This is a genomic window from Pseudomonas sp. NPDC089428 (assembly GCF_044749325.1).
Taxonomy (GTDB): Bacteria; Pseudomonadota; Gammaproteobacteria; order Pseudomonadales; family Pseudomonadaceae; genus Aquipseudomonas.
The window spans coordinates 87,739-145,176 of record NZ_JBIVHT010000010.1 but is presented as its reverse complement, the minus strand read 5'-3'; the positions used below and the strand labels follow the sequence as shown (position 1 = coordinate 145,176).

General features: G+C 62.5%; 49 protein-coding genes and 1 other RNA gene (2 of these 50 cut by a window edge). 15 read left to right on the top strand and 35 right to left on the bottom strand.

Annotated elements, in window-relative coordinates; genetic code table 11:
- The 6 genes from ACIPZ5_RS19160 to gcl all read right to left on the bottom strand — a co-directional run.
- Positions 1-161, bottom strand: the 5' end (the start) of a protein-coding gene (locus ACIPZ5_RS19160) for an urea transporter (protein ID WP_313710692.1). The gene continues 712 nt to the left of window position 1, outside the view; only the first 161 of its 873 coding nucleotides appear in the window; the start codon lies at positions 159-161; its stop codon lies off the left edge, out of view.
- A gap of 186 nt (positions 162-347) precedes the next feature.
- Complete coding sequence (gene pyk, locus ACIPZ5_RS19155) at positions 348-1,763, bottom strand: pyruvate kinase (RefSeq protein WP_400810123.1); 1,416 nt, start codon at positions 1,761-1,763, stop codon at positions 348-350.
- Positions 1,760-3,034, bottom strand: a complete 1,275-nt coding sequence (locus ACIPZ5_RS19150; RefSeq protein WP_343595998.1) for a glycerate kinase — start codon at positions 3,032-3,034, stop codon at positions 1,760-1,762. The genes pyk and ACIPZ5_RS19150 overlap by 4 nt, the downstream gene beginning before the upstream one ends.
- 209 nt (positions 3,035-3,243) lie before the next feature.
- Entirely contained in the window at positions 3,244-4,137 is an 894-nt protein-coding gene (locus ACIPZ5_RS19145; RefSeq protein WP_313710689.1) for a 2-hydroxy-3-oxopropionate reductase, read from the bottom strand.
- A gap of 178 nt (positions 4,138-4,315) precedes the next feature.
- Positions 4,316-5,098 (bottom strand): hydroxypyruvate isomerase, encoded by a 783-nt coding sequence (gene hyi / locus ACIPZ5_RS19140; RefSeq protein ID WP_343595994.1) that lies wholly within the window; start codon positions 5,096-5,098, stop codon positions 4,316-4,318.
- 66 nt (positions 5,099-5,164) lie between these two features.
- On the bottom strand, positions 5,165-6,940 hold the full coding sequence (gene gcl / locus ACIPZ5_RS19135; protein ID WP_085601235.1) for a glyoxylate carboligase: 1,776 nt from the start codon (positions 6,938-6,940) through the stop codon (positions 5,165-5,167).
- A 257-nt stretch (positions 6,941-7,197) separates the two neighbouring features.
- Between gcl and ACIPZ5_RS19130 the strand changes: the two genes are divergently transcribed.
- Positions 7,198-7,638 carry a heme-binding protein gene (locus ACIPZ5_RS19130; RefSeq protein ID WP_261943262.1) on the top strand — a complete coding sequence of 147 codons (441 nt, stop codon included), beginning with the start codon at positions 7,198-7,200 and terminating at the stop codon, positions 7,636-7,638.
- Between the two features lie 111 nt (positions 7,639-7,749).
- Here the strand turns inward: ACIPZ5_RS19130 and ACIPZ5_RS19125 are convergent, their stop codons facing one another.
- Positions 7,750-8,361 carry a TetR/AcrR family transcriptional regulator gene (locus tag ACIPZ5_RS19125; RefSeq protein WP_400810120.1) on the bottom strand — a complete coding sequence of 204 codons (612 nt, stop codon included), beginning with the start codon at positions 8,359-8,361 and terminating at the stop codon, positions 7,750-7,752.
- A 132-nt stretch (positions 8,362-8,493) separates the two neighbouring features.
- Between ACIPZ5_RS19125 and ACIPZ5_RS19120 the strand changes: the two genes are divergently transcribed.
- Complete coding sequence (locus ACIPZ5_RS19120; RefSeq protein WP_343595990.1) at positions 8,494-9,408, top strand: DUF808 domain-containing protein; 915 nt, start codon at positions 8,494-8,496, stop codon at positions 9,406-9,408.
- A 267-nt stretch (positions 9,409-9,675) separates the two neighbouring features.
- Here ACIPZ5_RS19120 and ACIPZ5_RS19115 read toward each other — a convergent pair whose 3' ends face one another.
- Complete coding sequence (locus ACIPZ5_RS19115; RefSeq protein ID WP_400810118.1) at positions 9,676-11,619, bottom strand: LTA synthase family protein; 1,944 nt, start codon at positions 11,617-11,619, stop codon at positions 9,676-9,678.
- Between the two features lie 153 nt (positions 11,620-11,772).
- On the opposite strand from ACIPZ5_RS19115, the gene ACIPZ5_RS19110 reads away from it, so the two are divergent.
- Positions 11,773-12,084, top strand: a complete 312-nt coding sequence (locus tag ACIPZ5_RS19110; protein ID WP_400810116.1) for a hypothetical protein — start codon at positions 11,773-11,775, stop codon at positions 12,082-12,084.
- A 66-nt stretch (positions 12,085-12,150) separates the two neighbouring features.
- Here ACIPZ5_RS19110 and ACIPZ5_RS19105 read toward each other — a convergent pair whose 3' ends face one another.
- From ACIPZ5_RS19105 to puuE, 7 genes are all read right to left on the bottom strand, one after another.
- On the bottom strand, positions 12,151-12,933 hold the full coding sequence (locus ACIPZ5_RS19105) for an outer membrane protein OmpK (RefSeq protein WP_261943267.1): 783 nt from the start codon (positions 12,931-12,933) through the stop codon (positions 12,151-12,153).
- 353 nt (positions 12,934-13,286) lie between these two features.
- A complete protein-coding gene (locus ACIPZ5_RS19100; protein ID WP_261943268.1) occupies positions 13,287-14,072 on the bottom strand; it encodes an outer membrane protein OmpK in 786 nt (261 codons plus the stop codon).
- Between the two features lie 144 nt (positions 14,073-14,216).
- Positions 14,217-15,572, bottom strand: coding sequence for a nucleobase:cation symporter-2 family protein (locus ACIPZ5_RS19095; RefSeq protein ID WP_261943269.1), 1,356 nt, complete (start codon positions 15,570-15,572; stop codon positions 14,217-14,219).
- Between the two features lie 215 nt (positions 15,573-15,787).
- A complete protein-coding gene (locus tag ACIPZ5_RS19090; RefSeq protein ID WP_343595979.1) occupies positions 15,788-17,116 on the bottom strand; it encodes a urate hydroxylase PuuD in 1,329 nt (442 codons plus the stop codon).
- 45 nt (positions 17,117-17,161) lie between these two features.
- Positions 17,162-17,665, bottom strand: a complete 504-nt coding sequence (locus ACIPZ5_RS19085) for an ureidoglycolate lyase (RefSeq protein ID WP_054884133.1) — start codon at positions 17,663-17,665, stop codon at positions 17,162-17,164.
- 49 nt (positions 17,666-17,714) lie between these two features.
- Positions 17,715-18,230 (bottom strand): 2-oxo-4-hydroxy-4-carboxy-5-ureidoimidazoline decarboxylase, encoded by a 516-nt coding sequence (gene uraD, locus ACIPZ5_RS19080; protein ID WP_343595976.1) that lies wholly within the window; start codon positions 18,228-18,230, stop codon positions 17,715-17,717.
- Positions 18,230-19,156, bottom strand: a complete 927-nt coding sequence (gene puuE, locus ACIPZ5_RS19075; protein WP_085677852.1) for an allantoinase PuuE — start codon at positions 19,154-19,156, stop codon at positions 18,230-18,232. The genes uraD and puuE overlap by 1 nt, the downstream gene beginning before the upstream one ends.
- A gap of 376 nt (positions 19,157-19,532) precedes the next feature.
- Here puuE and uraH point away from each other — a divergent pair, with 376 nt between their 5' ends.
- The gene (gene uraH / locus ACIPZ5_RS19070; protein WP_023381446.1) at positions 19,533-19,886 is read left to right on the top strand and encodes a hydroxyisourate hydrolase; all 354 of its coding nucleotides are present in this window, start codon (positions 19,533-19,535) and stop codon (positions 19,884-19,886) included.
- 244 nt (positions 19,887-20,130) lie between these two features.
- Here uraH and ACIPZ5_RS19065 read toward each other — a convergent pair whose 3' ends face one another.
- Entirely contained in the window at positions 20,131-21,480 is a 1,350-nt protein-coding gene (locus tag ACIPZ5_RS19065; RefSeq protein WP_400810113.1) for an NCS2 family permease, read from the bottom strand.
- Between the two features lie 285 nt (positions 21,481-21,765).
- Here ACIPZ5_RS19065 and ACIPZ5_RS19060 point away from each other — a divergent pair, with 285 nt between their 5' ends.
- Together ACIPZ5_RS19060 and aqpZ are read left to right on the top strand one after the other, a co-directional pair.
- On the top strand, positions 21,766-22,521 hold the full coding sequence (locus tag ACIPZ5_RS19060) for a GntR family transcriptional regulator (protein WP_085677854.1): 756 nt from the start codon (positions 21,766-21,768) through the stop codon (positions 22,519-22,521).
- A 231-nt stretch (positions 22,522-22,752) separates the two neighbouring features.
- On the top strand, positions 22,753-23,451 hold the full coding sequence (gene aqpZ / locus ACIPZ5_RS19055; RefSeq protein ID WP_343595970.1) for an aquaporin Z: 699 nt from the start codon (positions 22,753-22,755) through the stop codon (positions 23,449-23,451).
- On the opposite strand, the gene guaD is transcribed toward aqpZ, so the two are convergent.
- From guaD to xdhA, 4 genes are all read right to left on the bottom strand, one after another.
- The gene (guaD, locus tag ACIPZ5_RS19050) at positions 23,448-24,752 is read right to left on the bottom strand and encodes a guanine deaminase (RefSeq protein WP_343595968.1); all 1,305 of its coding nucleotides are present in this window, start codon (positions 24,750-24,752) and stop codon (positions 23,448-23,450) included. The genes aqpZ and guaD overlap by 4 nt on opposite strands.
- Positions 24,753-24,762: 10 nt before the next feature.
- Entirely contained in the window at positions 24,763-25,608 is an 846-nt protein-coding gene (xdhC, locus tag ACIPZ5_RS19045) for a xanthine dehydrogenase accessory protein XdhC (protein WP_400810112.1), read from the bottom strand.
- A 76-nt stretch (positions 25,609-25,684) separates the two neighbouring features.
- On the bottom strand, positions 25,685-28,084 hold the full coding sequence (xdhB, locus tag ACIPZ5_RS19040; RefSeq protein ID WP_343595964.1) for a xanthine dehydrogenase molybdopterin binding subunit: 2,400 nt from the start codon (positions 28,082-28,084) through the stop codon (positions 25,685-25,687).
- Positions 28,077-29,531: a xanthine dehydrogenase small subunit gene (gene xdhA, locus ACIPZ5_RS19035; protein WP_261943277.1), complete on the bottom strand. Its 1,455-nt coding sequence runs from the start codon at positions 29,529-29,531 to the stop codon at positions 28,077-28,079. The genes xdhB and xdhA overlap by 8 nt, the downstream gene beginning before the upstream one ends.
- 267 nt (positions 29,532-29,798) lie before the next feature.
- On the opposite strand from xdhA, the gene ACIPZ5_RS19030 reads away from it, so the two are divergent.
- From ACIPZ5_RS19030 to ACIPZ5_RS19005, 6 genes are all read left to right on the top strand, one after another.
- Positions 29,799-30,458 (top strand): GntR family transcriptional regulator, encoded by a 660-nt coding sequence (locus tag ACIPZ5_RS19030; protein ID WP_343595961.1) that lies wholly within the window; start codon positions 29,799-29,801, stop codon positions 30,456-30,458.
- A gap of 3 nt (positions 30,459-30,461) precedes the next feature.
- Positions 30,462-33,950 (top strand): chromosome segregation protein SMC, encoded by a 3,489-nt coding sequence (gene smc / locus ACIPZ5_RS19025; protein ID WP_400810109.1) that lies wholly within the window; start codon positions 30,462-30,464, stop codon positions 33,948-33,950.
- Between the two features lie 204 nt (positions 33,951-34,154).
- Positions 34,155-35,039 (top strand): cell division protein ZipA, encoded by an 885-nt coding sequence (gene zipA / locus ACIPZ5_RS19020; RefSeq protein WP_343595957.1) that lies wholly within the window; start codon positions 34,155-34,157, stop codon positions 35,037-35,039.
- 237 nt (positions 35,040-35,276) lie between these two features.
- A complete protein-coding gene (ligA, locus tag ACIPZ5_RS19015; protein WP_343595955.1) occupies positions 35,277-37,607 on the top strand; it encodes an NAD-dependent DNA ligase LigA in 2,331 nt (776 codons plus the stop codon).
- A 212-nt stretch (positions 37,608-37,819) separates the two neighbouring features.
- An RNA gene (ffs, locus tag ACIPZ5_RS19010) (signal recognition particle sRNA small type) lies at positions 37,820-37,916 on the top strand.
- Positions 37,917-38,124: 208 nt separating this feature from the next.
- A complete protein-coding gene (locus ACIPZ5_RS19005; protein WP_400810107.1) occupies positions 38,125-39,078 on the top strand; it encodes an EamA family transporter in 954 nt (317 codons plus the stop codon).
- Between the two features lie 235 nt (positions 39,079-39,313).
- Here the strand turns inward: ACIPZ5_RS19005 and ACIPZ5_RS19000 are convergent, their stop codons facing one another.
- On the bottom strand, positions 39,314-40,081 hold the full coding sequence (locus tag ACIPZ5_RS19000) for a transporter substrate-binding domain-containing protein (RefSeq protein ID WP_343595951.1): 768 nt from the start codon (positions 40,079-40,081) through the stop codon (positions 39,314-39,316).
- 123 nt (positions 40,082-40,204) lie between these two features.
- Here ACIPZ5_RS19000 and dnaX point away from each other — a divergent pair, with 123 nt between their 5' ends.
- The 3 genes from dnaX (at position 40,205) to recR (ending at position 43,347) form a co-directional block, all read left to right on the top strand.
- Complete coding sequence (gene dnaX, locus ACIPZ5_RS18995) at positions 40,205-42,256, top strand: DNA polymerase III subunit gamma/tau (protein WP_400810106.1); 2,052 nt, start codon at positions 40,205-40,207, stop codon at positions 42,254-42,256.
- Positions 42,257-42,320: 64 nt separating this feature from the next.
- Complete coding sequence (locus ACIPZ5_RS18990; protein WP_056801432.1) at positions 42,321-42,656, top strand: YbaB/EbfC family nucleoid-associated protein; 336 nt, start codon at positions 42,321-42,323, stop codon at positions 42,654-42,656.
- An 88-nt stretch (positions 42,657-42,744) separates the two neighbouring features.
- The gene (gene recR, locus ACIPZ5_RS18985; protein ID WP_261943285.1) at positions 42,745-43,347 is read left to right on the top strand and encodes a recombination mediator RecR; all 603 of its coding nucleotides are present in this window, start codon (positions 42,745-42,747) and stop codon (positions 43,345-43,347) included.
- Positions 43,348-43,448: 101 nt separating this feature from the next.
- On the opposite strand, the gene ACIPZ5_RS18980 is transcribed toward recR, so the two are convergent.
- From ACIPZ5_RS18980 to ccoO, 14 genes are all read right to left on the bottom strand, one after another.
- Positions 43,449-44,666 carry an MFS transporter gene (locus ACIPZ5_RS18980; protein ID WP_400810104.1) on the bottom strand — a complete coding sequence of 406 codons (1,218 nt, stop codon included), beginning with the start codon at positions 44,664-44,666 and terminating at the stop codon, positions 43,449-43,451.
- A gap of 100 nt (positions 44,667-44,766) precedes the next feature.
- Positions 44,767-45,651 (bottom strand): glutamate racemase, encoded by an 885-nt coding sequence (gene murI / locus ACIPZ5_RS18975; protein WP_400810102.1) that lies wholly within the window; start codon positions 45,649-45,651, stop codon positions 44,767-44,769.
- An 11-nt stretch (positions 45,652-45,662) separates the two neighbouring features.
- Positions 45,663-46,637 (bottom strand): TauD/TfdA family dioxygenase, encoded by a 975-nt coding sequence (locus ACIPZ5_RS18970; RefSeq protein WP_400810100.1) that lies wholly within the window; start codon positions 46,635-46,637, stop codon positions 45,663-45,665.
- A gap of 381 nt (positions 46,638-47,018) precedes the next feature.
- The gene (locus ACIPZ5_RS18965) at positions 47,019-47,567 is read right to left on the bottom strand and encodes an adenine phosphoribosyltransferase (protein WP_009683910.1); all 549 of its coding nucleotides are present in this window, start codon (positions 47,565-47,567) and stop codon (positions 47,019-47,021) included.
- A 55-nt stretch (positions 47,568-47,622) separates the two neighbouring features.
- Positions 47,623-48,357, bottom strand: coding sequence for a Crp/Fnr family transcriptional regulator FnrA (gene fnrA, locus ACIPZ5_RS18960; protein WP_400810098.1), 735 nt, complete (start codon positions 48,355-48,357; stop codon positions 47,623-47,625).
- Positions 48,358-48,543: 186 nt separating this feature from the next.
- Complete coding sequence (gene hemN, locus ACIPZ5_RS18955) at positions 48,544-49,926, bottom strand: oxygen-independent coproporphyrinogen III oxidase (RefSeq protein ID WP_343595940.1); 1,383 nt, start codon at positions 49,924-49,926, stop codon at positions 48,544-48,546.
- Positions 49,927-50,120: 194 nt separating this feature from the next.
- The gene (locus ACIPZ5_RS18950; RefSeq protein ID WP_261943290.1) at positions 50,121-50,804 is read right to left on the bottom strand and encodes a sulfite exporter TauE/SafE family protein; all 684 of its coding nucleotides are present in this window, start codon (positions 50,802-50,804) and stop codon (positions 50,121-50,123) included.
- On the bottom strand, positions 50,797-51,012 hold the full coding sequence (ccoS, locus tag ACIPZ5_RS18945; protein ID WP_400810096.1) for a cbb3-type cytochrome oxidase assembly protein CcoS: 216 nt from the start codon (positions 51,010-51,012) through the stop codon (positions 50,797-50,799). The genes ACIPZ5_RS18950 and ccoS overlap by 8 nt, the downstream gene beginning before the upstream one ends.
- On the bottom strand, positions 50,994-53,474 hold the full coding sequence (locus tag ACIPZ5_RS18940; RefSeq protein WP_400810094.1) for a heavy metal translocating P-type ATPase: 2,481 nt from the start codon (positions 53,472-53,474) through the stop codon (positions 50,994-50,996). Before ACIPZ5_RS18940 ends, ccoS begins: the two co-directional genes overlap by 19 nt.
- 139 nt (positions 53,475-53,613) lie before the next feature.
- A complete protein-coding gene (locus tag ACIPZ5_RS18935) occupies positions 53,614-54,144 on the bottom strand; it encodes a FixH family protein (RefSeq protein WP_343595934.1) in 531 nt (176 codons plus the stop codon).
- 17 nt (positions 54,145-54,161) lie between these two features.
- On the bottom strand, positions 54,162-55,577 hold the full coding sequence (ccoG, locus tag ACIPZ5_RS18930) for a cytochrome c oxidase accessory protein CcoG (RefSeq protein ID WP_110636747.1): 1,416 nt from the start codon (positions 55,575-55,577) through the stop codon (positions 54,162-54,164).
- A gap of 290 nt (positions 55,578-55,867) precedes the next feature.
- On the bottom strand, positions 55,868-56,848 hold the full coding sequence (gene ccoP / locus ACIPZ5_RS18925) for a cytochrome-c oxidase, cbb3-type subunit III (protein WP_085677875.1): 981 nt from the start codon (positions 56,846-56,848) through the stop codon (positions 55,868-55,870).
- Positions 56,845-57,036: a cbb3-type cytochrome c oxidase subunit 3 gene (locus tag ACIPZ5_RS18920; protein ID WP_085677876.1), complete on the bottom strand. Its 192-nt coding sequence runs from the start codon at positions 57,034-57,036 to the stop codon at positions 56,845-56,847. The genes ccoP and ACIPZ5_RS18920 overlap by 4 nt, the downstream gene beginning before the upstream one ends.
- Before the next feature lie 5 nt (positions 57,037-57,041).
- Positions 57,042-57,438, bottom strand: the 3' portion of a protein-coding gene (gene ccoO / locus ACIPZ5_RS18915; protein ID WP_054884105.1) for a cytochrome-c oxidase, cbb3-type subunit II. Its footprint extends 212 nt past the window's final position; 397 of the gene's 609 nt are visible here — the last part of the coding sequence; its start codon lies off the right edge, out of view; its stop codon occupies positions 57,042-57,044.

The window sequence follows — 57,438 nt, the reverse complement described above, 5'->3', positions numbered from 1 at the left end:
CCGAGCAGGGCGCCGCCGACCAGGTTCGGGGCGGTCAGCAGGATGGCCAGCAGGCAGCACAGGCCGCACAGGGGGTTGCGCAGCAGCAGCACCTGGCTGAAGCCGTTGAGCAGCGCCGTGGCCCAGTCGGGGCACGGGTTGACGAAATTTTTGGTGTACATCGGGGCAGTCAGCAAGGTTGATGGAGGGCGGTGGGCCTCTTTGGGCCTCGGTTTTCCGCCGTTACAGGGCGCGGCATCATCCCTGTGGGATCGGGCTTGCCCGCGAAGAGGTCAGCAGGTGCAACGGCGTTGCCTGAGCTGACGCATTCGCGGGCAAGCCCGCTCCCACACGAGAGATGCAGATCCTTAGACCAGGGTCTCGATGCGCAAGCTATTAGTCGAGCCCGGCTTGCCGAACGGCACACCGGCAGTGATCAGCAGCGTGTCGCCACGGCTGGCCATACCTTGCGCCTGGGCGATCTCCAAGGCGGTGGAAACCACCTCGTCGACCTGGCGCAGGCGGTCATTGACCACCGAGTGCACACCCCAGGCCACGCTCAGGCGGCGGGCGGTGGCCAGGTTCGGCGTCAGGTTGAGGATCGGCGCCCGTGGCCGCTCGCGGGCGGCACGCAGGGTGGAGGCGCCCGACTCGCTGTAGTTGACCAGCACCGCCACCGGCAGGATGCCGCTGATACGGCGGATCGCGCAGCTGATGGCGTCCGATACGGTAGCTTCGGCTTTCGGCCGGCCGACGTCGAGCTGAGCCTGGTAGTCCGGGCCGTTCTCCACCTGGCGGATGATCTTGCTCATCATCTGCACCGCTTCCAGCGGGTAGTCACCGGATGCGGTTTCAGCCGACAACATCACCGCATCGGCGCCTTCGGCCACGGCGTTGGCCACGTCGGTGACTTCGGCGCGGGTCGGGGCCGGCGAGAAGCGCATCGATTCGAGCATCTGCGTGGCCACCACCACCGGTTTGCCCAGCTGGCGGCAGGTGCCGATGATGCGCTTCTGGATCTGCGGCACGCTTTCGGCCGGCACTTCCACGCCCAGGTCGCCACGGGCCACCATGATCGCATCCGCCAGTTCCGCGATGGCTTGCAGTTGTTCGACCGCCGAAGGTTTCTCGATCTTGGCCATCAGGTAGGCACGGTCACCGATCAGCTGGCGCGCCTCGACGATGTCTTCCGGGCGCTGCACGAACGACAGGGCCACCCAGTCCACGCCCAGTTCCAGGCCGAAGGCCAGGTCGCGGCGGTCTTTTTCGGTGAGCGGGGAGAGGTCGAGCACCGCTTGCGGCACGTTGACGCCCTTGCGGTCGGACAGCTCGCCACCGTTGAGCACTTCGGTGTCGATGGCGTTACTGTGCTTGGCGGTTACCCGCAGGCGCAGCTTGCCGTCGTCGAGCAGCAGGTCCATGCCGGGCTCCAGCGCGGCGATGATCTCCGGGTGCGGCAGGTTGACCCGGCGGCTGTCGCCTGGGGCCTTGTCGAGGTCCAGGCGCAGGGCCTGGCCGCGTTGCAGCTGGACCTTGCCTTCGGCGAAGCGGCCGACGCGCAGTTTTGGCCCTTGCAGGTCCATGAGGATGCCCAGCGGGTAGTTCAGCTGCTGTTCGACTTCACGAATCCACTGGTAGCGCAGGGCGTGGTCGGCGTGTTCACCGTGGCTGAAGTTGAGGCGGAAGATGTTCACCCCAGCTTCGACCAGCTGGCGGATGTCGTCGATGCCTTTGATCGCAGGGCCGAGGGTGGCGAGGATCTTTACTTTTTTATCAGGCGTCATGATTGGGCAGTCTCGAGGATCAGGATGGCGCGGAAGTCGTTGACGTTGGTGCGGGTCGGCTCGGTGACGATCAGCGCGTCGAGCGCGGCGAAGTAGCCATAGCCGTTGTTGTTGTCCAACTCGTCGCTGGCCGACAGGCCCAGGGCCTGGGCGCGGGCATAGCTGCTCGGGGTCATGAAGGCGCCGGCGTTTTCCTCCGAACCGTCGATGCCGTCGGTGTCGCCGGCCAGGGCATACACGCCTGGCAAGCCCTTGAGGCTTTCGGTGAGGCTGAGCAGGAACTCGGCGTTACGCCCGCCACGGCCGTTGCCGCGCACGGTTACGGTGGTTTCACCACCAGAGAGGATCACGCACGGCGCCTTCAGCGGCTGTCCGTGCAGCACGATCTGCCGGGCGATACCCGCGTGCACCTTGGCCACTTCGCGCGATTCACCTTCCAGGTCACCGAGGATCAGCGGGCTGAAACCTGCCTGGCGGGCTTTGACCGCGGCGGCTTCGAGCGATTGCTGGGGCTTGGCGATCAGCTGGAAGTGGCTACGGGCCAGGGCCGGGTCATCGGCCTTGACGGTTTCCGAGGCGGGGTTGTTGAGCCAGTCGATGACGGCTTGCGGTGCTTCGATGTTGTAGCGTTTGAGGATCGCCAGGGCATCGGCCGAGGTGCTCGGGTCGGCCACGGTCGGGCCGGAGGCGATGACGGTGGCCAAGTCGCCAGGCACGTCGGAAATGGCATAGGTGTACACGGTGGCTGGCCAGCAGGCCTTGGCCAGGCGGCCGCCCTTGATCGCCGAGAGGTGCTTGCGCACGCAGTTCATCTCGCCGATGGTGGCGCCGGATTTGAGCAGCGCCTTGTTGATCTGTTGCTTGTCAGCCAGGGTCAGGCCTTCGGCCGGCAGTGCCAGCAGGGCGGACCCACCGCCAGACAGCAGGAAGATGACGCGGTCTTGTTCGTTGAGGTTGCTGACCAGCTCCAGCACGCGCTTGGCAACGGCCAGGCCGGCGGCGTCGGGGACCGGGTGAGCGGCTTCGACCACCTCGATCTTCTGGCAGTTGGCACCGTGGCCGTAGCGGGTCACGACCAGGCCGGAGACTTCGCCCTGCCAGCTCTTTTCCACTACTTCGGCCATGGCGGCTGCGGCCTTGCCGGCGCCGATGACGATGACCCGGCCGCTACGGTCGGCGGGCAGGTAGGGTTCGAGGACTTGGCGCGGGTGGGCGGCGGCGATGGCTGTGTCGAACAGGTCGCGGAGAAGTTTTTGCGGATCGACCGACATGGCAGGCTCCCAATTATTGTTGTTCTGCAGAATCAAAAACGCCCCTGGAACTGCCTCCGTGCAGGCCGAACCAGGGGCGGGTGTTGCTCGGTGTCACCGTTGAGCCTGTGGTCGCAGGTTCAGCGGAGTTCGCCCCATTGCGGATGAATCCGCTCCTACAAGGGGGTAGCGTGTAGGAGCGGATTTATCCGCGAAGGGCCGGTACAGGCTTACTTGTCGTCGCGGATTGAGAAGTTGGCCATGTGCTCCAGGCCTTTGATCAGCGCCGAGTGGTCCCAGTTGCCGCCGCCCAGGGCCTGGCAGGTGTTGAACACTTGCTGGGCATTGGAGGTGTTGGGCAGGTTGATGCCCAGTTCCTTGGCGCCTTGCAGGGCCAGGTTGAGGTCCTTCTGGTGCAGGTTGATGCGGAAGCCTGGGTCGAAGGTGCCTTTGATCATGCGCTCGGCGTGCACTTCGAGGATCTTCGACGAAGCGAAGCCGCCCATCAGTGCTTCACGTACCTTGGCCGGGTCGGCGCCGTTCTTGGCGGCGAACAGCAGGGCTTCGGCAACAGCCTGGATGTTCAGGGCGACGATGATCTGGTTGGCGACCTTGGCGGTCTGGCCGTCACCGTTGCCACCGACGCGGGTGATGTTCTTGCCCATGGCTTCGAACAGCGGCAGGGTGCGCTCGAAGGCTTTCGGGCAGCCACCGACCATGATGCTCAGGGTTGCAGCCTTGGCACCGACTTCACCGCCGGACACCGGGGCGTCCAGGTAGGCGGCGCCGGTGGCCTTGATCTTCTCGGCAAAGGCTTTGGTCGCGGTAGGGGAGATCGAGCTCATGTCGATCACTACCTTGTTCGGGCCCACGCCTTCGGCGACGCCGTTTTCACCGAACAGGACGCTTTCGACCTGAGGGGTGTCCGGGACCATGATGATGATGAACTCGGCTTCCTGGGCCACTTCCTTCGGGTTGGCCAGGGCCACTGCGCCAGCGGCGATCAGGTCGGCCGGTGCGGCCTCGTGGTGGGTGGAAACGAAGATGCTGTGGCCTGCTTTCTGCAGGTTCTGCGCCATGGGCTTGCCCATGATGCCGGTGCCGAGGAATCCGATTTTAGCCATGAGAAATTACCTCTTTTGTATTTGTTGAATCTCGATTGAGCAAGCGCTGCAGGCCCCTTGTGGGAGCGGGTTCACCCGCGAAGCAGACACTGCGGTGGATGGCACCGGCTTCGCCGGTGTTCGCGGGTGAACCCGCTCCCACAGTGTCTGGTGTCTCACAGAGGCTGACGCTTGGCCTTCAGATTGCGTTATGGGTTTTCAGCCAGCCCAGGCCTGCTTCTGTGGTGGTCAGCGGCTTGTACTCCGCGCCCACCCAGCCCTGGTAGCCGATGCGGTCCAGGTGCTCGAACAGGAAGCGGTAGTTGATCTCGCCGGTGCCGGGTTCGTTGCGGCCTGGGTTGTCGGCCAGCTGGATGTGGTTGATCAGTTTCAGGTTGGCTTCCATGGTGCGAGCCAGGTCACCTTCCATGATCTGCATGTGGTAGATGTCGTACTGCAGGAACAGGTTGTCGCTGCCCACTTCGGCCTGGATTTCCAGGGCCTGTTTCGTGGTGTTCAGATAGAAGCCGGGGATGTCGCGGGTGTTGATCATTTCCATGACCAGGCGAATTCCGGCAGCTTTCAGCTTGTCGGCGGCGTAGCGCAGGTTTTCCACGAAGGTCTGGCGTACGGTGGCGCAGTCCGGGCCTTGTGGGCGAATGCCGGCCAGGGCGTTGACCTGGGTGTTGCCCAGCACCTTGGCGTATTCGATGGCCTTGTCGACACCGGCGCGGAATTCCTCGACGCGGTCAGGGTGGCAGGTGATACCACGCTCACCCTTGGCCCAATCGCCCGCCGGCAGGTTGAACAGCACCTGGGTCAGGCCGTTGGCGTCCAGCTGCTGCTTGATTTCGGCGGCGCTGAAGTCGTACGGGAACAGGTATTCGACGCCGCTGAAACCAGCGTCGGCGGCAGCCTTGAAGCGGGCCAGGAAGTCCTGTTCGGTGAACAGCATGGACAGGTTGGCAGCGAAGCGAGGCATGAGTTGTCTCCTTGCGATGAAGGCCCCCGGCGCCCTCAAAGGGGCAGGCGCGGGGGCGTCAGGCGATCAGTCCAGCAGCGAGATGGCGGTTGGCGCGTCGTTGCCGACCAGGGCCAGGTCTTCGAACTCGTTGACCGCGTTGATCTCGGTGCCCATGGAAATGTTGGTCACACGCTCGAGGATCACTTCGACCACGACCGGCACGCGGAACTCTTCGGCCATCTTCTGTGCCTTGAGCAGGGCAGGGGCGATCTCTGCCGGCTCGAACACACGGATGGCCTTGCAGCCCAGGCCTTCGACCACGGCGACGTGGTCGACACCGTAGGTGGCAGCGTCGGTCGAGTTGATGTTCTCGAACGCCAGTTGTACACAGTAATCCATGTCGAAGCCACGCTGTGCCTGACGGATCAGGCCCAGGTAGGCGTTGTTCACCAGCACATGGACATACGGCAGGTTGAACTGCGCGCCTACGGCCAGTTCTTCGATCATGAACTGGAAGTCGTAGTCACCCGACAGCGCGACGACCTTGCGTTTCGGGTCGGCCTTGACCACACCGAGCGCGGCAGGGATGGTCCAGCCCAGCGGACCGGCCTGGCCGCAGTTGATCCAGTGGCGTGGCTTGTACACGTGCAGGAACTGCGCGCCAGCGATCTGCGACAGGCCGATGGTGCTGACGTAGCAGGTGTCCTTGCCGAATACCTGGTTCATCTCTTCGTACACGCGCTGCGGCTTGACCGGCACGTTGTCGAAGTGGGTCTTGCGCTGCAGGGTGGCCTTGCGCTCCTGGCAGTCTTGCAGCCAGGCTTTGCGGCACTTCAGCTTGCCAGCGGCTTTCCACTCGCGGGCCACTTCGAGGAACACGTCCAGAGCCTTGCCGGCATCGGAAACGATACCCAGGTCCGGGGTGAACACGCGGCCGATCTGGGTCGGTTCGATGTCCACGTGCACGAACTTGCGGCCTTCGGTGTAGACGTCGACGGAACCGGTGTGGCGGTTGGCCCAGCGGTTGCCGATACCGAACACCAGGTCGGATTTCAGCAGGGTGGCGTTGCCGTAGCGGTGCGAGGTCTGCAGGCCGACCATGCCGACCATCTGGGCGTGGTCGTCCGGGATGGTGCCCCAGCCCATCAGGGTCGGGATCACTGGTACGCCGGTCAGTTCGGCGAACTCGACCAGCTTGTCGCTGGCGTCGGCGTTGATGATACCGCCACCGGCTACCAGCAGTGGGCGCTCGGCGTCATTGAGCAGGGCCAGGGCTTTTTCGGCCTGTACGCGGGTAGCGGACGGCTTGTGCACGGGCAGCGGCTCGTAGGCGTCGATGTCGAATTCGATTTCGGCCATCTGCACGTCGAACGGCAGGTCGATCAGCACAGGGCCTGGGCGGCCGGTGCGCATTTCATAGAAGGCCTTCTGGAAGGCGTAAGGCACCTGGCCTGGTTCCAGAACGGTGGTGGCCCACTTGGTCACCGGCTTGACGATGTTGGTGATGTCGACAGCCTGGAAGTCTTCCTTGTGCAGGCGGGCACGTGGTGCCTGGCCAGTGATGCACAGGATCGGGATGGAGTCGGCCGAGGCGCTGTACAGGCCAGTGACCATGTCGGTGCCGGCTGGGCCGGAGGTGCCGATGCACACGCCGATGTTGCCTGGGTTGGCACGGGTGTAGCCCTCGGCCATGTGCGAGGCGCCTTCGACGTGACGAGCGAGGACGTGATCGATGCCACCGACTTTCTTCAGGGCCGAGTACAACGGGTTGATGGCAGCCCCCGGGATGCCGAACGCGGTATCTACACCTTCACGGCGCATGACCAGAACGGCTGCATCGATTGCTCTCATTTTGCTCATGGTTTGTGCCTCATCGATTTTGTAATTGTATACAACTTGATTTGTGCCAGAGTGTATTCACGGCTGGCCGCTCAGGTCAACGGGTTTTCGTCGGACAAGGTCGCTTTCGTTCGAGCGCCCGTGAAAACGGCTGTTTGCGATCTCGCATACGATCGTTTCAATTTATTGTATACAAAAACTGATTCAGTTGTGTTCTATTGGCTTATCGGTTTTTCACCTGCCCTCAGGGCTTCTCACAACAAGAAGAGGACCTTTCCATGAACGCTTTGAACCTGAAAGTCGCTGTCAGCCTGGTGAACGCCGCGCTGGCGGCGGGCCGCAAGATCAATGCAGCGCCACTGACCGTGGCTGTGCTCGATGCCGGTGGGCACCTGCTGGCCTTGCAGCGCGAAGACGGCGCCAGCCTGATTCGCCCGCAAGTGGCCACCGGCAAGGCCTGGGGGGCGATTGCCCTGGGCAAGGGCTCGCGCTTGCTGGCGCTGGATGCGCAGCAACGACCAGCGTTTTTCGCCGCGTTGAACGGGCTGGGCGAGCGGCCGGTGGTGCCGGCGCCGGGCGGTGTGCTGATTCGTGATCAGGACGGCAAGGTGCTGGGAGCGGTCGGGATCAGCGGCGATACCTCGGATATCGACGAGCAGTGCGCGATCAGTGCGATCGAAGAGGTGGGGTTGAAGGCGGATGCAGGTGTAGCAGCTTAAATCGCTACTGTCTGTTCTGGCCTATTCGCGGGCAAGCCCGCTCCCACAGGATAACCACAGGTTCGAAGGCTGTGTGAGTCCTGTGGGAGCGGGCTTGCCCGCGAATGGCCCTCAAGCCACCTCGGGCTCACAACCCTTGAGCACCATGCGGATGATGGTATCGGCCGCGGCGTCGTAATCGCTGTCGGCCAGCTTGGCCTTGCCGGTCACTGCCGAAATCTGCCAGTCGAAGTCGGCGTAGGTCTGGGTCGCAGCCCAGATGCTGAACATCAGGTGGTGGGCATCGACATGGCCGATCTGCCCGCGGTCGATCCAGTGCTGGATGCACTCGATGTTGTGCCGGGCCTGCTCGTTCAGCTGCGCCACCTGGCTTGGCGACAGGTGCGGGGCGCCATGCATGATTTCGCTGGCGAACACCTTCGAGGCATGCGGCAGGTCGCGCGAAATGCGGATCTTCGAGCGGATGTACGCACTCAACACTTCTTTCGGGTCACCGTCGGCATTGAACGGCGTCGACGCCTGCATGATCGGCGCGATGATGCTCTCCAGGACCTCGCGGTAGAGGTTGTCCTTGGATTTGAAGTAGTAATACACATTCGGCTTGGGCAGGCCGGCCTTGGCTGCGATGTCGCTGGTCTTGGTGGCGGCGAAGCCCTTGTCGGCGAATTCTTCACTGGCTGCGCGCAGGATCAGCTCCTTGTTGCGCTCGCGAATGGTGCTCATGGTCAGGGATCTTCCTCGTGTCTGGCCACCTCAAAGAGGGATCGGGCATGGTAGCACCGCGCCCGACGGGCGCTCAAGGCAGCGGCTTTGGGCTAGAATCCGGCACATTCACTCAATTGGATACCCGCAAACATGGCAGGAAGCAGTCTACTGGTACTGATCGACGACATCGCCACGGTGCTCGACGATGTTTCGGTGATGACCAAGGTCGCGGCAAAGAAGACCGCAGGCGTGCTGGGCGACGACCTGGCGCTCAATGCTCAGCAGGTCACCGGCGTACGCGCCGAGCGCGAGATTCCGGTGGTGTGGGCGGTGGCCAAGGGGTCGCTGGTGAACAAGGCGATCCTGGTGCCCGCAGCATTGTTGATCAGCGCGTTCATCCCTTGGGCGGTGACGCCACTGCTGATGCTCGGCGGCGCCTACCTGTGCTTTGAAGGTTTCGAGAAGCTGGCGCACAAGTTCCTGCACAGCAAGGAAGAGGACGAGCGGCAGCACGAGGCGCGCAAGGAAGCCGTGGCCGACGCCACAGTCGACCTGGTGGCGTTCGAGAAAAGCAAGATCAAGGGTGCGGTGCGTACCGACTTCATCCTGTCCGCTGAAATCATCGCCATTACCTTGGGTATTGTCGCCGACTCACCGCTGACGCAGCAGATCATCGTGTTGTCGGGCATTGCGGTGGTCATGACCATCGGTGTGTATGGGCTGGTGGGCGGTATCGTCAAACTCGACGACCTGGGGCTGTGGATGGCGCAGAAGTCTTCAAGCCTGGCCCGAGCCGTCGGCAACGGCATCCTGCGTGCCGCCCCCTACATGATGAAAAGCCTGTCGGTGATCGGCACCGCGGCGATGTTCCTGGTGGGTGGCGGGATTCTGGTACACGGCGTGGCACCTTTGCATCACGCGGTCGAGGCGTTCAGCGAAGGGCGCGGAGGGGCGCTGACCAGCGGCCTGCTCAATGGCGTGGCCGGCGTGCTGGCCGGGGCCGTGGTGCTGGCGGTGGTGGCTGCTGCGGGAAAACTGTGGCGCATGGTTCGCCCGGGCAGCTGAGGATTTATGGCCGGGGCTTCGCCCCGGTTCGCGGGCAAGTCGGGTCGCCGCACCGCCGCTCCCACAGGAATCGCGCATGCCCTGAGTCTGGCGCTGAAGCTGTGGGAGCAACTGTCTTGTGCTGCCTGTGCCGGCCTCTTCGCGGGGCAAGCCCGCTCCCACAGGTTCAATGCTTACCTCAAGGCATGCGCAATCCCTGTGGGAGCGGCGGTTCGGCGCCCCGACTTGCCCCGCGAACACCGGCGCAGCCGGTGCCATCCATCGCGATCAGTTTTCGGTCGTGACGCTCTGCTGCTCCGGCTTCCAGGCCAGCAGGCCCTGGCTGAAGCCGTAGGCGGCGCTCTGGTAGTAGGCAATCGCCCGGCGGATCAGCGGGTTGTCACTGGCGACCGTGGTTTCGTGGCTCTTGCCCAAGGCATCTTGGTGCACGCGCATGCCGCCACGCGGGCTGAGAATGGCCAGGTCGTTGCCGTCGAACAGCCCCAGGTGCTGGTAGTTGCCGATCAGCACACGTGGCGGCAGGTCGTCTTCCTTGAGCAGGTCGCGGCCGAAGAATGTCGAGGTGTAGTCGAAGTTGAGCAGGCCCAGCAGGGTCGGTGCCAGGTCGATCTGGCTGGCCAGCTGGGCGTCTTCGCGGGGCTCGATCATCTTTGGAGCGTAGATCCACAGCGGGATCTGGTAGTTGTTCACCGGCAGGTCTTCGACCCCGGCGCTACCGGCCGTGTGGTCAGCGACAAAGATGAACAGCGTGTTGTCGAACCACGGCTTGCCCTTGGCTTCCTTGATGAACTGGGCGATGGCATGGTCGGTATATTTCACCGCGCCTTCGCGGCCGTCGCCTGACGGGATGTCGATGCGGCCGTCCGGGTAGGTGTAGGGGCGGTGGTTCGAGGTGGTCATCAGTTGCAGGAAGAACGGTTTCTGCTCGGCGTAATCGGCATCGGCCAGCTTCAGGGTCTGCCGGTACAGGTCCTCATCGGCCATGCCCCAGGCGTTCTTGAAGCTGATTTCGCTTTCAGCGACGCTGCTCTGGTCGACGATACGGTAGCCGTTGCCGCTGAAGAAGGCGTTCATGTTGTCGAAGTAGCCGCGCCCACCGTAGACGAACACGGCGTCGTAGCCTTTGGCGGTCAGTTGCTGGCCCAGGCTGGCGTAGCCGCTTTCGCGGCCGATGCGCTTGACGATCGAGCGGCCCGGGGTAGGCGGGATCGACAGGGTGATGGCTTCCAGGCCGCGGTCGGTACGGGTGCCGGTGGCGTAGAAATTGTTGAAATACAGGCTCTCGCGGCGCAGGGCGTCGAGGTTCGGCGTCAGGTTGCGCGAATCGCCGTTGCTGCCCATGTACTTGGCGCTGAAGCTTTCGATGGTCACCAGGATGATGTTCGGGGTGCGCTGCTGACCATTGGCACTGATGTGGCGGCGGATGTCCTGCGGCTCCTGGCCCTGGAAGCGGGCTTTGGGTTCGGCCAGCTCCTGGTGCATCTGCGCGCCGACTTCGCCGGCGCCGAGGCTGGCGTAGAACTGGGTGTAGTCCAGTTCGTTGTTGCGGAAGGCGGCGAAGAACTGGTACGGGCCGTTGCTGGCCAGTTCGCGCTGGTAGGCGTTGCCACCCTGGCCGCGCGGGAACTGCTGATCGATCACCACGATGTTCAGGCCAACCAGTACGGCCAGCACGGCCAGCCCGGGCAAGCGCTGGCGCAGGGTGCTGCCGGGGCCGGTGAGGGCCTGGGCCAGCGGCTTGCGCAGCACCAGTGCGAGCAGGAGCGCGGCCACCGCGATGCCGCTGAGCAGCGTCGGCAGCGGGTAGGACTCGCGGATGTTATCCAGCACTTCCTTGGAATAGACCAGGTAGTCGACAGCGATAAAGTTGAAGCGTACGCCGAATTCGTCCCAGAACAGCCACTCGGCCACAGCGACGAACAGCATCACGAACAGGCTGACCACGAACAGGCCGCCGAGCAGCCAGCGGTGAGCACGTGAGCGCCACAATCTGTCCGGGCACAGCACCAGGTACACACCCAGTGGCAGGGCCGTGTAGATGAGGAAGCTCAGGTCGTAAATGGCGCCGTCGAAGAACATCGAGAAGTAATTGCCGTTGACCTCATCGAGATGAGTCGCCAGCAATATCAAGCGTGTCAGCAGGAAGATGCCGAACCAGGTTGAGCAAAGCAGCAGCAGATAGCGCCATGGCGCGGCGAGGGGAGTACGCATCAAGTTGGCCTGTTTTCATTCTTGGATTGTGCGAGGGCCACGAGTCTAGTCGAAAACTTGCAAAAAAAATGTCAAAAATTTGCGGTACGCACGAGGAGGGTGGCTTTATAGTCGCAATTGTTATTTCAGTCTTGATCGGGAGAAGAGTTGCACATGTTCGGTGTACTGACTTACGACGCCTACCACCTGGCACTCTACCTGCTCACGGCATTGGCCTGGGGGGCGCTGGGCTTTGGCTTCCTGCTGCAGGGTACCGACGCTCAGGCCCTTTACAAGTGCTGTGCGATGTTCGGCCTGGCATTGGCAATCAATGCGGTAGTGCTGGTGCTGGATATCTTTCGGGTGATCCCGCACCACGAAGTGGAGCTGATTTTGCTGATATTTGGGATGTTGCTGCCGGCGCTCATATTTTTGACTTATAAGGCAGCTCTCATTGCAAGTAAGATAAACCTTAAAAATCTGTAAGCTTAAACTTACAAGGCATGATCATGACGGCGCCGTCAGCTAACGGCGCTGTCACGTTTCAGCCAATCAGAAGTGCACTTTCACCAGGAAACTCATGGTGTTCTGGTCGGTGGTGAAGCCATCGCTGTCCTTGATGCCGTACTTGTTCTTCCAGTAGTCGTACTCGACACCCACATACAGCTGCTTCTCGCCCAGGTGCAGGGCTTTACCCAGGTCGTACTTGATCTGCGGGTTGAAGTGCAGGTTGGCGTGGTAGGTGCCGTGACGGTTCTCGTCGTTGTCGACTACCCAGTCCATGAAACCGTCGATCAGCACGTCGGAGGAGCCCACCGGGAGTGTGTAGGACCAGACCGGGGTGATCTGCCAGACATTCTTGCCCGCGCGGTTGCCGTCCGGGATGCGGTTGTAGAAGTTCAGCTGGAAGTAGTCGAACCCCGGGATGTTCAGGTCGAAGCCAGGGCCGATCAGGTACGACTCGACGTCACCCTCGCCAAACTCGTAGGTCGCGGCCAGCAGCACGTCCTTGACCGGGCCGAACTCCAGCTTCTGGTCGAAAATCTTGCCGAACGACAGGCGTGGGCTGAACTCGCCGTAGTAACTGTTGGGGCCGTTGTTGGCGTCCTTCTTGCCCTGGTAGAAGATCTTGTCGACGAAGAAGAAGTTATCGCCGTACTTCCAGCCATCGGCATGCTCGAAGGTGAAGGTTTGCTGAGTATCGGGGTTGACCTTGAAGTTCTTGCCCCACAGGTAGGTCAGGCTGTTGTTCTGCCACTGCAGCAGGTCGCCGGCGAAGGTGGTGCCGCAGGCCAGCAGGCCGCCCGCGAGAATCAGGCTATTGATGGTACGCATTGCGAGTGTCGCTCCCTTGATTGATCTGTTGTCAGCGCTCGGTAAAGGCGCTTTTTTGTCTTTTGAGTCAGCTTTTTTCGATTGGCCACAGTTGTTTGGCAAGAGCTGCGCCAACTTTTCGGGGTTAGCTGCTACCTTCCTGCTCGACTCGTTCTGAACGGATGAAAATGGGTATTTCAGGCTGGCAACACGTTGGCCAACCGCCCGAATTCATTGACTGAGCGGTCAGTAAACGCAGGCAGAATCCATCCTGCCTTGATCGAGGGGGCGCGCAGATTACTGGCTTGCGCGCCGCGCCTCAAGTGCTCCGTCCTGGCGCACTGTGATTCAAACCTGGGCGTTTGATCAGGTTTTCAGAAATGTACCTTGATCAGCGCGCTGGCGACACTCTGATTGCTGTCCAGGTTGCCGCGGCTGTCGATGCCGTACTTGTCTTTCCAGTAGCTGTATTCGAAGCCGACGTAGAGCTGCTTGGCACCCAGGTTCAGGGCCTTGCCCAGGTCGTATTTGACCTGCGGGTTGAAGTGCAGGTTGGCGTGGTAGGTGCCACGGCTGTTCTGGTCGTTGTCCGGGACCCAGTCCATGTAACCGTCGATCAGAATGTCGGACCTGCCCACAGGGATGGTGTAGGACCAGCCCGGGGTGATCTGCCAGACATTGTCACCGGGGCGGTCACCCTCGGTGTTGCGCACGTAGAAGTTCAGGGTGAAGTAGTTGAAGCCGGGAATGTCCAGGTCGAAGCCAGGGCCGATCAGGTAGGCCTCGTTGTCGCCTTCGCCACGTTCGTAGGTCATCGCCAGCAGCACGTCCTTGATCGGGCCGACGGCCAGCTTGCGGTCGAGGATCTTGCCGAACGACAGACGTGGGCTGAACTCACCGTAGTAGGTGTCTTCGCCTTTGCTGCGGTCAGCCTTGCCGTTGTAGAAGATCTTGTCGACGAAGAAGAACGTGTCGCCGTACTTCCATTTGTTGGCGTGCTCGAAGGTGATGGTCTGCTGGATATCAGGGTTGATCTTGAAGTCCTTGCCGTACAGGTACGTCAGGCTTTCGCCGTGCCACAGCAGCCAATCGCCTGCATGGGCGGGGAGGGTGGCCAGCAGGCTGCTGCCCAGCAGCAGGGACGAGGTGATGCGCTTCATGTTGTGATTCCCGGACTTATTGTTTTTGTTGGCGGTTTTTTCGGCGCGCAGGCGCCCCGAGCGGCCCATTCCGGCGGGCCGACGGTGAAGCGGTTACTGCGGAGAATGAGCAGGGGCGGCCAACTGCGCCGCCCCGCCCAGGGCTCAATGCTGGTGGCAGGCGTCGTTGTGCACGGCGCGCTCGGCACCACCGAGGATGTTGAACAGCACGTTGAGCACCAGGGCACTGACCGTGGCCATGGCGATCCCGCTGTGGGTGATGGGCTCCATCCACTGCGGCATCTGCGCGAAGAACTCCGGCTTGACCACAGGGATCAGGCCAAAGCCGACGCTCACCGCCACCAGCAGCTGGTTGCGGCGGTCGCCGATGTCGGCTTCCTGGAGGATCTTGATCCCGGTGGCGGTGACCATGCCGAACATGGCGATGGACGCGCCGCCCAGTACTGCGGGCGGGATCGAGGCGATCAGGAAGGCCGCCTTGGGCAGCAGGCTGAGTACGATCAGCAGCGCACCCGCCGTTACCGTGACGTAACGGCAACGCACGCCAGTCATCTGCACCAGGCCGATGTTCTGGGCGAACGAGGAGTGGGTGAAGGTGTTGAAGAAACCGGCGATGAACGACGCACCGGCATCGCACAACAGGCCGCGACGCAGCATCCCGGGGGTAACCTCGCGGTCAGTTACCTTGCCCAGGGCGAGGAACATGCCCGTGGACTCGACGAAGATGATCACCACCACCAGGCACATCGACAGGATCGGTGCCAGGCTGAAGGTCGGCATGCCGAAGTGCAGTGGGGTGACCACTTGCAGCCACGGCGTGTCGCCCAGGCCAGACAGGTCGACCATGCCGATGGAACCGGCCAGGATGTAGCCCAGGCCCATGCCCACCAGGACCGAAACGTTCACCCAGAAGCCGCGCATGAAGCGGTTGATCAACAGGATGACCGCCAGCACCAGGCCGGCCACCAGCAGGTAGATCGGCGAACCGAAGGTTTCTGCGTTCTGGCCGCCACCGGCCCAGTTGACTGCCACCGGGAACAGCGACAGGCCAATCGAGGTGATCACCGTACCGGTGACCAGCGGCGGGAAGAAACGTACGACCTTGGACATGAACGGCGCGATCAGCATGCCGAAGAACCCGGCAGCGATGGTCGCGCCGAAGATCCCCTGCAGGCCTACGCCCGGCATGCCGGCCATGGCCACCATGCTGCCGACGGCAGCGAAGCTGGCGCCCATCATCACCGGCATGCGGATCCCCACCGGGCCGATACCGAACGACTGGATGATGGTGGCGACACCGGCGACCAGCAGGTCGGCGTTGATCAGGAAAGCGACTTCTTCACGGGACAGACCAGCGGCCTGGCCGATGATCAGGGGGACGGCGATCGCACCCCCGTACATCAGCAGTACATGTTGCAGGCCAACCAGGATCAGTTGGAACAGGGGCAGAGGCTGTCGCGGCGGCGCAACTGGGATGTACGCCTTGCGTGACTCGGACATGCAGCACCTCGAGTTTTGTTTTTATTCTCGGATCCAAGCGCCAGTCGCATACGGCAGGCCCGCTGGAGGCAGCCTGAGGTTCCCGCACGCAGTCGAACGCTCGATGCTTGCTTGTTGCATGAATCTGTAAGGGCGAGGCCGGGAGTGCCGGCCTCTTCGCGGCGCAAGGCCGCCCCCCGCCAGGGCGCGCGGACGCCCCGGCGGGAGAGGGTGGATCAGTTGACTTGAGCGCCTTTGGCGATCCAGTCACCGACGAGCTTGCGCTCTTCGGCGGTCATCTGGGTGATGTTGCCCAGCGGCATGATCTGGCTGGCGACCGCTTGCGCCTGAATGCGCGCGGCCTGGGCCTGGATCTGCTGCGGGGTGTCGAACATCACGCCGGCAGGTGCTGCGCTGAACAGCGGGCTGGTCGGTTTCGACGAGTGGCACACGCTGCAGCGTTCCTGGATGACTTTGTGGATCTTGTCGAATTCGCCACCTGCAGCCTGTGCGGTCGCCTGGGCCGGGGCCTCGGCTGGCGCGGCTGGGGCTTCGGCGGCCTTGGCGGCTTCCTCGGCGCGCAGCTCGGCGGCGGTCTTGCCGCCTACGGCGGTGGCGGGCAGTGGCTGGTACTCGATCTTCGCTGCCGCCTGCTCAGGGCTTACTGCCATCGGCTTGGGACCGGTGACATAGGCCAGGCAGATCATCGCCAGGGCGCCGACTGGCAGGGTCCAGGCGTACTTGTTGCTGTCGTGGCGGGTGTTGAAGTAGTGGCGGATCAGAACCGCGGCTACTGCGATACCGGCCAGGATCAGCCAGTTGTACTGGCTACCGTAGGTGCTCGGGAAGTGGTTGCTGATCATGATGAACAGCACCGGCAGGGTGAAGTAGTTGTTGTGACGCGAGCGCAGCAGGCCTTTTGCCGGCAGTACCGGGTCCGGCGTCTGGTTGTTCTCGATCGCGGCCACCAGCTGGCGCTGGGCCGGCATGATGATGCGGAACACGTTGCCGACCATGATGGTGCCGATGATCGCGCCGGTGTGCAGGTATGCACCACGGCCGCTGAACACCAGGCTGAAGCCGAAGCAGGCAGCGATGATCAGGACGAACAGTACGGCACCGAGCAGGGCAGGGTGCTTGCCCAGCGGCGAGTCGCACAGGAAGTCGTAGATGAACCAGCCGGCGACCAGCGAACCGATACCGATGGCCACGCCTTCGGCACCGCTCAGGGTGCTGCCGGGTGCCAGCAGGTACAGGCTCGGGTTCCAGTAGAACACCACGCACAGCAGGGCGATACCGGACATCCAGGTGAAGTAGGCTTCCCATTTGAACCAGTGCAGGTTCTCGGGCATTTTCGGGGGTGCGAGCTTGTATTTCTCCAGGTGGTAGATACCACCGCCGTGAATCGCCCAGAGATCACCCGACAACCCATCGCGCGGGTTGCTTCGGTTCAGGTGGTTCTCCAGCCAGACGAAGTAGAACGATGCACCGATCCAGGCGACACCGGTGATCATATGAACCCAGCGAATGCTCAGGTTCAGCCATTCGTGAAGGTGTGCTTCCACAGTATGTACCTCTGCCGATCACCGTGAACGATGACCGACCTTTTCTTATTGGTGGGGATTGAGGATCAGCATCTGTTCCTCGGTGAAGTAATGCTCATCGCAGTTGTTGCCAGAACCACTGCGATCAACCACCAGGAAGTCATCCCGCTTTTCGATCGTCAGCACCGGGTGGTGCCAGACGCCGCGATGGTAATTAACGCCCTGCCTGCCATTACTGCGGAAGGCACGGACCAAGCCTGATACAGGTGCATCGCCAACGGGCGCGACCACGATCAGAAAGGGGTTGCCGAGCAGCGGGATGAAAGCCTGGCTGCCCAGCGGATGGCGCTCCAGCATGCGCACGGTCAGCGGCATGTCCTGCGCGTCGGCGCGGAAGATGCTGATGATCGCCTTGTCTTCAGGCTCGGCGGTCTCGACCGTGGCGAGCTTGTGAAAACGCATGGTCGAGCCGTTGTTGATCATGAAGTGGTCGCTGCCATCGGTTTCGATCACGTCTCCGAATTCGGCGAAGGCTTCTTTGGTCAGGGGCTCGATCATAAGGGTGCGCATGGGGTTATCTCTTCTATTGTTCGTTTTTCTGAATACGGTTCGCTGTTGCTTACAGCTGCAGCAGGCGGAACAGGGCGATCAGGTTGATCTGCGCCAGGGCTTCCTTGAATTCGGTATCGGCATCGTTGTGGATGCGTTTTTCGAAGGAGGCGAGGATCTGGTGCCGGTTGCTACCTTTAACCGCCATGATGAACGGGAACTGGAACTTGGCCTTGTAGGCGTCGTTCAGCTCGGTGAAGCGGGCGAATTCTTCGGCGGTGCACTGGTGGATACCGGCGCCGGCCTGCTCGTTGGTGCTCGATTCGGTCAGCTCGCCCTGGATGGCGGCCTTGCCGGCGAGGTCCGGGTGAGCGTTGATCAGCGCCAACTGGTCAGCGTGGTTGGCGCTGAGCAGGATGTCGCTCATGCGCTGGTGCAGCGCCTCGATCTCGTCCAGTTCACCCAGCTGGCCCAGGTCGTAGGCTTTTTCGGCGACCCACGGCGAGTGCTCGTAGATGTCGGCGAAAGCCTTGACGAAGGCGTCACGGTCCAGGGCGGAGGGCTTGAGGGTGTTGAAGGCGGTCATCAGGCGTTCTCTTTCTTGTACGGGTGGGTGGCGTGCCAGTGGCGGGCGATGTCCACGCGACGGGCGAACCAGACCTGCTCGTGGCTCTTGGCGTAATCGACGAAGCGCTTGAGCGCGGCCAGGCGCGCCGGGCGGCCGACCAGGCGGCAATGCAGGCCGATGGAAAGCATCTTCGGTGCTTCGGCGCCTTCGGCGTACAGCACGTCGAAGGCGTCTTTCAGGTACTGGAAGAACTGCTCGCCGCAGTTGAAGCCCTGCACCTGGGTGAAGCGCATGTCGTTGGTGTCCAGGGTGTACGGGATCACCAGGTGCGGCTTGCCGGTAGGGTTGTTCGGTTCCCAGTAGGGCAGGTCATCGTCGTAGGTGTCGCTGTCATAGAGGAAGCCACCTTCCTCCATCACCAGGCGGCGGGTGTTCGGGCCGGTGCGGCCGGTGTACCAGCCCAGCGGGCGTTCGCCGGTAAGTTCGGTGAGGATGCGGATGGCTTCGAGCATATGCTCGCGTTCCTGGGCCTCGTCCATGTTCTGGTAGTCGATCCAGCGGTAGCCGTGGCTGCAGATCTCGTGGCCGGCTTCGGCCATGGCCCGGATCACGTCGGGGTGGCGCTGGGCGGCCATGGCCACGGCGAAGATGGTCAGGGGAATGCCGCTGTCCTTGAACAGCTTGAGCAGGCGCCAGACGCCAGCGCGGCTGCCGTACTCGTACAGCGATTCCATGCTCATGTTGCGCTGACCCTGCAGCGGCTGGGCAGCGACCATTTCGGAAAGGAAGGCTTCGGACTCTTTGTCACCGTGCAGGATGTTGCGTTCGCCGCCTTCCTCGTAGTTGAGGACGAAAGACAGCGCGATGCGAGCGTTGCCCGGCCATTGCGGGTGAGGAGGGTTGTTGCCGTAACCGATCAGGTCGCGAGGGTAGTCAGCGCTCACTGCAGTCTTCCTTCTTGTGTGTTAGTGCGGGGTGGGCGGGCCGCGTCGGGATGTCGCACCACCGGATGGGCTGATTGTATACAACTTCTGAAATCTTTTGTAAGCCTGTTTTTCCGCATTTCTTCCCTTTTGTCGCTTGAGAATGCATTGCAAGAAACCTGCCTGTTTGGTCAGTTAATGACGGTGTGCTCTGCACAGTGCCTGTATTTGCGACTGGTGGCCGGTTTGATGAGGTCGCGACGGAAGGGATCAAAAAATTGTGTACAATCTGGCGTTGAAATGTCTTAATGGCGTCATTCCCGCACATCGCAGGCCCTATATTGGGGCGTTGGCTGTGTATTTTTTGCCCATAGATTGAACAAGAGGCGACAAGCAGATGGGACGTTTGACCACACACGTACTGGATGCCGCGCACGGCTGCCCAGGCAGCTCGATCAAAGTCGAGCTCTACCGCGTCGAAGGCCAGCAGCTGGAGCTGGTGAACACTGCCCTGACCAACAGCGATGGCCGCGTCGACGCGCCGCTGCTGCAGGGTGACGACTACCGTACCGGTGTCTACCAGCTGCAGTTCAGCGCTGGCGCCTATTACCGTGCCCGCGGCGTACAGCTGCCGGAGCCGGCATTTCTTGATGTTGTCGTGTTGCGTTTCGGCATCGATGAAAAGCAGGAGCACTACCACGTGCCGCTGCTGATCTCGCCGTACAGCTATTCGACCTACCGCGGAAGCTAGTTGGTCGCTAGAAGAATCTTCGTAGGTCCTTTGGCCCGCTCTCACACTGGCGGGCTTTTTTTCGTCTGCAGTTTTTGTGTTGTCGGTGCCGGCCTCTTCGCGGGTAAACCCGCTCCCACAGATACCGCGCACACCTTGAAGGCTGAGGCAGTCCTGTGGGAGCGGGTTTACCCGCGAAGAGGCCAGCACAGGCTCTGGAAATAAAGAAAGGGCGCCGAGGCGCCCTTGGTCAATGCAATGACGGTCAGAGGAACACGAACTTGGCAATGAAGATCGCGCACAGTACCCAAAGGCTGGCCGAGATTTCCTTGTACTTGCCAGTACCCGCCTTCAACGCCACATAACTGATGAAGCCCAGGGCAATGCCGTCTGCTACCGAGAAGGTCAGCGGCATCATGATCACCGTGACGATCGCCGGGATGCTATCGGTGGCTTCGTCCCAATGGATATGCGCCATGCTGCCCATCATCAGCATCGCCACGTAGATCAGCGCGCCCGCTGTCGCGTAGGCCGGAATCATCCCGGCCAGCGGCGCGAAGAACATCGCGGCGACGAACAGAATACCCACCACCACGGCCGTCAGGCCGGTCCGGCCACCTGCGGCGACACCGGCGGCACTTTCCACATAGCTGGTCACCGGTGGCACGCCGACCACGGCGCCGAACACGCTCGAAGCGCTGTCGGCCTTCAATGCCCGCGACAGGTTTTCGATGCGCCCGTCCGGCGCCACCAGGTTGGCACGCTGCGCCACGCCCATCAGTGTCCCGGCGGTGTCGAACATGTGCACGAACAGGAACGCCAGCACCACGCTGATCATGCTGACGTTGAACACGCCCGCCACATCCATGGCCATCCAGGTGGGGGCCAGGCTTGGCGGCATCGACATCACTCCGCTGAACTTGACCAGGCCCAGGCCCCAGCCGGCCAGGGTAACGCCGATGATGCTGATCAGGATCGCGCCGAACACGCGTTTGTAGCTGAGGATGGCGATCAGCAGGAAGCACAGCGCCGCCAGCAGCGGCCCTGGTTCATGCAGCGAGCCCAGCTTGATCAGGGTAGCCGGGCTGTCGACGATGATGCCGGCGGTCTTCAGGCCGATCAGCCCGAGAAACAATCCGACGCCGGCCCCCATGGCATGGCGCAGGCTCACTGGAATGCTGTTGAGCAACCATTCGCGCACGCGTGACAAGGTCAGGAACATGAACAGCACGCCGGAGACGAACACTGCCCCCAGCGCGGTTTCCCAGTTGTAGCCCATGGTGCCGACCACGGTGTAGGTGAAGAAGGCATTCAGCCCCATGCCGGGCGCCAGGCCCACCGGCCAGTTGGCGTACAGGCCCATCAACAGGCAGCCCAGCGCGGCGGCGATGCAGGTGGCGACGAAGGCGGCACCATGGTCGATGCCGGCGTCGGCCATGATGTTGGGGTTGACGAAGATGATGTAGGCCATGGTGATGAAGGTGGTCACCCCGGCGATCATTTCAGTTTTGACCGTGCTGCCGTGTTGCTTGAGTTTGAAAATCCGCTCCAGCCAACTCGTTTCAAGCGGTGGTGCGAGATCCAGCGTAGGGGCTTCGGATTTGCGGCTTTCCACAGCGAGTACTCCTCAAGTCTTTCTTGTTGTTGTTGGAGCCAGGTCCTGAGCAATGCACTTGGTGGCTCCACGAGGGAAGGCAGACGTCTGACGCGTTTTTGTTGACTCACGGGTCAAGAAGTTGCTCGGTGGATTATGCTTTTGTGTACAAATAATGCAAATAATGTTTTATGTTTTGTGTGCGCAATGCGTCGTATAACGGCTATATAGGTAAAACGCCCCCTGCGGAATCGCCTCAGCCTGTGTACAATGGCGCCATACTTTCTCTTCGTGCCTCGAGAGCCCATGAACGAACAGCTGCAACCTCTGAAAAAACCTGCGCGCACTGGCAAGGCCGGCCGCAGTGGTACCCAGGACGACATCGTCTACGCGCATATTTTCGAGGCGATCCTCGAGCAGCGATTGGCGCCGGGCACCAAGTTGAGCGAGGAAGCGCTGGGCGAGATCTTTGGCGTCAGCCGCACCATCATCCGCCGCGCCCTGTCGCGCCTGGCCCATGAAAGCGTGGTGCTGCTGCGGCCCAATCGCGGTGCGGTGGTGGCCAGCCCGACGGTGGAAGAGGCGCGCCAGGTGTTCTTCTCGCGGCGCATGGTCGAACGTGCCATTACCGAGCTGGCTGTGCAGCATGCCACCCTGGAGCAGCTCAACGAACTGCGCCAGATGGTGCGTGAGGAGCGCGACAGCTTCTCCCGTGGCGACCGCGGCGCCGGTATCCGCCTTTCTGGCGAGTTCCACCTCAAGTTGGCCGAAGCCGCAGGCAATGCACCGCTGGTCAGCTTCCAGCGCAGCCTGGTGTCGCAGACGTCGCTGATCATTGCCCAATATGAGAGCGGCACCCGTTCCCATTGCTCCTATGACGAGCACATGCAGCTGATCGATGCCATCGAGGCGCGTGATGCAGAGCAGGCCGTGAGCCTGATGATGCATCACATGGACCACATCGACAGTAAGCTGAACCTGGATGACGAGAGCGCCTCGGATGACCTCCACGCGGTGTTTTCGCACCTGCTGAAAAAGCCCAAGGCGTCCGTCAAGGGTTGATCGTTTGCCTAGGTGATTGAAGGGCCGCCTCGCGCCCCATCGCCGGCAAGCGCGGCTCCCACAGGGATAGCGTAAACCCTGTGGGAGCCGCGCTTGCCGGCGATGGGCGCGCAGCGGCCCTGTACTGTTACTGGTCAACAGCCAAACGTCTGCTAAATTCTTGTGAGCAAACCTTCATCAAGCAGTTGGGCTTGCGCATTCGTTGCGTTCAACTTCTTGAGGAATGGATTCATGAGCATGTCCCTCGGTAAGCGCATGGGGGCCGAGCTGGTCGGCACCTTCTGGTTGGTTCTTGGTGGCTGTGGCAGTGCCGTTATCGCAGCCAGCTCTCCCGTCGGCATCGGTGTGCTCGGTGTCGCTTTCGCCTTCGGCCTCACCGTGCTGACCATGGCTTTCGCCATCGGTCATATCTCCGGTTGTCATCTCAACCCCGCCGTGTCGTTCGGGTTGGTGGTAGGTGGGCGCTTCCCGGCCAAGGAGCTGTTGCCCTACGTCATCGCCCAAGTCATCGGCGCGATCCTGGCAGCTGCGGTGATCTACTTCATCGCCAGCGGCAAGGCTGGCTTCGAGCTGTCATCTGGCCTGGCTTCGAACGGCTACGCCGATCACTCGCCCGGCGGCTATTCGCTGGGGGCGGGCTTTGTCAGTGAAGTGGTGATGACGGCGATGTTCCTGGTGGTGATCATGGGCGCCACCGATTCCCGCGCCCCGGCAGGCTTTGCGCCGATAGCCATTGGCTTGGCCCTGACCCTGATCCACCTGATCTCGATCCCGGTAACCAATACCTCGGTCAACCCCGCGCGCAGCACGGGGCCGGCCTTGTTCGTCGGTGGCTGGGCCCTGCAGCAGCTATGGCTGTTCTGGGTGGCGCCGCTGATCGGGGCTGCGATCGGTGGCGCGCTGTACCGGGGGTTGGCGAAAGAAGCTTAGCGCTGGTGCACGCAACGTCCGGCGGCGTAGGTTTCACGCACGGTGCGGTCGTCACCCAGGGTGGTGAGTACGAACAGGGTTTCTTCGATGCTGTTGGACTGCTGGATGCGGTAGTCCAGCAGCGGCGTGGCTTTGTAGTCCAGCACCACGAAGTCGGCATCGTTGCCTGGGCGCAGGCTGCCGATGCGGTCGTCCAGGCGCAATGCGCGCGCGCCACCGAGGGTGGCCAGGTACAGTGACTTGTACGGGTGCAGGCGCGCGCCTTGCAGCTGCATCACCTTGTACGCCTCGTTCAGGGTATTGAGCAGTGAGAAACTGGTGCCGGCACCCACATCGGTACCCAGGCCCACGTTGACCTTGAAGCGTTCGGCCTGCGGCAGGTTGAACAGGCCGCTGCCAAGGAACAGGTTTGAAGTGGGGCAGAACGCCACGGCCGAGCCGGTCTCGGCCAGGCGCTGGCATTCTTCGTCGCACAGGTGCACGCCGTGGGCGAATACCGAGCGCTCGCCCAGCAGCTCGAAGTGGTCGTAGACGTCCAGATAACCCTTCTGCTCGGGGAACAGCGACTTGACCCAGTCGATTTCCTTGAGGTTTTCCGACAGGTGCGTGTGCATGTACACCCCGGGGTGCTCCTTGAGCAACTGGCCGGCGAGGGCCAGCTGTTCCGGCGTACTGGTGGGGGCGAAGCGCGGGGTCACCGCGTAGTGCAGGCGGCCCTTGCCGTGCCAGCGCTCGATCAGTTGCTTGCTCTCGGTGTAACCGGACTCGGCGGTGTCGGTCAGGTAGTCCGGGGCGTTGCGGTCCATCATCACCTTGCCGGCAATCATCCGCAGGTCCAGGCGCTCGGCTTCTTCGAACAGGGCATTGACCGACTGCGGGTGCACGCTGCCGAACACCAGGGCAGTGGTGGTGCCGTTGCGCAGCAGTTCCTTGAGGAAGATCTTCGCCACCTTGTCGGCATGACCCTTGTCGGCAAACTGCTTCTCGCAAGGGAAGGTGTAGGTGTTCAGCCAGTCCAGCAGTTGTTCGCCGTAGGAGCCGATCATGCCGGTCTGCGGGAAGTGGATGTGGGTATCGATGAAGCCCGGGGTGATCAGCGCGTCCTGGTAATGCACCACGTCGATGTCGGCCGCCAGGCTCGGCAGCAGCTCGCTGGCAGGGCCGACGGCACTGATGCGGCCATCGTCGATCACCAGCAGGCCGTCTTCGAAGTACTCATGGGAAGCGTCCAGGCCTACCTCGGCCGGGTCGGCGATGCTGTGCAGGATGGCGGCACGGTAGGCTTTGCGGGTAACGGTCATAACACACTCGTCAAATGGCTTGGCTGCGCCGGGAAGGCGGCAGCAACTGGGCAATGGGGCCGGCGTTGGCGGCAGCGTCGTGCTGGCCGAAGCAGGCGTTGTAGGTGGCAATGATTTCGCCGGCGATGGACACGGCAATCTCGATCGGCAGCTTGCCCTTGACCTCGGGCAGGCCCATCGGGCAACGCATGCGCGCCAGCACGGCATCGTCGTAGCCGCGCTCGCGCAGGCGGTGCTCGAACTTGACCCGTTTGGTCTTCGAGCCGATCAGGCCGAACCAGGTGAAATCGTTGCGCTTGAGAATGGCAGCGGTCAGTTCCAGGTCGAGCTGGTGGTTGTGGGTCATGACGATGCAGTAGCTGCCTGGCGGCAGGTTTGCGACTTCGTCGACCGGTTCCTCACTGACGATCTTGCTCACCCCGTTGGGGATGAATTCGGGGAATTCTTGTTCACGCGAGTCGATCCAGCGCACCCGGCAGGGCAGGGCGGCGAGCAAGGGTACCAGAGCACGGCCGACATGGCCCGCGCCGAACACGGCGATCTGCGCCTGTACCGCTGCCATTGGCTCGAACAGCAGCACGGTGGCACCGCCGCAGCACTGGCCGAGGCTGGCACCGAGGCTGAAGCGCTCCAGGTGCGGGGTGCTACGGTGTTCTTCGAGCATCTGCCGGGCGATGTGCAGGGCCTTGTATTCCAGGTGGCCGCCGCCGATGGTGTCGAACAGGCCGGTGGCGCTGACGACCATCTTCGAGCCAGCGTTGCGCGGGGTCGAACCGCGCTCTTCGATGATGGTCACCAGCACGCAGGCTTCGCCACGGGACTGGTGGTCGGCGAGGGCGTTGATCCATTGGTGCATGATCCATAACCTCTTTGAGGGGCTACCCAGTCCACTGTGGGAGCGGGTTTACCCGCTCCCACAGTGGTCCTCGCTGTCAGTGAGCCACGGTTTCCATTTCTTGTTCGGCAGCGTGTTGCTGGGCCACCGACTTGCGCATCTGCTCGCAACCCCACAACACCCGCTCCGGTGTCGCCGGCGCGTCTATGTTCGGTTGCACGCGATAGTCGGCGATGCTGGCCACGGCGTCCTTGAGTGCGCACCAGGCGGCGATGCCGAGCATGAACGGCGGCTCGCCCACGGCCTTGGAATGGAATACGGTGTCTTCCGGGTTCTTGCGGTTCTCCACCAGCTTGACCCGCATGTCCAGCGGCATGTCGGCCACGGCCGGGATCTTGTAGCTGGCCGGGCCGTTGGTCATCAGCTTGCCCTTGGCGTTCCACACCAGTTCTTCGGTGGTGAGCCAGCCCATGCCCTGGATGAAACCGCCTTCGACCTGACCAATGTCGATGGCCGGGTTCAGCGAGTCACCCACGTCATGCAGGATGTCGGCGCGCAGCATCTTGTACTCGCCGGTCAGGGTGTCGACGATCACTTCCACGCAGGCAGCGCCGAAGGCGAAGTAGTAGAACGGCCGGCCGCGGGCCTGGTTGCGGTCGTAGTAGATCTTGGGCGTGCGGTAGAAGCCAGTGCTCGACAGCGATACCTGGGCGAAGTAGGCCTGCTGCACCAGCTGCTCGAAGCTGACGATCTGGTCGCGTACGCGCACATGGCCATTGCGGAACTCAACGTCTTCCTCGGTCACCTGATAGTGCCGAGCGGCAAACTCGGTGAGGCGCTTCTTGAGGATCTCGGCGGCGTTCTGGGCAGCCTTGCCGTTCAGGTCGGCACCGCTGGAAGCTGCAGTAGGCGAGGTGTTGGGCACCTTGTCGGTGTTGGTGGCGGTGATCTGGATGCGGCTGAAATCGACCTGGAACACTTGCGCCACGACCTGTGCCACCTTGGTGTTCAGACCCTGGCCCATCTCGGTGCCGCCGTGGTTCAGGTGGATGCTGCCGTCGGTGTAGATGTGGATCAGTGCCCCGGCCTGGTTGAGGAAGGTGGCGGTGAACGAGATACCGAACTTGACTGGTGTCAGTGCCAGGCCCTTCTTCAGCACCGGGCTGTTGGCGTTGAAGCGGCGGATCGACTCGCGGCGTTCGGCGTAGTCGCTGCTGGCTTCGAGCTCGGCGGTCATTTCCTCGAGCATGTTGTGCTCGACGGTCTGGTAGTAGTGGGTGACGTTGCGCTCGGTCTTGCCGTAGTAGTTGGCCTTGCGCACGGCCAGCGGGTCGCGGCCCAGGTGGCGGGCGATGTGGTCCATCACCTGTTCGATGGCGACCATGCCTTGCGGGCCGCCGAAGCCGCGGTAGGCGGTGTTGGAGGCGGTGTTGGTCTTGCAACGGTGCCCGTGCACGGTGGCATCGCCCAGGTAATAGGCGTTGTCGGAGTGGAACATGGCGCGGTCGACGATCGAGCCGGACAGGTCGGGCGAGTAGCCGCAGTTGCCGGCCAGGTCGAGGTTGATGCCGTGCAGGCGGCCGTCGTCATCGAAACCGACGTCGTACTCCACGTAGAACGGGTGGCGCTTGCCGGTCATGGTCATGTCTTCGACCCGAGGCAGGCGCATCTTGGTCGGCTGGCCGGTCAGGCGCGCGATCACCGCGCACAGGCAGGCCGGGCTTGCCGCCTGGGTTTCCTTGCCGCCGAAGCCGCCGCCCATGCGGCGCATGTCCAGTACCACCTTGTTCATCGGCACGTCGAGCACTTCGGCGACCAGCTTCTGTACTTCGGTAGGGTTCTGCGTGGAGCAGTAGACGATCATGCCGCCGTCCTCGGTGGGCATCACCGAGGAGATCTGGGTTTCCAGGTAGAAATGCTCCTGGCCGCCGATATGCAGGGTGCCTTGCAGGCGGTGCGGGGCGCTTGCCAGAGCGGCGGCCGAATCGCCGCGCTGGTGGGTGTGGCTGTCGAGCACGAAGTGCTTCTTGCGCAGCGCATCGACCACGTCCAGCACCGGCTCCAGGTCTTCGTATTCGATGATGGCGGCCATCGCTGCACGGCGTGCGGTATCCAGGTCGCGGGCCGCCACGGCGAGCACCGGCTGGCCGAAGAACTCGACCTTGTCGATGGCCAGCAGCGGGTCGCCAGCGACCACCGGGCCGATGTCCTTCAGGCCCGGGATGTCTTCGTGGGTGATGGCGATGCGCACGCCCTCGAAGGCATAGCACGGCGTGGTATCGATGCGCAGGATGCGCGCATGGGCGCGGTCTGCGGTACGCGCATAGACGTGCAGCTGGTTGGGGAATTCCAGGCGATCGTCGATGTACAGCGCTTCGCCTGATACATGCTTGTCGGCGCTGTCGTGCTTGACGCTGCGGCCGACCCCGGTGGTCAGGTCCTGGCTGAACAGTTCGGCCATCTCGGCCTGGCTCTTGGCTACGTGATGGTTAGACATAGTCGGTCACCCGGGTCTCGATGTAGGGCGTTTGCTGTTCGATGAAGTACTTGCGCAGCAGGTTCTGCGCGGTCAGCAGGCGGTACTCCTTGCTGGCGCGGAAGTCGCTGAGCGGGGTGAAGTCTTCGGCCAGGGCCTGGCAGGCGCGCTCGATGCTGGCCTGGTTCCACGGCTTGCCGCGCAGGGCTGCTTCGCAGGCGCGGGCGCGTTTGGGGGTGGCTGCCATGCCGCCGAAGGCGATCCGCACGCCGCTGACCACACCGTCTTCGATGCTCAGGTTGAAGGCAGCGCACACGGCGGAGATGTCGTCGTCCAGGCGCTTGGATACTTTGTAGGCACGGAAGGCCCAGTCGTTGCTGGCGCGTGGCACGATGATCTTCTCGATGAACTCGCTGTCCTGGCGGGCGGTGATGCGGTAGTCGATGAAGTAGTCTTCCAGCGGCATTACCCGCTGGCGCTCACCCTGGCGCAGCACCACCTGCGCATCCAGGGCAATCAGCAGGGGTGGCGAGTCACCGATCGGCGAGGCATTGCCGATGTTGCCGCCGAGGGTGCCCTGGTTGCGAATCTGCAGCGAGGCGAAGCGGTGCAGCAGGTCGCCGAAGTCCGGGTACTCCTCGTTGAGCGCGCCGTAGCAGTCGGTAAGCGGGGTGGCAGCGCCGATTTCCAGGTGGCTGGCGGTCTTGTCGATGCGCTTGAGTTCGGCAACGTGGCCGACGTAGATCATCACCGGCAGGGTCTTGTGGAACTGGGTGACTTCCAGGGCCAGGTCGGTACCACCGGCCAGCAGGCGGGCTTCGGGGTGCGAGCTGTACAGGTCGGCCAGGTCGGCCACGGTCAGTGGCACCAGGCAGCGCTTGTCGCCGCTGTTGAGTTCGCCAGTCTGGGTCGGGGCGATGGCCTTGAGGCGGGCGATGGTCTGCGCCTGCTGGGCGTCGAACTGGTCGCGGCAAGGCTGGCGGCAGCTCTGCTCGGCGGCGTCGAGGATCGGCCGGTAACCGGTGCAGCGGCACAGGTTGCCGGCCAGGGCTTCCTGAGCCTGATGCAGGTCGGCACCCTGGCTGTTCTTCTGCAGGGCGAACAACGACATGACGAAACCGGGGGTGCAGAAGCCGCATTGCGAACCGTGGCAATCGGCCATGGCCTGTTGCACGCTGTGCAGCTGCCCGTTGTGCTTGAGGCCTTCGACGCTGATCAGTTGCTTGCCGTGCAAAGAGGAAACGAAGGTGAGGCACGAGTTCAGGCTGCGGTAGCGCAGGCTGTCCTCGCCTTGTTCGTTCTGGACAAGCTCGCCGACGACCACGGTGCAGGCACCGCAGTCGCCACTGGCGCAACCTTCCTTGGTGCCGGGTTTGCCCAGGTGCTCGCGCAGGTACTGCAGCACCGTCATGTTCGGGTCCAGGGCATGCTCACTACGCAGCTCCTGGTTGACGAGAAACTGGATCACGGGGATGGCCTCGCAATGGTTTTATTGTTGTTGGGCGGACAATAAGCAGACCTGTCGGAACGGTCAATAATTTTCTGACTCAAAGGTCAGGAAATTGCACATATCGACGCCCAGCCGAACGCAGTGCTCATATTACAAGCATAGATCGCGCCGCCTGGCTGGCTGCCTGGCAGGTCAAATAAAGCGCCGCGCCCCTCTGCGCGAGCCCCTGGCAAGTGCGCTACAATCGCTTCCTTGTGCCCAGTTCAATGATTTTGAAGGAAAACCATGACGTTCAAGGCGCCGGACAGCCTCTCCGAGCAGATTGCCGACTACCTGGCCGAACGCATCATCCGCGGCGAGCTTGCGCCCGGTGAGCGGATTCAGGAGCAGAAGGTCACCCAGGCCCTCAGTGTCAGCCGCGGCTCGGTGCGCGAAGCGTTGTTGATCCTCGAACGTCGCCATCTGATAGCGATCCTGCCGCGTCGTGGCGCCCATGTCACCGAGCTGGACGAACGCAGCGTGCGCAGCCTGTGTACCCTGATGGGCGAGTTCTACATCCTGCTGGGCAATGCCGTGGCACAGAAATGGCGCACCGAAGGCGACCTGAGCACGTTTCTGGACATTCAGCAGCGTCTGCGCCAGGCCCGTGAGCAGCAGGACATCAAGGTGTTCGTCGCCGAGAGTTTCGCAGTGATGCGCGCCGCCTACCGCTTCGCCGACAACCCCTACCTGCAGGAAACCGTGGAAAACCTGCAGCCGGCCATGAGCCGCGCCTACTACCTGGCCCTGGACCAGCGCCAGGCCAACATGGACGACTACCTCGACCTGTTCGCCCGCCTGCTCGAAGCTGTGGTTGCCCGTGACCTGCCGCGCATCCGCGAGGTGCTCACCGCCTATGGCCAGCGCAGCTGCGAACTGGTGCTGGCGGCGCTGGCCCGGGGCTGACCGATGCGCCTGAAGTGCATTCGCCTGGCCGGGTTCAAGTCGTTCGTCGACCCGACCACGGTCAACTTCCCCAGCAACATGGCGGCCGTGGTCGGCCCCAACGGCTGCGGCAAGTCCAACATCATCGATGCGGTGCGCTGGGTGATGGGCGAGAGTTCGGCGAAGAACCTGCGCGGCGAGTCGATGACCGATGTCATCTTCAACGGCTCCACCAGCCGCAAGCCGGTGAGCCAGGCCAGCATCGAGCTGGTGTTCGACAACAGCGAAACCACCTTGCTCGGCGAGTACGCCGCCTACGCTGAGATTTCCATCCGCCGCAAGGTCACCCGCGACGGGCAGAACAGTTATTACCTGAACGGTACCAAGTGCCGCCGCCGAGACATCACCGACATTTTCCTCGGCACCGGCCTGGGGCCGCGCAGCTACTCGATCATCGAGCAGGGCATGATCTCCAAGCTGATCGAGGCCAAGCCCGAAGAGCTGCGCAACTTCATCGAAGAGGCGGCCGGCATCTCCAAGTACAAGGAGCGCCGCCGTGAAACCGAAAGCCGCATCCGCCGCACCCAGGAGAACCTGGCGCGGCTGACCGACCTGCGTGAAGAGCTGGAACGCCAGCTCGAGCGCCTGCACCGCCAGGCCCAGGCGGCCGAGAAGTACCGCGAGTACAAGGCCCAGGAGCGCCAGCTCAAGGCGCGCCTGTCGGCCCTGCGCTGGCGCGACCTGGACGAGCGCGTGCGCCAGCGCGAGGCAGTGATTGGCGATCAGGATGTCGCCCACGAGGCGCTGGTCGCCGAGCAGCGCAATGCCGATGCCAGCATCGAACGCCTGCGTGACGGGCACCATGAGTTGTCCGAGCGTTTCAACCAGGTCCAGGGGCGCTTCTATTCGGTGGCCGGTGATATCGCCCGGGTGGAGCAGAGCATCCAGCACGGCCAGCAGCGCCTGCGCCAGTTGCAGGACGACCTCAAGGAGGCCGAACGCACGCGCCAGGAAACCGAATCGCACCTGGGCCATGACCGCACCCTTCTGGCCACCCTTGGCGAAGAGTTGGCCATGCTCGAGCCTGAGCAGGAGTTGACCCTGGCCGCAGCCGAGGAGTCTGCGGCCACCCTCGAAGAGGCCGAAATGGGCATGCACGGCTGGCAGGAGCAATGGGACAGTTTCAATACCCGCTCCGCCGAGCCGCGGCGCCAGGCCGAAGTGCAGCAAGCGCGCCTGCAGCAGCTGGAAGCCAGCCTGGAGCGCCTGGCCGAGCGCCAACGCAAGCTGGTCGAGGAAGGTGAGCAGTTGGGTGTGGATCCACAGGACGCTTCCCTGTTCGAGCTCTCCGAGCAACTGGCCGGCAGCGAGATGCTGCTCGAAGAATTGCAGTTGTCGGAAGAGCAGGTGGTCGAGCGCCTGGAGAGCGTGCGCGAGCAACTGCAGCAAGCAACCCAGGCCCAGCAACAGCAGCAGGGCGACCTGCAGCGCCTCGGCGGCCGCCTGGCCTCGCTGGAGGCGTTGCAGCAGGCTGCGCTGGAGCCGGGCGCAGGCGCCGCCGACTGGCTGCGCGAACAAGGCCTGGAGCAGCGTCCGCGGCTGGCCGAAGGCCTGCGCGTAGAGCCGGGTTGGGAGCTGGCGGTGGAAACCGTGCTGGGTGCCGACTTGCAGGCCGTGTTGCTGGACGATTTTGCCGGGCTGGATTTCAACGGCCTGGAGCAGGGCGAATTGCGCCTGTTGCTGTCGGCGGCGGGCGGCGAGCGCCAGCCCGGCAGCCTGCTCGACAAGGTCGAAGGGCGTATCGACCTGGCCCCGTGGCTGGCCCAGGTGCAGCCGGTCGATGACCTCGCCGAGGCCCTGGCACGGCGCGCAACGCTGGGCGAAGGGCAGAGCCTGGTAAGCCGTGATGGATACTGGGTTGGCCGCCATTTCCTGCGCGTCAGCCGGGGTGGCGAGGCTCAGGGTGGAGTGCTGGCCCGTGGCCAGGAAATCGACCGCCTGGGGCAGGAGCAGCTGGAACTTGAGGCCGCGCTGGAGCAGCTGGAGCAGCAGCTTCAGGTAACCCGCGAGCAGCAGCTGGAGCTGGAGGAGCAGCGAGAGCAACTGCGCCGCCGCACCCAGGAAGAAAGCCGCCAGCACGGTGAGCTCAAGGCCAGCCTGTCGGCCGGGCGTGCCCGCGCCGAGCAGGTAGAACTGCGTCGCCGCCGCTTGCAGGAAGAGCTGGCCGAGCTTGTGGAGCAGCGTGCCCTGGAGCAAGAGCAATTGGGTGAGGCTCGCCTGGTGCTGCAGGAGGCGCTGGACCTGATGGCTCAGGACACCGAACAGCGCGAACAGCTGATGGCGCGCCGCGACACCTTGCGTGAAGGCCTTGATCGCATCCGCCAGGAAGCCCGCCAGCACAAGGATCACGCCCACCAATTGGCGGTGCGCCTGGGTTCGCTGCGTGCTCAGCACGACTCCACCCGCCAGGCCCTGGAGCGTCTGGAGCAGCAGGCCGCACGCCTGAGCGAACGCCAGGAGCAGCTGAGCCTGAACCTGGAAGAGGGGGAGGCGCCGCTCGAAGAGCTGCGCCTGAAGCTCGAAGAACTGCTGGAGCGGCGCATGAGCGTCGACGAGGAAATGCGCCTGGCGCGGCTGCAAATGGACGAAGCCGACCGCGCGCTGCGCGATGCCGAAAAGCGTCGTACCCAGGCCGAACAGCAAGCCCAGTTGCTGCGCGGCCAGCTGGAGCAGATGCGCCTGGAAAACCAGGGGCTGGACATCCGCCGCAAGACTTTGCAGGAACAATTGCTGGCCGACGGCTACGATTTGCAGGGCGTGCTCGCCACCGTCGAGGCCGACGCCAGCGAGCAGGGCACCGAGCAGGAGCTGGAACAGGTCGAAGGCCGCATCCAGCGCCTGGGGGCGATCAACCTGGCGGCCATCGAGGAATACGAGCAGCAGTCCGAGCGCAAGCGTTACCTGGACGCTCAGGACGCTGACCTGGTCGAGGCCCTGGAGACCCTGGAAAACGTCATCCGCAAGATCGACAAGGAAACCCGCAACCGCTTCAAGGATACCTTTGATCAGATAAATGCCGGATTACAGGCACTTTTCCCAAAAGTTTTCGGTGGCGGCAGCGCTTATCTGGAACTGACGGGCGAAGATCTACTCGATACAGGGGTGACGATCATGGCGCGTCCGCCGGGCAAGAAGAACAGCACCATCCATCTGCTGTCCGGCGGCGAGAAAGCACTGACCGCATTGGCGCTGGTGTTTGCCATCTTCAAGTTGAACCCTGCACCGTTCTGCATGCTCGACGAGGTCGATGCGCCGCTGGACGATGCCAACGTCGGGCGGTACGCCCGTTTGGTCAAGGAAATGAGTGAAAGCGTGCAGTTCATCTACATCACCCATAACAAGATTGCCATGGAGATGGCGGATCAATTGATGGGGGTGACCATGCACGAGCCCGGTTGTTCACGTCTTGTTGCAGTTGATGTGGAGGAGGCCCTGGCCATGGTAGACGCCTGATGAGCGAAGATAGGGCGAAAACCGTAGGCAAATGCCCCTGTCATGTGCGACAGACGGTGTAAAGTTGTCTTTGGTCGTGCTAGCTTAATGTCACTCGTTTTTTGCGTGGGTAAAACGCCTGTCAGAACATAGAGTTGGCGCCACGTGTTAAAGGGCTTTGAACCCTTTGTTTTCAAGCATATTTTTATAGAGGCACGGGATTACATGGAAATCGGTCTGCGCGAGTGGCTGATCGTCATCGGCGTCATAGTCATCGCCGGTATTCTTTTCGACGGCTGGCGCCGTATGCGCGGCGGAAAAGGCAAGCTGAAATTCCGTCTGGATCGCAGTTATTCGAACCTGCCGGACGAGGAGGGCAGCGCTGAAGTGCTCGGCCCGTCGCGGGTGCTGGAAACCCAGAAGGAGCCTGAACTGGACGAGGCCGACCTGCCTTCGGTCAGTGCGCCGGCGCGCGAACGTGAGCGTGAAGCAAAGCCGGCCAAGGCCAGCAAGCGCGGCAAGCGTGCGGCTGAAGCACAGCAGCAGGGCGACCTGAACCTGGCCGCCGAACCGCGCGAGCCCGACCTGTTCGCCGACGCCGACGAAGACTTCGCCGCCGACAACACCCGTAGCAACGGCTTCGCCGCCACCGGTAACGCAGCCAAGGAACTGCCGCCGGTCGAGGAAGTGCTGGTGATCAGCGTGATTTCCCGTGACGAAGGCGGTTTCAAGGGGCCAGCCCTGTTGCAGAACATCCTCGAAAGTGGCCTGCGTTTTGGCGAAATGGACATCTTCCACCGCCACGAAAGCATGGCCGGTCACGGTGAGGTGCTGTTCTCCATGGCCAACGCGGTCAAGCCGGGCATCTTTGACCTGGATGACATCGATCACTTCAGCACCCGTGCCGTGAGCTTCTTCCTCGGCCTGCCTGGCCCGCGTCATCCGAAGCAGGCCTTCGACGTGATGGTGGCGGCAGCGCGCAAGCTGGCCCACGAACTCAATGGCGAACTGAAGGACGACCAGCGCAGCGTGCTGACCGCCCAGACCATCGAGCACTACCGCCAGCGTATCGTCGAGTTCGAGCGCCGTGCGCTGACCCAGAAACGCTGATAGATCCAGACGAAAGAGCAGCCTGTGGGCATGCTGGCCGGTTCAAGACTCGTTGTCGTCTGTACTGGCCCTTTCGCGGGCAAGCCCGCTCCCACAGGTACGCCACTGCCCTTGAGGCTTGTGGCGTACCTGTGGGAGTGGGCTTGCCCGCGAAAGGGCCGCTACAGGCAGTCAAGCTCTTAAGCCGCAAGCACCCCTCCAGGCTGCTCTTTTTGCTTTGCAAGAGACCCTGACTCCATGAACGCCGAAACCCGAATCCACGAACTGCGCGCCGAGCTCGACCAGCACAACTACCGCTACTACGTGCTCGACGAGCCGAGCGTGCCCGACGCCGAATACGACCGCCTGTTCAATGAGCTCAAGGCGCTTGAAGCCGAGCACCCGCATCTGGTGACCCCCGACTCGCCCACCCAGCGTGTCGGCGGCGCTGCCCTGGCAGCTTTCAGTCAGGTGCGTCATGAAGTGCCGATGCTCAGCCTAGGCAACGCCTTCGAGGAGGCCGACCTGCGCGAGTTCGGCCGCCGTGTGGTCGAGGGGCTCGACCAGCCTGGCGCGGTGGACTTCAGCTGCGAGCCTAAACTCGATGGCCTGGCGGTGAGCCTGCTCTACCGTGACGGCCAGTTGGTGCAGGGCGCCACCCGTGGCGATGGCACTACCGGCGAAGACATCAGCGCCAACGTGCGCACTGTGCGCAACATCCCGCTGAAGCTGCAGGGCCAAGGCTGGCCCGCCGTGCTCGAAGTGCGGGGCGAGGTGTACATGAGCAAGGCCGGCTTCGACCGCCTCAATGCCGCCCAGGCCGAGGCCGGTGGCAAGACCTTCGCCAACCCGCGCAACGCCGCTGCTGGCAGCCTGCGCCAGCTGGATTCGAAGATCACTGCCAGCCGCCCGCTGGAATTCTGTTGCTACGGCGTCGGGCAGGTCTCCGAGAGCATCGGCGAAAGCCATATCGGCATCCTCGAGCAGCTCAAGCAGTGGGGTCTGCCGATCAGTCGCGAGCTCAAGCATGCGGCCGGTATCGAAGAGTGCCTGGCCTACTACCGCGACATTGGCGAACGGCGCAACAGCCTGCCGTACGAGATCGATGGCGTGGTGTTCAAGGTCAATAGCCTGGCTGCCCAGCGCGAGCTGGGGTTCCGTGCGCGTGAGCCACGCTGGGCCATTGCCCACAAGTTCCCGGCCATGGAAGAGCTCACCGAAGTGCTGGACGTGGAATTCCAGGTCGGCCGTACCGGCGCGGTAACGCCGGTGGCGCGCCTGAAGCCGGTCAAGGTGGCGGGCGTGACGGTGTCCAACGCCACCCTGCACAACATGGACGAAATCGCCCGGCTGGGGCTGCGCATCGGTGACACGGTGATTATTCGCCGTGCCGGGGACGTGATCCCGCAGGTCATGCAGGTGGTGCTGGAGCGTCGTCCCGAAGATGCCCGCCCGGTGCAGGTGCCGAGCGCATGCCCGGTATGTGGCTCGCAGGTCGAGCGTACCCAGTTGGTCAAGCGCAGCAAGGGCAAGGAAACCACCAGCGAGGGCGCTGTTTACCGCTGCGTCGGCCGCCTGGCCTGTGCTGCCCAGCTCAAGCAGGCGATCATTCACTATGTTTCGCGCCGCGCCATGGACATCGATGGCCTGGGCGAGAAAAGCGTCGAGCAGCTGGTGGATGAGGGGCTGATCAATTCGCCGGCAGATTTGTACAAGTTGGAGTTCGATCAGGTCGTCGGTCTGGAGGGCTTTGCCGAGGTCTCCAGCAAGAAGCTGCTGGACGCCATCGAGGCCAGCAAGCGCCCAAGCCTGGCGCGCTTCATCTACGCCTTGGGCATTCCGGATGTCGGCGAGGAGACCGCGAAGGTCCTGGCTCGCTCGCTGGGCAGCCTGGCGCGTGTGCAGCAGGCGCTACCGCAGGTGTTGACCTACCTGCCGGACATCGGCCTGGAAGTCGCCTACGAGATCCACAACTTCTTCGAGGACGAGCACAACCGCAAGGTTATCGAGCAGTTGCTGGCCAGTGGCATGCAACTGCAGGATGAGGGCGAGCTGGCTGCAGAGTTCGCCGCCAGCACGACCCTTGCCGGCATGATCGCCAAGCTGGACATCCCCTCGGTCGGCCCGACCGGAGCCGAGAAGCTGGTAGCCAAGCTCGACAGCCTGGACAAGATCATCGCGGCTGACGGCATCGACCTGCGCCAGGCGCTGGCAGCAAAACAGGCCGAAGCCGTGCGCGAGTTCTTCAAGGACGAGGCCAACCAGCAGTTGGCCCGTGCCATCGAGGCGCAGTTGCTGGCCTTTGGCATGCACTGGAGCAGTGAGAAGAAGGTTGCCGAAGGCCTGCCGCTGGCTGGCCAGACCTGGGTGCTGACAGGGTCCCTGGAGCGCTTCAGTCGGGACATCGCCAAGGAGAAGCTGGAAGGGTTGGGTGCCAAGGTGGCGGGCTCGGTCTCTGGGAAGACCCACTGTGTGGTCGCTGGTCCTGGTGCAGGTTCCAAGCTGGCCAAGGCCAGTGAGTTGGGTGTGAAGGTACTGGATGAAGAGGCTTTCGTAGCTTTCTTGGCGGAGCAGGGCATCAGCGTTTGATGGCTTGACACAATCCCTGTGGGATCGCGCCAGATTCTGGAAATTGAGCAAGGCAGTTGCCCCCACAACGGCCTCTTTTGCCCACGCTGGCCACTGCAGCCCAGACAAGTCATTGAGAAATGATGACTTTTTCTTGCCCAGAGGTTGTATCTTCGCCCCAGACCGGTACAATGGCGCGGCTCGCTGCTTGGCGAGCCGCGTAGTGGTGGCCCCATCGGTCCCCCCGCATTGATTACCCGTTAACCTGGTCAGGCCCGGAAGGGAGCAGCCATAGCGGGAACATCGAGTGCCGGGGTGTGGCTGGTGGGGCCGCCTCCATTTCCGGGGTATGAAAACCCGTGTCTGGTCTGTCTCAATCCCATCACACGTGAAGAATTCCGCGCATTGACGGATGCGAGGCGGTGTGAGCGCTTGTATTCAAGCCGGGCAGGTTTTCTCACAGGCAGCGACGAGCGCGCCTACATCTAGCTGGCTCTGACAAAAATAGAGTGGTGCCTGTTGATCTTGGAGAGCAGGCATGAAAATGAGCAGGCGCGATTTGACCGCTGGCCTTCTGGTGACGGTCCTGTGGGGGGGCAACTACAGTGTCATCGAGCTGGGCTTGCGTGAGCTCGATCCCTATCTGTTGACGCTGTTGCGCTTCACCTTCTGTGCGGTGCCGCTGGTGTTTTTCATCCGGCGTCCGGCAGGCGTTTCAGTGGCTGCCATGGCGGTATATGGCGTGCTGTTCGCCGTGGGTATCTGGTGGGTGGTCAATCTTGCCATGCACCAAGGCTTGAGTCCGGGCATGTCCTCGGTGTTCCTGCAGTTCAGTGCGTTCTTCACCATCCTGCTGAGCGCAGTCTTTCTGCGTGAGCGCATCACCGCCGCCCATTCCTGGGGCATGGTCTTCGCAGCTTGCGGGTTGGGCGTGATGCTGTTGGCGAGCAGCCAGTCGTCAACGGTGGTCGGTCTGCTGCTGGTGCTGCTTGGTGCGCTCGCCTGGGCGTTGTGCAACCTGTTGATCAAGCTCAAGCGCCCTGGCCAAATGACGGCCTTCATCGTCTGGTCGAGCTTGTACGCGCTGCCGTTCATTGTGCTCCTCACGCTTGCCTCGCAAGGATGGGCAGCGTTCGAAGCCCTTGCCGGTGGCCTGGCGTGGCCAACTCTGTTTTCCGTGCTGTTCCAGAGCCTGGTCACGACCATTCTGGGCTATCGCGTGTGGAACAACCTAATGAAGAAGTATCCGGCTACACACGTCGCGCCCTTGTCGTTGCTGATACCGGTATCCGGGCTTGCCACATCCTGGCTTTTTTTTGACGAGAAGATGAGCACCGGGCAATGGCTGGCCATTTGCCTGATCTTGATCGGCATCATGATTTTCTTCTGCGGCCACTGGCTCCGGGGCCGGCCGGGCGCCTGCGGGACTATTCCCTCGGACCTGCCGCGAGGCCGAGAGACGCCAGCGCCTGTCAGGGCGACTCGCTCCTGATTGTGCGCATTTCCTCTTCCAGTTCATCGAGGTCAAGGTGAGACATGCTGGCAGGTGCTCGGCTGGTAATGGCGTCAGGGCTGCCAGGTGCTTGTCATAACAGCTTCAGCGCCTGTGAGATCGAGCGCCGCGCGGGCGGCGCTCGATCTCGCAGGCGCTGAAGCTGTTGTGGCGGGCACCTTGCGGCCTTCGCGCATTTCCCAGTCAGCCCCTTTTAGCTACTTTTAGCCCCGCCTCAAGGCCGAACCCCCAATGCCTCCCCCGAATACCCCGTCGCCCCATACCGCCGCACAATCCGTTCGATCTCCCCGGACTGCCTCATCCGCACCAACGCCCGCAATACCTCCTGTGTCGGTATCGCCGGGTCATTTCTCACCATGCACCCCAAAGCCTGCTCCTCCAGCACCGCCTGCACCTGCAACCGCTCGCCGACCGGTAGCCCCTGGTTGAACCACTGCAGCGACAGTTCATTGCTCACTGCATGCTGATAGCGCCCGATCTGCAGCTTCTGCAACGCCAGTTGCTGGCTGCGGCTGTCTTCGCGCTGCAAGCGCCCCTGAGCAAACAGTGGCTCCAGGGTGCCGTAGGCATAGCCAAGCACCGTGCCAATCGCCTGGGGTGGCAGTTGCTCGGGCCGGGTAGCGGCGCTGTCGCCTGGGCGCCCGACCAGGACGTCGCGCTGTTGAATCAGTGGAATGCTCCAGACGAAATTGCCGGGCCGGTCATTGAACCACTGGCTGCTCACATAGCAGCGCACATCGATATCGCCAGCATCCATCGCCTGCTGCAGGCGCAGGCGGGCCATCACGTGGTACTCCGGGCGCACGCCAGCTTCCTGGGCCAGGGCCTGGATAAGGTCGAATACCAGGCCCTCCACCGGCTGGCCGCCTTCGACCCGCACCAGTGGCATGCTCCAGCTCTCGGCAACGGAAAAGCGCAGCACCGGTTGTTCCGCCAGGCTGTGGGTGGTCCAGAGCAATAGCAGGGCCAGCAGACTTCGCAATGCACATCCTCCTTGAACAGCGCGCCAGTTGCTTAGCTTAGACGAACCTTGCAGGGTGCAATTTTGGCCCCGCTCCGCTAGCATTAGCGATCTTCCGCTCGATCAGGCTGCGATGGTTTTTCGATGAGTTATCAGGTTCTTGCACGTAAATGGCGTCCGCGCTCGTTCCGCGAAATGGTCGGCCAGACCCATGTGCTCAAGGCCTTGATCAATGCCTTGGACAACCAGCGCCTGCACCACGCCTACCTGTTCACCGGTACGCGGGGGGTGGGCAAGACTACCATTGCGCGAATCATCGCCAAATGTCTCAACTGCGAGACCGGCATAACGTCCACGCCCTGTGGCACCTGCTCGGTGTGCCGGGAGATCGACGAAGGCCGCTTCGTCGACCTGATCGAGATCGACGCCGCCAGCCGCACCAAGGTCGAGGACACCCGCGAACTGCTCGATAACGTGCAGTACGCGCCCAGCCGTGGGCGCTTCAAGGTCTACCTGATCGACGAAGTGCACATGCTCTCCACCCACTCGTTCAACGCCTTGCTCAAGACGCTGGAAGAGCCGCCGCCCTACGTCAAGTTCATCCTCGCCACTACCGACCCGCAGAAGTTGCCGGCTACCATCCTGTCGCGCTGCCTGCAGTTCTCGCTCAAAAACATGAGCCCGGAGCGGGTGGTCGAGCACCTGAGCCACGTGTTGCAGGCCGAAAACGTGCCTTTCGAAACGGATGCCCTGTGGCTGCTCGGCCGTGCTGCCGATGGTTCGATGCGTGACGCCATGAGCCTCACCGACCAGGCCATCGCCTTCGGTGAGGGCAAGGTATTGGCTGCTGATGTACGCGCCATGCTCGGCAGTCTCGATCACGGCCAGGTTTATGGTGTGCTGCAGGCGCTGCTCGAAGGGGATGCGCGGGCGCTGCTCGAAGCCGTGCGCAACCTTGCCGAGCAGGGGCCGGACTGGAGTGGCGTGCTGGCCGAAATGCTCAATGTGCTGCACCGCGTGGCCATCGCCCAGGCGCTGCCCGAGGCAGTGGACAACGGCCAGGGCGATCGCGACCGGGTGCTGGCGCTGGCCTCGGCGTTGCCGGCCGAAGACGTGCAGTTCTACTACCAGATGGGCCTGATCGGCCGCCGCGACCTGCCGTTGGCGCCGGATCCGCGGGGTGGATTCGAAATGGTCCTGCTGCGCATGCTGGCGTTCCGCCCGGCTGATACCGACGATGCGCCGAAGCCGGTGCTAAAGCCAGTGGGGATCAGCCAGGCCACAGCTGATCCGGCAACCCCGGTGGCAGCGCCAGCCGTTGTGGTCGAGGCGCCTGCCGTTGCGGTGTCGCAGCCTGCGCCGCAGGCGGCTGCCCCACAGGTTGAGGTCGCACCGGTTGTGGAGGCGGCCCCGGAACCAGAACCTGAACCAGAGCCCGAAGTTGCCGCGCCTGAGTCGGTGGTGGTCGAAGAGGTCATCGACCTGCCTTGGGAGGAGCCCGTTGCCGCGCCTGCGCCCGAGCCTGTACAGGCTCAGGCTCCGGCTCCAGCCCCAGCACCGGTTGCCGCCGCGCAAAACACCCAGCCTGCCTACGACGAGCCGCCCTTCGACCCGTCGGCTTACGCTGCGGTTGGCATGGACCGCGACGACGAACCGCCAATGGATGAGGACTATTACGGTGGCGAAAGCGACCCGGTAGGCTTCAGCTACCTCGATGAGTTGGCAGAGCACGTCCAGGAAGAAAAGCCGGTCGCCGTCCCCCAGCCGTTGCCGGCTGCCAAGCCTGCGACAGGGCTGGCTCTGCAATGGCTGGAATTATTCCCACAGTTGCCTGTATCTGGGATGACAGGCAACATCGCAGCAAACTGTACGCTGATCGCGGCTGATGGTGACGACTGGCTGCTGCACCTGGACCCAGGCCAGGGCGCGTTGTTCAATACCACCCAGCAACGCCGGCTCAACGAGGCGCTCAACCAGCATCTGGGGCGCACGCTGAACCTGCGCATCGAACTGGTCCTGCCGGAGCAGGAAACCCCGGCGCAGGCAGCGGCGCGCAAACGTGCCGAGCGTCAGCAGGATGCCGTGACCTCTATCGAGCAGGATCCGCTCATCCAGCAGATGATCAAGCAGTTCGGCGCCAAGGTGCGACAGGATACTATTGAGCCTGTGGACGCTCTGGTCAGCCAGGGCCAATAACCGATAACCATGCGGCCGGCCCCGTGCAGGGCCGCATCACATGACCCAATCGAGGTATACCCCCATGATGAAAGGTGGCATGGCCGGCCTGATGAAGCAGGCCCAGCAGATGCAGGAAAAGATGCAGAAGATGCAGGAAGAGCTGGCCAACGCCGAAGTCACCGGCCAGTCCGGTGGCGGCTTGGTGAGCGTGGTGATGACCGGTCGTCACGACGTCAAGCGTGTCAGCATCGACCAGAGCCTGATGTCGACCGATGAGGACGACAAGGAAGTGCTGGAAGACCTGATCGCCGCTGCGCTGAACGATGCCGTGCGCAAGATCGAGCAGAACAGCCAGGAAAAAATGGGCGGCATGACCGCTGGCATGCAGCTGCCGCCGGGCTTCAAGATGCCGTTCTGATCGGCTCTTGCTTCAAAATGGGGAGTAACGGCCATGCGGTCGTTGCTCCCTTGTTCATTCTGTTTCCTGAATTTGCAGGCCCATATACATGAGTTTCAGCCCCCTGATCCGCCAATTGATCGATGCCTTGCGCATCTTGCCCGGCGTCGGCCAGAAAACCGCCCAGCGTATGGCCTTGCAACTGCTGGAGCGCGACCGCAGCGGCGGCACCCGCCTGGCTCAGGCCCTGAGCCAAGCCATGGAGGGCGTTGGCCATTGCCGTCAGTGCCGCACCCTGACCGAGCAGGAGTTGTGCCCGCAGTGCAGCGACCCGCGTCGTGACGACACGCAGCTGTGCGTGGTGGAAGGGCCGATGGATGTGTATGCGGTGGAGCAGACCGGCTACCGCGGGCGCTACTTCGTGCTCAAGGGGCACTTGTCGCCGCTCGATGGCCTGGGGCCTGAGGCGATCGGTGTACCGCAGCTGATGGCGCGGATCGAGGAGCAGGGCAGTTTCACCGAAGTGATCCTGGCGACCAACCCGACCGTGGAGGGTGAGGCAACGGCGCATTACATTGCCCAGTTGCTAGCCGAAAAGGGCTTGGTAGCTTCGCGGATTGCCCATGGTGTGCCATTGGGCGGCGAACTGGAACTGGTTGATGGTGGGACCCTGGCGCATGCCTTTGCCGGGCGCCGGCCGATATCCCTGTAGTTCGAGATTGTGGGGCTGCGTGGCGGACCGTTCTTGGCGAGGTTTGCCGGTAAGGTGACCTGGACTGGCTCATGCAGTCGCTTGTCGGGCGGCTGCCTCGTTCACCCTATCCCTGGCTTGGCTGCATGGCTCCATTTGCCAGTAGTTACCAGCACAATGGCGCAAATAATTGCCAGCGCAGTCCAACCATAGGTAAAGGTGCCGAGGCCATCTTGCGATAGGCCAATGATCGGAGGCACCACCACTACCGAAACCTGGTTGGCCGTCATGGCCATTCCCAGTGCGAAGCCCTGGCGATCAGCCGGGGCAGCTTCTGCAATGTAGGCTACCCAAGGGCCATACCACCCATATGCAAAGAAGCCTACCAGCGCCATGAACACGCTGACGATTGCCAGATGTTGGAATATCAAAAATGGCAACACCATCAATAGTACAGCTACGCTTCCAAGACAGGTCAACACGGGGAAGTATCTACCTGCCTTGCAATGGTCGCTCCAGCTCGCGAGGATAACTCTTCCGGCGATTCCAGCGCCGAGCACTACGAAGAACATCATGGTGGCGGTGGAGCTTTCAAGCCCAAGGGAGGTGTGTAGGTACGAGACCAAGAATACTGAAATCGCATACTGGGAGGCGGTAAGGCTGGCGCCGGACAGCATGATTTTTTGCATGGTGGGATGCTTTGCCATCGAAATCCGCGATGAAACCGCCAAGGTTAAATTGATTGGTTTCTTTGCGGTAAGGGGTGGTGGTTCTGGTGTTCTGTAAATAAGCATAAACATAATGCCACCTAGCATCGCTATCAAACTGCCTGCCAGGAAAGCAGCTTGAATGGAGTATCGGCTGGCAATGACGGGAAGTAATAGCGTAGCCATTGCACCGCCCAGTGGTAACCCGGCTTGTCGAATGCCCATTGCAAAGCCTAGCTGGTTTCCTTTGAACCACTGAGATACCGATTTGCTTCCCCCTGGTTGGGCAGTGCTGTAACCGAAACCCAAGGCTGTCAGGGCGATAAGTAACTCCGTGTACGAATTGGCCAGCATGGCTGCGTACAATGAAAAGCCAACGATAAGTGTCCCTATACCCACAACAAACCGTTCACTGTATCTGTCCAGTAGTTCGCCAGCAATCAAAAGCCCGGCAAGGGGGATTAGTTGTGCAGCTGAAACCAGCGCACCGATCTGCCAGCTACTAAGGTTCATTTCGGACTTGATGTCCAGTGCAATAGATCCAAGGCCTTGGACGAAGAAGCAGGCGCTCGCTTGTGCTGCCGTGGCGGCGCCTAAGATTACCCATCGATACCGGCGATTGAACTGATTCATCTGCTTAAACTCCTTTTGAGGCAGGCAGGAATATTTTCTATTCGGGGCGGGTCGCCATATGGCCTCGACCAGGCGCGGGTAGCCTTGGGTTACGATTTGGTCAGGTAAGAAATGAATACGCTGCGTGAAACCCATAATTAGAGAATGCATGCTGAGAGTTTCGTGTTCCCGGCATGCTGGTAAAGATGACGGTCCTCGGTGGCGGAGCCAGGGTGGAGATGTTAATTTTTATTGAAGAGGCTATTTGTAGTGCGACTTCTTTTGCTGGATCAATCCACTTGGCGGCGGACGGAAATAGTGTTTTCAAATCTCCCAGTAGATGGGGGAAGTGTGTGCAGCCCAGAATTACAGTGTCAATTTCCAGTCGTTGATCAGTTGTCAGGTGGCTGTCGATAAGCTCGGAGAAGCAGGCGAGACTGGTGGTCTGTCCAGCCAGTTTATATTCAGACAGTTCGACAAGTCGTTGGGCTGCTATTGGCCATATCTGTGCGCGCGTTCTGGCTTTAGCCAGTGTCGTGCTGATATATTTGCTTTTAATAGTGCCAAGGGTTGCAAGTAGAGCTATTTTCCCATTTGCAGAAGCTCGAACAGCCTCTTCCAAGGGTGGGGTCACCAGGAAATACTCTTTAGTGAACGGTACGCGGCCATGGTCGATTAGCGCTATCGAGGCAGTATTGCATGCTATGACGACTGCCAGCGGATCGACCCGCGTGCAAACCTGATCAAGCAGCTGTTGCACTCGGCAAGCGACTGTCGCCACAGATTTGCTGCCGTAAGGGAACCAACCGTTATCCGCCACATAGAGGATGCTCACCTCTGGAGCTAATTGCTCCAGCTGTCGCACCAGCGTCAAGCCACCTACGCCGGAGTCCAGTACCACTACAGGGCGATATGTGGAATCCAGCAGTTGTCGACTATCCAATACGGCGTTGTCATTTGGCCAAGAAGTAAGGGCCGTTGCACAGAGCACTTTCTGAATAGGCATCGATTTAAGCCTTATGCGTTAATGGCACGCGTGGCGACCGAGTTCCGCATCTTGCGCGAGCTCCTCAAGCTTGACGTGAACACCAACCTAGATAGCCAGCGGGCGCTGGCCCCGTAGTTAGCCTCGAAAGCCGTTCGCGCGTGCACGCATCGGTAATTATCAATGAAGACGCAGTCCGTTGGCTCAAGTGTCAGTGCTACACGATTTTCTGAAAAGTGGCCGAGCAGTTTTTCCAGGGATTGGCGTTCGAGCCCTGCGTAATTTTCAAGATTCAGCGTGGCCGCGTTGATTGTCACGTAAGGCGCTTCGCGATGGCCGAACAATATTGCTTGGGCGTCTTCTTGGACAACGTCCGATGTAGTGTGGATAGGGTTATGGGCGATGTTGAATCTTGGTTCGAACAGCGTGTTCATTTCCTCGGGGCTGAGTGTAATGCCATCGATGCTTGAAATAATGGTTGATGCGCCTTCGTCATTGCGCATGCACGCGAGGCTCAAGTATTCGGCACGCGCGGGGTGAAAGGCATCTTCTACATGAAAGCCAAAGTCGAGGACGGACCCAGCGCTGGAGTTGGCGATCTCGCTGCAATCGGGAAGTGGCATAATGTTATTGTACAGGCTGCCGGCGCGCTGCGAAGTGAATCCAATCCCTTCACCAAGCAACGAGCCATAAAGCCCCTGCAGGATATTCGCGTCATTAAGGCGGTAGTCGTTGTCTAACTCAATGTACCTGCAAGGCGTTGGCCCTGCACCGTCGCCAAGGACCGGATTGTTTGAAACCAGGAGTGCCGAATAATCCTCCCTGCGTTTGAAGTCATAAAATACTTGGCGAATGCTTCGTGGTAGTTCTTGAGCATACAACGCTGCTTTTTCCATAAAGCTATACTGATTCGTCATGTCGGGCTCGCGAATGATTTCATCCAGTAGGCCACGGATTTGTTGCTTTTCGTGAAGGGTGGGGGTGATGTGTCTTATTGTGGTTGCCATGAAAAGTTGCTCCGTTACGTTTTCAATTGGTGCGTTTGAAAAAGCTTCTGGCAATAGTTGGCAAGGAGGGGCTAAGTCTGCCCCGAGTAAAGGTTACGATCTGTAGTCGAAGGAATTGTTGTAAGACTTTAGTGTGGAGACAACTCTCATGCTGTAGCTCATTTCTTGCGTTTGCAAGAGACAAGTTTTCTGTTTAAAAGAAAAAGCATGAAAGCGCTTCGATGCGACGAACAAAATCCGCACCGTCTGGTAAAACCAGCGAACCTTCGTTTGGGCTTACTTTCGAGGGGCATGAGCAGCCTGGTGAACTTGAGGCCACCGCACTGCTCATGTTTGGCGGGCTTGTCTGCGAATGGGCTGCGAAGCAGCCCTGAATGCAACTCAGTATTCGCTCAGGGAAAACTCGGTCAGGCAGAAGGTCGGCACCCCGGCCGCCTGCAGTCGGCGCGAGCCATCCAGCTCCGGCAGGTCGATGATCGCCGCCGCTTCGAACACCTGTGCCCCGGTGCGACGCACCAGGTTGGCTGCGGCCAGCAAGGTGCCGCCGGTGGCAATCAGGTCATCGAAGATCAGCACCGAATCGCCTTCGCACAGGCTGTCGGCATGCACTTCCAGGAAGGCCTCGCCGTATTCGGTCTGGTAACCCTCGCTCAAGACGTCAGCCGGCAGCTTGCCTTGTTTGCGGAACAGGATCAGCGGCTTGTTCAATTGATGGGCGATGATCGAGCCAATCAGGAAGCCACGGGCGTCCATGGCGCCGATGTGGCTGAATTCAGCCTCGACGTAACGCTCGATGAACTGGTCGGCCACATAGCGCAGCCCGCGCGGCGACTGGAACAGCGGGGTGATGTCGCGGAAGATCACGCCTGGCTTGGGGAAGTCCACTACCGGGCGGATCAGGGCTTTGAGGTCGAAGGCGTCGCTGTGCATTGTTGCGGGTATCCTGGGAAAACGAATGCCCAAGTATACCCGCTAAACGCGGCCCTCAGGCCTCGATTGCACCGCCGGCCAGCGCACACAGCTGGATCGGGTCGAGGATGTGCACTTCCTTGCCTTCGGCGCGGATCAGGCCGTTCTGCTGGAAGCGCGTGAACACCCGGGACACGGTTTCCACCGCCAGCCCCAGGTAGTTGCCGATCTCGTTGCGCGACATGCTCAGGCGGAACTGGTTGGCCGAGTAGCCGCGGGCGCGGAAGCGCGCAGACAGGTTGACCAGGAAGGTGGCGATGCGCTCGTCGGCGGTCTTCTTCGACAGCAGCAGCATCATCTGCTGGTCGTCGCGGATTTCGCGGCTCATTACTCGCATCAGCTGGCGACGCAGCTGTGGTAGCTGAACGGAAAGCTCATCGAGGCGATCGAAGGGGATTTCACAGACCGAGGTGGTTTCCTGGGCCTGGGCCGACACCGGGTAGGCCTCGGTGTCCATGCCGGACAGGCCGACCAGCTCGCTGGGCAGGTGGAAGCCGGTGATCTGTTCTTCGCCGCTGTCGCTCAGGCTGAAGGTCTTGAGGGCGCCGGAACGTACGGCGTAAACCGAGCCAAAATTGTCACCCTGGCGGAACAGGAACTCGCCTTTCTTCAGCGGGCGCCCGCGCTTGACGATTTCATCCAGTGCATCCATGTCTTCCAGGTTGAGCGAAAGAGGCAGGCACAGAGGGGCCAGGCTGCAGTCCTTGCAATGGGCCTGGTTGTGAGGGCGCAGTTTGACTGGCTCGGACATTTGAATCGATCCTTGTGGGAAAGCACACATAAGTCGTAAGGGTAACTCACGACAGAGGGTGTAGGCCAGTGTCCGCTAGGATGGTGCGAACTGGCGTAACCCCGGCAGGGTAAGTGCCGGGAGTCCTTGTGTGCCCATAGTGTGCCTGGCAGGCAGGGTTGTCCATGCGGTTGATCGACTCGCCGTTCAGATCACCCGGGAGTAACGCTGGCGGTTGTGCATCGCCAGGTAGGCATCGAACACCATGCACACCGAGCGTGCCAGCAGTCGCCCGGCCGGCAGGATGCGGATGCCCTGGTCGTCGAGGCTGATCAGGCCGTCGCGCTGCATGCTCTGCAGTTCTGGCCAGAGATCGTTGAAATAACCGCGGAAATCGATGGTAAAGGCCTCCTCGATCGGCTCGAAGTCCAGTTCGAAATGGCAGATCAGCTGCTGGATCACCGCTCGCCGCAGGCGGTCGTCGTGGTTGCAGACCAGCCCGCGCTGGGTCGCCAGCTGGGCGTTGGACAAGGCGTCCTGGTAGGTATTGAGGTCGCTGCTGTTCTGGCAGTACAGGTCACCGATCTGGCTGATCGCCGATACCCCCAGGCCGATCAGGTCGCAATGGCCGTGGGTGGTGTAGCCCTGGAAGTTGCGTTGCAGGGTGCCGTCCTCCTGGGCGATCGCCAACTCGTCGTCGGGCAGGGCGAAGTGGTCCATGCCGATGTAGCGGTAACCGGCGGCGGTCAGTTGCTCTATGGTGTTGTGCAGCATCTCGAGCTTCACTGCCGGGGCGGGCAGGTCGTTGCTGTCGATGCGCCGTTGCGGCATGAAGCGCTCGGGCAGGTGGGCGTAGTTGAACACCGAAAGCCGGTCGGGTTGTAGGCGGATCACTTCGTCGACTGTGCGGGCGAAGCCTTCCACGGTCTGTTTGGGCAGGCCGTAGATCAGGTCGAGGTTGATCGAGCGGAACTGCAAGGTGCGTGCTGCCTCGATCAGGGTGCGCGTCTGCTCCAGGCTCTGCAGGCGGTTGACCGCACGCTGCACGGCCGGGTCGAGGTCTTGTACGCCGAGGCTGACGCGGTTGAAGCCCAGTTCGCGGAGCAGGCCCATGGTCGACCAGTCGGCTTCGCGCGGGTCGATTTCGATGCCGTAGTCGCCGGAATCGTCATCCACCAGGTTGAAGTGCTGGCGCAGTGTGGCCATCAGTTGGCGCAGTTCCACGTGGCTGAGGAAGGTCGGCGTACCGCCGCCGAAATGCAGCTGCTCAACGCGCTGTTTAGGGTCCAGGTGGCAGGCGATCAGTTGCACCTCCTGCTCCAGGCGCTGCAGGTAAGGCGCGGCGCGGCCGCGGTCCTTGGTGATGACCTTGTTGCAGGCGCAGTAGTAGCAGATGTTGGCGCAGAACGGCACGTGCACATACAGCGACAGCGGGCGCACGGCCCGGCGGCTCTCGCGCAGGGCGTGGAGCAGGTCGAACGAACCTACCTCGCTGTGCAGTTGCACGGCGGTGGGGTAGGAGGTGTAGCGCGGGCCGGCGAGATCGTAGCGGCGGATCAGGTCGGCATCCCAACGTAGGTCGTCGAGCATGTGGGCGGTCCCCGGATAATGCAGCAGTGTCCGGAGTCTATGGCTGTCTGTAGGAAACTGTGTTGATTTGTATCAAGGCAGACAGGGGCTGCTTTGCAGCCCATTCGCGGGGCAAGCCTGCTCCCACAGGGTCACCATAGGCCTCAAGGCTGTGGGAGCGGGCTTGCCCGCGAAAGGGCCGCAACGCGGCCCCATCAGTGGCCCATCAGCCAGTGCTGGTGAGGGCCAGGCAAGGTCCAGATACCAAACAGGATCACCAGTACACCACCGGCCATGCGTACACTGCGCCGCCTCAACAAGGCGTTTACCCGCTCCGCCGCCAGGCCAGTGGCCAGCAAAATCGGCCAGGTACCCAGCCCGAACGCCAGCATCAACGCTGCGCTGTAGCCCGCGTTGCCCTGGCTGGCCGCCCACAGCAGGGTGCTGTACACCAAGCCGCAAGGCAGCCAGCCCCACAATGCCCCCAGCAGCAGTGCGCGGGGCATGCTGGACACCGGCATCAGGCGCGAGGCAACCGGCTGGATATGCCGCCAAAGCCCCCGGCCCAGCGCTTCGACGCGGGTCAGTCCGCTCCACCAGCCGGCCAGGTACAGGCCCATGGCAATCAGCAGCAACGCGGCCACCACACGCAAGGCCATGGCCGCCGGGCTGTTGGCCAGCGCCCAGCCGGCCAGGCCCAGCAGCAGGCCGGCGCAGGCATAGCTGAGAATGCGCCCCAGGTTGTAGGCCATCAGCAGGCGCAGGCGTCGGCCGCGTTGTTCGGGAGGGATGGCCAGGGTCAGCGCGCCCATCAGGCCGCCGCACATGCCTAGGCAATGGCCACCGCCAAGCAGGCCGAGGACCAGTGCCGAGCCGAGCAGGGGAAGCAGGTCAGGCACGGGGTGGCGCTTCCTTGTCGTCTGCTGTTGTAGTTTCTTCGGGTTTGACGGCTGCTTGGTGGCGCGGGTCCTGGTCATCGAACAGGATGCTGTGGGCGGGGCTTTCGAGGTCGTCGTACTGGCCGCTGTCCACCGCCCAGAAGAAGATATAGACGGCCACGCCAACCAGCAGCAGGGCGGCCGGGATCATCACATAGAGCGCGGGCATGGCGACTTCCTTTGGTAAGCGGCTGCGCCGTTGGTAGGCAAGCCTGCTGCAGTCGGCAGGTGCGTCGGGCGTGTCAGGCGCAGGGCATTGAGCACCACGATCAGCGAACTGACCGACATGCCGATAGCCGCCCACACAGGGGTGATCCAGCCAAGCGCGGCAAACGGCAACATGAGGCCATTATACAGGGTCGCCCAGAGCAAGTTCTCGAGGATATTGCGGCGGGTGCGACGGGCCAGGTCGAAGGCCTGTACCAGCGCCTGCAGGCGGTTGGACAGCAGCACCGCATCGGCGCTGGTCTTGGCCAGGTCAGTGGCGCTGCCCATGGCGATGCTGATGTCGGCGGCGGCCAGCACCGGCACGTCGTTGACCCCGTCGCCAAGCATCAGGACCTTGTGCCCGGACGCCTGCAGGGCCTTGAGCCGGTCCAGCTTGTCGTCCGGACGCAGGCCGCCGACAGCTTGGTCGATGCCCAGTTGCGCGGCCACCTCGGCGACCATCGGCGAACTGTCGCCAGACAGCAACAAGGTGCGCCAGCCGCGCGCCTGGCAAGCGGCGAGCAGGGCCGGGGCATCCTCGCGCAGGCGATCGTCAAGGCCGAACCAGGCCAGCGGGCCATGGCGGTCGCCCAGCAGCAGCCATTGGCCGCGAGGCTCCGGCACGGCAGGGATTTCGGCGCCACTCAGGGCACAGACGAACGTGGCCTGGCCAATGCGCAGTGGCTGGCCGTCGACCTTGCCTTCGAGCCCGAGCCCGGGGATTGTCTGGACTTCGTCGGCGGGGTTGGCGGAGCGGCCAAAGGCACGGGCGATCGGGTGTTCGGAGCGGTTTTCGAGGGCGGCGGCAAGGGCCAGGCAGCGGTCGGCAGGTAGCGCCGCCAGCGGGCGGATGCTGCGCAGGGTCAGGCGGCCTTCGGTGAGGGTACCGGTCTTGTCGAAGATCACCGTGTCGATCTGGTTCAGGCCCTCAAGTACATGGCCGCGGGTCACCAGCAGGCCGAGCTTGTGCAGGGTGCCCGTGGCGGCGGTGAGCGCGGTCGGGGTGGCCAGGGACAGGGCGCACGGGCAGGTCGCCACCAGCATGGCCAGGACGATCCAGAATGCCCGCGCCGGGTCCAGGTGCCACCACCACAGGCCGATGGCCACGGCGGCCAGCAGCGAGAACAGCAGGAAGTACTGCGAGGCCCGGTCGGCGATTTCCGCCAGCCGTGGCTTTTCTGTTTGCGCGCGTTCAAGCAGGCGAACGATGGCCGACAGGCGCGAGTCATGGCCGAGCGCTTCGACTTCCACGTTGAGGGTGCTCTCGACGTTCAGCGTGCCGCCTGTGACATGCTCGCCGGCCCGCCGTGGTTGTGGCAGGTATTCGCCGGTCAGCAGCGATTCGTCGACGCTGGAGCGGCCTTCGACGATACGCCCATCGGCCGGGATTACCGCGCCGGGCAGCACCTGCACGGTGTCGCCGCGCTGCAGTTCGCCGAGCAGGATGCGTTCGGCACGGCCGTAGCTGTCCAGTCGCAGGCATGAGGCCGGCAGCAGGTTTACCAGTTGCGCGGTGGCGGCGGCAGTGCGTTCACGGGCGCGGCGCTCGAGGTAGCGGCCGGTGAGCAGGAACAGGGCGAACATGCCGACGGTGTCGAAATACAGTTCGCCGCTGCCAGTCACGGCCGTCCAGATACCAGCGCCGAAGGCCAGGCCGATGGCCAGCGACACCGACACGTCCATGGTCAGGTGGCGGGTGCGCAAGTCGCGTGCGGCGCCCTTGAAGAACGGTGCGCAGCTGTAGAACACGATGGGAATGGTCAGAAACAGTGCCACCCAACGCAGGATGGTGTGCAGCTCCGGCGACAGGTCGATGTTGAATTCCGGCCAGGTGGCCATGGTTGCCATCATCGCCTGGAACCACAGCAGCCCGGCCACGCCCAGGCGGCGCAGGGCGCTGCGGTTGTCCCTGGCGAGCTGCTCGGCGGCCTGGTCTGGCTGGTACGGGTGAGCGGCATAGCCGATCTGGCGCAGCTCGGCGAGCAGCCGGGACAGTGCAAGCTGGTGATCGTCCCAGCTGAGCAGGAGGCGGTGGTTGGACAAGTTCAGGCGGGCTTCGGCAACGCCGGGCAGGTTGCGCAGGTGCTTTTCGATCAGCCAGCCGCAGGCGGCGCAGCTGATGCCTTCGACCAGCAGGGTGGTTTCGGCGAGTTCGCCGGCATGGCGCACGAAGTTCTGCTGTACATCGCTGCGATCGTACAAGGCCAGCTCGTCTTGCAGTTGTCTGGGCAGTGCCTCGGGGTTGGCGCTGCTGTCGCTGCGGTGCCGGTAGTAGTGCTCCAGGCCACCAGCGACGATGGACTCGGCCACCGCCTGGCAGCCCGGGCAGCAGAACTGCCGGGGTTCGCCGAGGACCACGGCGGTGAAGCGGCTGCCGGTGGGGACGGGCAGGGCGCAGTGGTAGCAGGGAGTGGGTTCAGTCATAAGGCAAGCACGGCTGGTGGGGCAGCTGAAAATCCCTGTGGGAGCGGGCTTGCCCGCGAATGCGATGGTTCAGGAAATGATGTTTTCAGGTCTGGCGCATTCGCGGGCAAGCCCGCTCCCACAGAGAATGATGATCGGGTTACTGTTGGTGTTCGGCACCTTGCAGCGCTTCATCGCCCAGTTGCAAGGTCACGCCATGTTCGACCTTCTCTTCCTCGAACAACCGCCACACATGCTCATCCTGGCTGCCCAGCAGTTCAACGAAGCGCCGGCCATCGACCTTGTCGTCCAGTTGCCCGACATAGCGCCCGGCCTCGGCCCGGCTGAGCAGCACCTTGCGGTCCTTGTCCGGCTGGGTTGGCGAGATCAGGTTCAGTTCCAGGGTCTGTGGGTCGCTGTTGCCGTTCAGGCGCACGTCCACTTCGCCGGTCAGTTCATCCAGGTGTACGCTGGCCTTGAGGTTGAGCGTCTGGGCCAGCAGCTCACGGTCCAGCGAACGGTTGATGCCTTTGCCAGCCTCGTAGTAGTTGTCGTTGACCAGGTTGTCCGGGTTGTGCACGGCAATGCTGACCATGGTCAGGCTCAGGCACACCGAGGTGGTCAGGATGCCGATGATGATCCAGGGCCAGAGGTGCTTGTACCAGGGGCTGGCGGCGGTGGCGGCAGGCATTGTCAGTGTTCTCTCTGTCAGCGGATCTGTGGGCCGATGAAGCGGCTCTTGGCTTCAACCTTGGCGGCGCTGTCGTCGGCGCTCTTGAGGATGAAGGTGATTTCGTTGGTGGTCGAGGGCAGCTTCTCGGGGGCGATCGACAACTGCACCGGCAGGCTGACGATATCGCCGGCGGCCACGCGGATTTCGCGCTGGCCTTCCAGGCGCAGGTCGGGCAGGCCGGCGGCGTCCAGCACGTAGACGTGGTCGCGCTGGTCCTTGTTCATGACCTTGAGGCTGTACACGTTCTCGATCCGGCCCTGGGCGTTCTCGCGGTACAGCACGCGGTCCTTGCTGACGTCGAAGCCCACCAGCGAACGGGTAGCGAAGGCCGTGCCCAGGGCGATGATCATCACCAGCAGCACCACGGCATAGCCGATCAGGCGCGGGCGCAGCATGTGGGTCTTCTGCCCCGAGAGGTTGTGCTCGGTGGTGTAGCTGATCAGCCCTTTGGGGTAGTTCATCTTGTCCATGATGCTGTCGCAGGCGTCGATGCACGCCGCGCAGCCGATGCACTCGATCTGCAGGCCGTCGCGGATGTCGATGCCGGTGGGGCAGACCTGCACGCACATGGTGCAGTCGATGCAGTCGCCCAAGCCCTTGGCCTTGTAGTCGATGTCCTTCTTGCGCGGGCCACGGGTTTCGCCACGGCGCGGGTCGTAGGAAACGATCAGTGTGTCCTTGTCGAACATCACGCTCTGGAAGCGCGCATAGGGGCACATGTATACGCACACCTGCTCGCGCAGCCAGCCGGCGTTGCCGTAGGTGGCCAGGGTGAAGAAACCGACCCAGAAGTAGGCCCAGCCATCGGCCTGGCCTGTGAAGAATTCAGTCAGCAGTTCGCGGATCGGCGAGAAGTAGCCGACGAAGGTCATGCCGGTGACGAAGCCGATCAGCAGCCACAGGCTGTGCTTGGCGAACTTGCGCAGGAACTTGTTGCCGCTCATGGGCGAGCGGTCGAGCTTCATGCGCTGGTTGCGGTCACCCTCGGTGACTTTTTCGCACCACATGAAGATCCATGTCCACACGCTTTGCGGGCAGGTGTAGCCGCACCATACGCGGCCGGCGAACACGGTGATGAAGAACAGGCCGAAGGCGGCGACGATCAGAATGCCCGAAAGCAGGATGAAGTCCTGGGGCCAGATAGTGGCGCCGAAGATGTAGAACTTGCGCTCTGGCAGGTTCCACCACACGGCTTGGTGACCGCCCCAGTTCAGCCACACGGTGCCGAAGTAGAGCAGGAACAGCACCGCCCCGCCGACCATCCGCAACCGGCGGAAGATGCCGGTGAAGGCGCGGGTGTAGATTTTCTCGCGAGAGGCGTAGAGGTCGACGGAATCCTTCCCTTTGTTGGCAGGCGGGGTGACGTCATGTACCGGAATTTGCTTGCTCATCATCAAGTCCCACGGCAGTGGAGAAACGCCGCGGCCAGTGCTTGCCAGCCGCAGTCTCGCGCATTCTGCTAGCGCTCTGCGAGCCATGATACGCCGCTGGTGGCGGTAAGGGATCGCGCTGCGACCTTTAGTCGCGTTGGGTTCGTGGTATGAATCGTGTTATGGCGGGTGTCAATTGATCCAGGTCACCATGTGCTGCTTTTGCTGGCCTCATCGCGGATGAATCCGCTCCTACAGGGACTGCGCAACCCTTGTAGGAGCGGATTCATCCGCGAGAGGCCTGGCCTGCCTTACTCGGCCTGCTGGGCCGCCTCAGGCTGATGCGACAGGCTGTACACATAAGCGGCCAGCAAGTGCACCTTGTCATTGCCCTGCAGCTGTTCCTGTGCCGGCATCTGGCCCTGGCGGCCATAGCGAATGGTCTGCTGCAGCTGGGCAAAGCTCGAACCGTAGATGAACGCCTGTGGGTGGGTCAGGTTCGGCGCACCCATGGCCGGGGTGCCCTTGCCCTCAGGCCCGTGGCAGGCCACGCAGTTGGCGGCGAACAGCTTCTGGCCGTTCTCGGCATCGGCCTTGGCGCCTTCGGGCAGCGTGCGGCCATCGAGCTTGCTGGTGACGAACGCGGCGACATCGGCCACGCCCTGTTCGCCGAGCACCTCACCCCAGGCCGGCATCACACCGTGGCGGCCGCCCATGATGGTGGTCTTGATGGTTTCCGGCTCGCCGCCCCAACGCCAGTCCTGATCGGTCAGGTTGGGGAAGCCGTAGGCGCCCTTGGCGTCGGAGCCATGGCACACCGAGCAGTTGGAGGCGAACAGGCGTGCGCCCATCTTCAGCGCCTGAGGGTCCTTGGCGACCTCTTCGATCGGCATCGCCGCGAACTTGGCGAAGATCGGCCCGAAGCGTGCGTTGGCCTTGGCCATTTCCTTTTCCCACTCGTGCACGCCGGTCCAGCCCGGCTGGCCGTTGGAGAACTCGGTCTGCTTGTCGTTATCCAGGTACGAATAGCCCGGCAGAATGCCTTTCCAGTTGCCCAGGCCTGGGTACAGCACCAGATAGCCGAGGGCGAAGATGATGGTGCCGACGAACAGCCAGAACCACCATTTCGGCAGCGGGTTGTCGTACTCCTCGATGCCATCGAAGGCATGCCCGACGGTTTCGTCGGTAACCTCTTCGCGCTGGCCCTTGCGGGTCGACAGCAGCAGCCAGGTCAGCGAGAAGATGGTGCCCAGGGTCAGGACGGTAACGTACAGACTCCAGAAGGTTGTCATTGTTGTTTGCTCCCAGAAGCTTTTGCTTGCTCGACGTGCTTGCTGGCCCCGGGATCATCCGCAAAGGGCAGTTGGGTCGCTTCGTCGAAGTCCTTCTTGCGCCGCGGGCTGAATACCCACAGCGCCAGGCCCACGAAGGCCACCATCACCACGACGGTGCCCAGGCCGCGAATCATCCCGATATCCATCAGCGTCACCGTTTGCTTTTGATGATGGTGCCAAGACCTTGCAGGTACGCGACCAGTGCGTCCATTTCGGTCTTGCCCTTGACCGCGTCGCGGGCGCCGGCGATGTCGGCGTCGCTGTACGGCGTGCCGAGGGTGCGCAGCACTTCCAGTTTTTTCGCGGTGTCCTTGCCGTCGAGCTTGTTCTCGACCAGCCACGGGTAGGCCGGCATCTTCGACTCCGGCACCACGTTGCGCGGGTTGTACAGGTGCGCGCGGTGCCAGTCATCGGAGTAGCGGCCGCCAACGCGGGCCAGGTCCGGGCCGGTGCGCTTGGAGCCCCACAGGAACGGGTGGTCCCAGACGCTTTCGCCCGCGACCGAGTAGTGGCCGTAGCGCTCGGTTTCGGCGCGGAACGGGCGGATC

Coding starts and splice junctions, on each gene's coding strand:
- pyk (WP_400810123.1), bottom strand. CDS start 1,763: ATGACGCCTGATAAAAAAGTAAAGATCCTCGCCACCCTCGGCCCTGCG.
- ACIPZ5_RS19150 (WP_343595998.1), bottom strand. CDS start 3,034: ATGTCGGTCGATCCGCAAAAACTTCTCCGCGACCTGTTCGACACAGCC.
- ACIPZ5_RS19145 (WP_313710689.1), bottom strand. CDS start 4,137: ATGGCTAAAATCGGATTCCTCGGCACCGGCATCATGGGCAAGCCCATG.
- hyi (WP_343595994.1), bottom strand. CDS start 5,098: ATGCCTCGCTTCGCTGCCAACCTGTCCATGCTGTTCACCGAACAGGAC.
- gcl (WP_085601235.1), bottom strand. CDS start 6,940: ATGAGCAAAATGAGAGCAATCGATGCAGCCGTTCTGGTCATGCGCCGT.
- ACIPZ5_RS19130 (WP_261943262.1), top strand. CDS start 7,198: ATGAACGCTTTGAACCTGAAAGTCGCTGTCAGCCTGGTGAACGCCGCG.
- ACIPZ5_RS19125 (WP_400810120.1), bottom strand. CDS start 8,361: ATGAGCACCATTCGCGAGCGCAACAAGGAGCTGATCCTGCGCGCAGCC.
- ACIPZ5_RS19120 (WP_343595990.1), top strand. CDS start 8,494: ATGGCAGGAAGCAGTCTACTGGTACTGATCGACGACATCGCCACGGTG.
- ACIPZ5_RS19115 (WP_400810118.1), bottom strand. CDS start 11,619: ATGCGTACTCCCCTCGCCGCGCCATGGCGCTATCTGCTGCTGCTTTGC.
- ACIPZ5_RS19110 (WP_400810116.1), top strand. CDS start 11,773: ATGTTCGGTGTACTGACTTACGACGCCTACCACCTGGCACTCTACCTG.
- ACIPZ5_RS19105 (WP_261943267.1), bottom strand. CDS start 12,933: ATGCGTACCATCAATAGCCTGATTCTCGCGGGCGGCCTGCTGGCCTGC.
- ACIPZ5_RS19100 (WP_261943268.1), bottom strand. CDS start 14,072: ATGAAGCGCATCACCTCGTCCCTGCTGCTGGGCAGCAGCCTGCTGGCC.
- ACIPZ5_RS19095 (WP_261943269.1), bottom strand. CDS start 15,572: ATGTCCGAGTCACGCAAGGCGTACATCCCAGTTGCGCCGCCGCGACAG.
- ACIPZ5_RS19085 (WP_054884133.1), bottom strand. CDS start 17,665: ATGCGCACCCTTATGATCGAGCCCCTGACCAAAGAAGCCTTCGCCGAA.
- uraD (WP_343595976.1), bottom strand. CDS start 18,230: ATGACCGCCTTCAACACCCTCAAGCCCTCCGCCCTGGACCGTGACGCC.
- uraH (WP_023381446.1), top strand. CDS start 19,533: ATGGGACGTTTGACCACACACGTACTGGATGCCGCGCACGGCTGCCCA.
- ACIPZ5_RS19060 (WP_085677854.1), top strand. CDS start 21,766: ATGAACGAACAGCTGCAACCTCTGAAAAAACCTGCGCGCACTGGCAAG.
- aqpZ (WP_343595970.1), top strand. CDS start 22,753: ATGAGCATGTCCCTCGGTAAGCGCATGGGGGCCGAGCTGGTCGGCACC.
- guaD (WP_343595968.1), bottom strand. CDS start 24,752: ATGACCGTTACCCGCAAAGCCTACCGTGCCGCCATCCTGCACAGCATC.
- xdhC (WP_400810112.1), bottom strand. CDS start 25,608: ATGCACCAATGGATCAACGCCCTCGCCGACCACCAGTCCCGTGGCGAA.
- xdhB (WP_343595964.1), bottom strand. CDS start 28,084: ATGTCTAACCATCACGTAGCCAAGAGCCAGGCCGAGATGGCCGAACTG.
- ACIPZ5_RS19030 (WP_343595961.1), top strand. CDS start 29,799: ATGACGTTCAAGGCGCCGGACAGCCTCTCCGAGCAGATTGCCGACTAC.
- smc (WP_400810109.1), top strand. CDS start 30,462: ATGCGCCTGAAGTGCATTCGCCTGGCCGGGTTCAAGTCGTTCGTCGAC.
- zipA (WP_343595957.1), top strand. CDS start 34,155: ATGGAAATCGGTCTGCGCGAGTGGCTGATCGTCATCGGCGTCATAGTC.
- ligA (WP_343595955.1), top strand. CDS start 35,277: ATGAACGCCGAAACCCGAATCCACGAACTGCGCGCCGAGCTCGACCAG.
- ACIPZ5_RS19005 (WP_400810107.1), top strand. CDS start 38,125: ATGAAAATGAGCAGGCGCGATTTGACCGCTGGCCTTCTGGTGACGGTC.
- dnaX (WP_400810106.1), top strand. CDS start 40,205: ATGAGTTATCAGGTTCTTGCACGTAAATGGCGTCCGCGCTCGTTCCGC.
- ACIPZ5_RS18990 (WP_056801432.1), top strand. CDS start 42,321: ATGATGAAAGGTGGCATGGCCGGCCTGATGAAGCAGGCCCAGCAGATG.
- recR (WP_261943285.1), top strand. CDS start 42,745: ATGAGTTTCAGCCCCCTGATCCGCCAATTGATCGATGCCTTGCGCATC.
- ACIPZ5_RS18980 (WP_400810104.1), bottom strand. CDS start 44,666: ATGAATCAGTTCAATCGCCGGTATCGATGGGTAATCTTAGGCGCCGCC.
- murI (WP_400810102.1), bottom strand. CDS start 45,651: ATGCCTATTCAGAAAGTGCTCTGTGCAACGGCCCTTACTTCTTGGCCA.
- ACIPZ5_RS18970 (WP_400810100.1), bottom strand. CDS start 46,637: ATGGCAACCACAATAAGACACATCACCCCCACCCTTCACGAAAAGCAA.
- ACIPZ5_RS18965 (WP_009683910.1), bottom strand. CDS start 47,567: ATGCACAGCGACGCCTTCGACCTCAAAGCCCTGATCCGCCCGGTAGTG.
- fnrA (WP_400810098.1), bottom strand. CDS start 48,357: ATGTCCGAGCCAGTCAAACTGCGCCCTCACAACCAGGCCCATTGCAAG.
- hemN (WP_343595940.1), bottom strand. CDS start 49,926: ATGCTCGACGACCTACGTTGGGATGCCGACCTGATCCGCCGCTACGAT.
- ccoS (WP_400810096.1), bottom strand. CDS start 51,012: ATGCCCGCGCTCTATGTGATGATCCCGGCCGCCCTGCTGCTGGTTGGC.
- ACIPZ5_RS18940 (WP_400810094.1), bottom strand. CDS start 53,474: ATGACTGAACCCACTCCCTGCTACCACTGCGCCCTGCCCGTCCCCACC.
- ACIPZ5_RS18935 (WP_343595934.1), bottom strand. CDS start 54,144: ATGCCTGCCGCCACCGCCGCCAGCCCCTGGTACAAGCACCTCTGGCCC.
- ccoG (WP_110636747.1), bottom strand. CDS start 55,577: ATGAGCAAGCAAATTCCGGTACATGACGTCACCCCGCCTGCCAACAAA.
- ccoP (WP_085677875.1), bottom strand. CDS start 56,848: ATGACAACCTTCTGGAGTCTGTACGTTACCGTCCTGACCCTGGGCACC.
- ACIPZ5_RS18920 (WP_085677876.1), bottom strand. CDS start 57,036: ATGGATATCGGGATGATTCGCGGCCTGGGCACCGTCGTGGTGATGGTG.